The organism is Edaphosphingomonas haloaromaticamans, from assembly GCF_001853345.1.
Taxonomy (GTDB): Bacteria; Pseudomonadota; Alphaproteobacteria; order Sphingomonadales; family Sphingomonadaceae; genus Sphingomonas_E; species Sphingomonas_E fennica.
Genome location: NZ_MIPT01000001.1, coordinates 3,133,962 through 3,190,377, shown reverse-complemented (window position 1 = coordinate 3,190,377; position 56,416 = coordinate 3,133,962). Strand labels below are relative to the sequence as shown.

Here is a 56,416-nt window from a genome sequence, read left to right as displayed (position 1 = left end):
GGCGCTCACCCGCGAGGGCGCCGAAACCGGGGTGATGCACGCCTGCGGCCACGATACGCACATGACGGCCTGGATCGCCACCGCCCGGCGGATGGCGACGATGAAGGATCGGTGGTCCGGTACGCTCGTGATGGTCGGCCAGCCGGCGGAGGAGATCGGCTCCGGCGCCAAGGCGATGCTGGACGACGGGCTCTATACCCGCTTTCCCAAGCCCTCCACCGTCATCGCCTTCCATGATTCGGCCGCGCTGCCGGCCGGCGTGATCGGCTATGCCGACGGCTATACGATGGCCAATGTCGATACCGTCGACCTGACGGTGAAGGGCATCGGCGGCCACGGCGCCTATCCCCAGCTTGCCAAGGACCCGATCGTGCTGGCCGCCCGCATCGTCACCGCGCTGCAGACGCTGGTCTCGCGGGAGATCGATCCGCTGGAATCCGGCGTGGTCACGGTCGGCAGCTTCATCGGCGGCACCAAGCACAACATCATCCCGGATGAGGTGAAGCTGCAGCTCACGGTCCGCAGCTACACGCCGGAAGTGCGCAAGGCCCTGCTGGACGGCATCATCCGCATCGCCAAAGGCGAGGCGATCGCCGCCGGCATGCCGGAGGATCGCATGCCGGTGATGGCGCTGAAGGACGGCATCACGCCCGCCACCTTCAACACCCAGCCGCTCACCAACACCATCACCACCGCCTTCGCCGATCGTTTCGGCAAGGATCGCGTCCGCCTGCTCCGCGCGCAGATGGGTGGCGAGGATTTCAGCCAGTTCTACCTGGCGGATAAGGATAACATCCAGTCGCTGCTCTTCTGGGTGGGCGGCGTATCGAAGGCGAGCTGGGACAAGGCCGGCGGCGACGTGACCAAGCTCCCCTCGATCCACAGCCCCTTCTGGGCGCCCGATCCCGACATCACCATCTCCACCGCCACCGAAGCGATGGTGACGGCGGCCCTGACGGCGCTGGGGAAGAAGTGAGGCATAAGGGGGTGGTGTCGCTCCCCGCCATGCGCGGGGGGCTGGCGGCCGGCGAATCCACCCCCTATACGTTCCGCCATGGCTGACGATCTCTTCGCTTCCACTCCCTCCACCAGCTCCGGAAATTACGATGCCTCGGCGATCGAGGTGCTGGAAGGGCTGGAGCCGGTTCGCCGTCGCCCCGGCATGTATATCGGCGGCACGGACGAGCGCGCCTTCCATCACCTCGCCGCCGAGGTGCTGGACAATGCGATGGACGAGGCCGTCGCGGGCCATGCGACGCGGATCGAGGTGACGCTGGCGGCCGGCAACCGCATCACCATCGCCGATAACGGCCGGGGCATCCCGGTCGATCCGCATCCGAAATTTCCGGGCAAGTCGGCGCTGGAGGTGATCCTCACCACGCTCCATTCCGGCGGCAAGTTCAGCGACAAGGCCTATGCCACCTCGGGCGGCCTGCACGGCGTGGGCGTCAGCGTCGTCAACGCGCTGTCGGTGGATACGGTGATCGAGGTCGCCCGCAATCGGGAGCTTTTCCGCCAGACCTTCTCCAAGGGGCATCCAACCTCGAAGCTGGAAACCGTGGGCGCCGCCCCCAACCGGCGCGGCACCAGCGTGTCCTTCACGCCGGACCCGGAGATATTCGGCCCGGCCGCCCATTTCCGGCCCGGCCGGCTCTATCGGCTCGCCCGGTCCAAGGCCTATCTCTATGCCGGGGTCGAGATACGCTGGCGCTGCGATCCCTCGCTGATCGGGGACGATACGCCGGCCGAGGCCGTCTTCCAGTTCCCCGGCGGGCTGGCCGATCACTTGCAGGAACAGATCGCCGGCCGCGAGTGCGCGACCGCGAATTTCTTTTCGGGCAAGCAGGATTTCCCGAACGCGCAAGGATCGGTGGAATGGGCGGTCGCCTGGCCGCTCTGGTCCGAAGGCAGCTATTCCTATTATTGCAACACCATTCCCACGCCCGATGGCGGCACCCATGAAAACGGCCTGCGCGCCGGGCTGGTGAAGGGGATGCGCGCCTTCGCCGAGCTGGTCGGCCAGAAGAAGGCGAAGGACCTGACGGCCGACGACGTGATGACCGGATCGGAGCTGATGCTCTCCGTCTTCATCCGCGATCCGCAGTTCCAGAGCCAGACGAAGGACCGGCTGACCAGCCCCGAGGCCGCCGGCCTCGTGGAGAAGGCGATCCGCGACCATTTCGATCATTTCCTCGCGGACAATATGGAGCGCGGCAAGGCGCTGCTCGCCTTCGTGCTGGACCGGATGGACGAACGCCTGCGCCGCAAGGCCGAACGCGAGGTCAAGCGCAAGACGGCGACGGCCGGGCGCAAGCTGCGCCTGCCGGGCAAGCTCACCGATTGCGCGAACGACGATCCCGCCGGCACCGAATTGTTCATCGTCGAAGGCGATTCGGCCGGCGGATCGGCCAAGCAGGCGCGCGATCGCAAGACGCAGGCGATCCTGCCGATCCGGGGCAAGATATTGAACGTGGCCTCGGCCTCGTCGGCCAAGATCCTCGCCAATCAGGAAATCGCCGATCTCATCCAGGCGCTGGGCTGCGGCGTGCGCGACAAGTGCAATCCCGATCTGCTGCGCTACGAGCGCATCGTCGTGATGAGCGACGCCGACGTCGACGGCGCCCATATCGCCACGCTGCTGATGACCTTCTTCTTCCAGGAAATGCCGGAAGTCGTGCGGCGCGGGCATCTCTATCTCGCCCAGCCGCCGCTCTACCGGATCGTGGCCGGCGCCAAGAGCGCCTACGCCCGCGACGATGCGCACCGCGCCGAGCTGGAGGCGACCGAGTTCAAGGGCAAGAAGGTCGAGGTCAGCCGCTTCAAGGGCCTGGGCGAGATGAACCCCCAGCAGCTTCGCGAAACGACGATGGACCCGGCGAAGCGCAGCCTGATCCGCGTCGTCCTGCCGCAGGAATATGAAGAGCGGCAGAGCGTGCGCGATCTGGTCGACCGGCTGATGGGCAAGAATCCCGAGCACCGCTTCGCCTTCATCCAGGCCAATGCCGCCCAGTTCGACGAGGAAGCGATCGACGCCTGAGGCGCCCCTGTCATCCTTTCCCGCCACCCTGAAGGGAAAGGCGGGACATGGCGGCCCAGCCGGCCAAGGACATTTCTTGTCCTCAAGGGCGCGTGAAGCGTCGCCTTGATGCCAAGGGTGGAAACGATCGATATGCCATCGTTTCCCATCACCCTGATATGGTCCCGGATCGGGCCGGACGACATCAATGGAAAGCGGTGATGGCAGCAGCCGCAACAAAAACTGTCCCGAATGGCGCCGCGGGCGGTTGCCCCGTGCGTCCCATGGGTCTAAGCGGACGCCGTTTCACGGGCGGACGCTCGCCGCGGCCGCCTTCCTAAGCCAACTCGAACCCTTGAAGGCACGCGCATGTCCAGGAAGAAGATCGCGCTTATCGGCGCAGGCAATATCGGCGGCACGCTCGCTCATCTCGCGGCGATCAAGGAACTGGGCGACATCGTCCTGTTCGACGTCGTCGAGGGCGTTCCCCAGGGCAAGGCGCTCGATCTCAGCCAGTGCGGTCCCATCGAGGGTTTCGACGCGAAGATCACCGGCACGAACGACTATGCCGATATCGCGGGCGCGGATGTCATCATCGTCACCGCCGGCGTCGCCCGCAAGCCGGGCATGAGCCGCGATGACCTGCTGGGCATCAACCTCAAGGTCATGAAGGCCGTGGGCGAGGGCATCAAGGCCAATGCGCCGGATGCGTTTGTGATCTGCATCACCAACCCGCTGGACGCGATGGTGTGGGCGCTGCGCGAATTCTCCGGCCTGCCGCACAACAAGGTGGTCGGCATGGCCGGCGTGCTCGATTCGGCGCGCTTCAGCCACTTCCTTGCCGAGGAATTCCAGGTCTCCGTCCGCGATGTGAACAGCTTCGTGCTCGGCGGCCATGGCGACACCATGGTGCCGGTGGTCGAATATTCCACCGTCGCGGGCATCCCGATCCCCGACCTGATCGAGCAGGGGCGTTCCACCAAGGAGCGCATCGACGCGATCGTGCAGCGCACCCGCTCGGGCGGCGGCGAGATCGTCGGCCTGCTCAAGACCGGATCGGCTTATTATGCGCCGGCCACCAGCGGCATCGCGATGGCCGAAGCCTATCTGAACGATCAGAAGCGCCTGCTGCCCTGCGCCGCCTATGTTGAAGGCAAGTACGGCGTGGACGGCCTCTATGTCGGCGTGCCGGTGGTGATCGGCGCCGGCGGCGTCGAGCAGATCGTCGAGATCAAGCTCGATGACGAGGCGAAGGCCAACCTCCAGGTCTCCGTCGATGCGGTCAAGGAACTGCTGGTCGCCTGCAAGGGCATCGATCCGAGCCTCGCTTAATCTTTCCGCTTCCCCAGCAAAGGGCGAACAAAACCGATGTCGATTCTCGTCAACAAGAACACCAAGGTCATCACCCAGGGGATGACCGGCAACACCGGCAGCTTCCATACGGAACAGGCGCTGGCCTATGGCACGCAGATGGTGGCGGGCGTCACCCCCGGCAAGGGCGGCACCACCCATCTCGGCCTGCCCAATTATGACACGGTTCACGAAGCCGTCGCCGCCACCGGCGCCGATGCCAGCGTGATCTACGTTCCGCCGCCCTTCGCCGCGGATTCGATCCTGGAGGCGATCGACGCGGAAGTGCCGCTGATCGTCTGCATCACCGAGGGCATTCCGGTGCTGGACATGGTGCGCGTGAAGCGTGCGCTCCAGGGTTCCAAGTCGCGCCTGATCGGCCCGAACTGCCCCGGCGTTCTCACCCCGAACGAATGCAAGATCGGCATCATGCCCGGCTCGATCTTCCGCCAGGGTTCGGTGGGTGTTGTCTCGCGCTCCGGCACGCTTACCTATGAAGCCGTGTTCCAGACCTCCAACGCCGGCCTCGGCCAGACCACCGCTGTCGGTATCGGCGGCGATCCGGTGAACGGCACCAACTTCATCGACGTGCTCGAGCTGTTCCTGGCCGATGAAGCGACGAAATCGATCATCATGATCGGGGAAATTGGCGGTTCGGCCGAGGAAGAAGCCGCGCAATTCCTGCGGGATGAGGCTAAGAAGGGCCGCAAGAAGCCGATGGTCGGCTTCATCGCCGGCCGCACGGCGCCTCCGGGCCGCCGCATGGGCCATGCCGGCGCGATCGTCTCCGGCGGCCAGGGCGGCGCCGAGGACAAGATCGCGGCGATGGAAGCGGCGGGCATCCGCGTCGCGGCCAGCCCGTCGGAGCTGGGCACGACGCTGGTGGAGGTCCTGAAGGGCTGAAGCGGGCGATCTTCCGCCTCCCCGTGGGAAAGGGAGGCGAAAGGTGCTGGACAATAAAGTGGGGCGGGAAGCGGTTTGGCGGGACTGCTTTCCGTCCTAAATACTGTGAACAAGTCGGCGCATCCGCTGCCGGCATCGTGTAAAAGCCACTGGCCGGTGCGTTCGGCGCCGGTGCGTGCAAACCAAGGCGCGGCATCCGCGCAAGGACGGCAAAATGGGTATCGAGGGTCTGGGTTTCGACGAGTTGGAGGGAGTTAGTCCTTCCTTCGTGGAGGCGCTGTACCGGCGCTTCGAGGCCGATCCGGCATCGGTCGAACCGAGCTGGCGGACATATTTCGAAGGCTTGGCGGCGACGGTTTCTTCCCCCTCCTGGGCGCGATCGAACTGGCCCCCCACCGATACCGATGCGCTGACCGCCGGCCTCGACCCCACCCAGTCGGCCCTGCCGCCCAAGCCCGCCAAGGGCGGCGCCCCCGTTCCGGCCGCATCCGCCCCGGCCAAGCCGTCCATCTCGTCCGAGGATATCGTTGCCGCCGCCTCCGACTCGATCCGCGCGGTGATGCTGATCCGCTCCTATCGGGTGCGCGGCCATCTGGGCGCCGATCTCGATCCGCTGGGCCTTTCCAAGCGCGATCTGCCCGCCGATCTGACGCCGGAATTCCACGGCTTCTTCGGCGCGGACCTCGATCGTCCGATCTACCTCGGCGGCACGCTGGGGCTGGAGCGCGGCACGATCCGCGAGGTCGTGGCGATCCTCCAGCGCAATTATTGCGGCCATGTCGGCCTCGAATATATGCACATCTCCGACATTGAGGAGCGCCGCTTCCTGCAGGAGCGGATGGAAGGCCGCGACAAGGAGATCCAGTTCACCGAGCTGGGCAAGAAGGCCATCCTTTCCAAGGTGATCCACGCCGAGCAGTGGGAGAAGTTCCTGGGCCGCAAATATGTCGGCACCAAGCGCTTCGGCCTCGACGGCGGCGAATCCATGGTGCCGGCGCTGGAAAGCGTCATCAAATATAGCGGCGCCGGCGGCGTGCGCGAGGTGGTGATCGGCATGGCCCATCGCGGCCGCCTGAACGTCCTCGCGAACGTGATGGAAAAGCCCTATCGCGCCATCTTCAGCGAATTCGCCGGCGGTTCCGCCAATCCGGAGGATGTCGGCGGATCGGGCGACGTGAAATATCACCTCGGCACCTCCACCGACCGCGAGTTCGACGGCAATCTCGTCCACCTGAGCCTCGCGCCCAACCCCTCGCACCTCGAGGCGGTCGATCCCGTGGTGCTGGGCAAGGCGCGCGCCAAGCAGACCAAGCTCGACGATCTCGAGCGCGGCAAGGTGGTGCCGATCCTGCTCCATGGCGACGCGGCCTTTGCGGGCCAGGGCATCATCATGGAATGCTTCGGCTTTTCGGGCCTCGCCGGCTATAATACCGGCGGCACGATCCATTTCGTCATCAACAACCAGGTCGGCTTCACCACCAGCCCGCAATTCGCGCGCTCCTCGCCCTATCCGTCGGATATCGCGAAGATGGTGCAGGCGCCGATCATCCATGTGAACGGCGACGATCCCGAAGCCGTCACCTTCGCCTGCAAGCTGGCCACCGAATTCCGCGTCGCCTTCAAGCGCGACGTGGTGATCGACATGTGGTGCTATCGCCGCTTCGGCCACAATGAGAGCGACGAGCCCGGCTTCACCCAGCCGCTGATGTATGATGCGATCCGCAAGCATCCGCCGGTGTCCGAGCTCTACGCCGCCCGGCTGAAGGCGGAAGGCGTGATCGATCAGGCCTGGCTCGACAGCCAGGTCGAGGAATTCGTCAAGATGCTCGAGGGCGAGTTCGATGCCGCCAAGGGCTTCCGCGTCAACAAGGCGGACTGGTTCGAGGGCGACTGGAGCGGCTTCGCGGCCCCGCGCGAGGCGATCACCGAGCGCCGCGCCGCCAATACCGGCATCAGCCGCGAGACGCTGGACCGGGTGGCCGGCGTGCTGACGACCGTCCCGGAAGGCTTCAACATCCACAAGACGTTGAACCGCATCCTCGATGCCAAGAAGGCGATGTTCGAGACGGGCGAAGGCTTCGACTGGGCGACCGGCGAGGCGCTGGCCTTCGGTTCGCTGCTGGTGGAAGGCTATCCGGTCCGCCTGTCGGGCCAGGATTCGGGCCGCGGCACCTTCAGCCAGCGCCATGCGGCCTGGACGGACCAGAAGGACGGGCACAAATATGTCCCGCTCTCCACGCTCGACCGCCGCTTCCAGGTGCTGGACAGCCCGCTCAGCGAGTTCGGCGTGCTCGGCTTCGAATATGGCTATGCCTCCACCGCACCCAACACGCTGGTGCTGTGGGAAGCGCAGTTCGGCGATTTCGCCAATGGCGCGCAGGTGATGATCGACCAGTTCATCGCCGCGGGCGAGGCGAAGTGGCTGCGCGCCAACGGCCTCGTCATGCTGCTGCCGCACGGCTATGAAGGGCAGGGGCCGGAGCACAGTTCCGCCCGCCTGGAACGCTATCTGCAGCTTTGCGCGGAAGATAATATGCAGGTGTGCAACATCACGACGCCGGCCAATTACTTCCACGTGCTGCGCCGGCAGATGCACCGCAATTTCCGCAAGCCGCTGATCATCATGACGCCGAAGTCGCTGCTCCGCCACAAGGCGGCGGTGTCGACGATCGACGAGTTCATGGGCGACAGCCACTTCAAGCGCATCCTTTCCGATCCGAACGCACCGGCGGACCAGGATGTGAAGCGCGTCGTGCTCTGCTCGGGCAAGGTCTTCTACGACCTCGCCGAGGCGCGCGACGCCGCGGGCGACAAGAACACCACGATCATCCGGATCGAGCAGATCTATCCGTTCCCGGCCGAGGCGCTCGTCAAGCGGCTGGCGCGGATGCCCAATCTCGAAACGGTGGTGTGGGCCCAGGAAGAACCCAAGAATAACGGGGCATGGTTCTTCGTCGAACCGATCCTGGAGGAGTGTCTGAAGGAAGCGGGCGTCGGCCCGGCCCGCGCGATCTATGCGGGCCGCAAGGCATCCGCGGCGACGGCCACCGGCCTCGCACGCAAGCATGTGGAACAGCAGGCGGCGCTCGTTGCGGAAGCGCTTGGCCATGAAGTGAAGGCGAACTGAGACATGGCGACCGAAGTCAAGGTGCCCACGCTGGGCGAATCCATCACCGAAGCGACGCTCGGCCAGTGGCTGAAGGCGCCGGGCGAGGCGGTGAAGGCCGATGAGCCGATCGCCAGCCTCGAAACCGATAAGGTTGCGGTGGAAGTCAATTCGCCGGTCGATGGCGTGATGGGCGAGCAGGTGGTGGCCGAGGGCGATACCGTCCTCGTCGATGCCGTGATCGCGATCATCAACGAAGGCGCCGCCGCCTCGACCGCGGCCACCCCGGCCGTGGCCGATCGCAACGCCGTGGGCCAGGCCGAGGCCGCCGCCCCGGCGGAGCCGGCCTCCGCGCCGGTCGAGGAGGATGACGGCGATCCCAAGACGCTGTCGCCCGCCGTTCGCCGCGTCGTGCTGGAATACGGGCTCGATCCCTCGAAGATCAAGGGAACGGGCAAGGACGGCCGCCTGACGAAGGACGACGTGCTTCTCGCCGCCAAGACGCAGAAGCCGGCGGCGGCGCCCGCCGCTGCGACGCCCGCGCCCGCCGTCTCGGCCCCGGCCGCCAGCTTCGCCGTTTCCGGCGAGCGCAAGGAAGAGCGCGTGCGCATGACGCGCCTGCGCAAGACGGTCGCCGCCCGCCTCAAGGACGCGCAGAACACCGCCGCGATGCTCACCACCTATAACGACGTCGACATGACGGCCGTTATCGATGCGCGCAACCGCTACAAGGACCTGTTCGAGAAGAAGCACGGCATCCGCCTCGGCTTCATGAGCTTCTTCGCCAAGGCGGCGGTGCTGGCGGCGCGCGACGTGCCGGCGGTCAACGCCTCGATCGAGGGCGATGAGATCGTCTATCGCGATTATGTCGATATCTCGGTCGCGGTCTCGGCCCCGCAGGGCCTGGTCGTGCCGGTGGTGCGCGATGCCGACAAGCTGAGCTTCGCCGGCATCGAAAAGACGATCGCCGATTTCGGCCGGCGCGCCAAGGACGGCACGCTGAAGATGGAGGAGATGAAGGGCGGCACCTTCACCATCTCCAACGGCGGCGTGTTCGGATCGCTCCTGTCCAGCCCGATCATCAACCCGCCGCAGTCGGCGGTGCTGGGCCTGCACCGCATCGAGGAACGCCCGGTCGTCCGCGACGGCCAGATCGTCGCGCGCCCGATGATGTATCTGGCGCTCAGCTACGATCACCGCCTGATCGACGGTCGCGAAGCGGTCACCTTCCTCGTCCGCATCAAGGAAGCGATCGAGGATCCGACCCGCCTCCTCATCGACCTCTGATCCTTGCCCCTTTGACCGTCATTCCCGCGCAGGCGGGAATCCATATCGCCGCCTTTCTGGGCTATATGGACCCCCGCTCCGGCGGGGGTGACGAGGAGAAAACGAATGTCCGATTATGATTTCGACGTTCTCGTCATCGGTTCCGGCCCGGGCGGCTATGTCGCCGCGATCCGCGCCGCGCAGCTTGGCCTGAAGACGGCCTGCGCGGAAAGCCGCGAAACGCTGGGCGGCACCTGCCTCAACGTCGGCTGCATCCCCTCCAAGGCGCTGCTCCACTCCTCGCACCTCTATGAGGAAGCCCATTCGGGCGCGCTCGCCAAGTTCGGCGTGAAGATCGACGGCGCCAGCCTCGATCTCGATGCCATGCACGGCCAGCGGCTGAAGGCCGTGAAGGGCCTGACCGGCGGCATCGAATTCCTGTTCAAGAAGAACAAGGTGGAATGGCTGAAGGGCCGCGCCGCCTTCACCGGCAAGGATACGGTGGAAGTCGCCGGCAAGACCTACCGGGCGAAGAACATCGTCATCGCCACCGGCTCGTCCGTCACCCCGCTGCCGGGCGTCACGGTCGATAACGAGGTGATCGTCGATTCCACCGGCGCGCTGGAACTGGCCAAGGTGCCGGGCCACATGGTCGTCATCGGCGGCGGCGTGATCGGCCTGGAACTGGGATCGGTGTGGCGCCGCCTCGGCGCGCAGGTCACCGTCGTCGAATATCTCGACCAGATCCTGCCGGGCATGGATGGCGAAGTCCGCAAGGAAGCCGCCAAGCTGTTCAAGAAGCAGGGCTTCGACATCAAGACCTCGACCAAGGTCACCAAGGTCGAGCGCAAGGGCGACGGCGCCGTGCTGACGGTGGAGCCCGCCGCGGGCGGCGAAGCGCAGACGATCGAGGCGGACGTCGTCCTGGTCGCCATCGGCCGCCGCCCCAACACCGACGGGCTGGCGCTCGACAAGGCGGGGCTTGTCGTCAACCAGCGCGGCCAGATCGATATCGACCATGATTTCGCCACCGCCGTTCCCGGCATCTGGGCGATCGGCGATGTCGTCCCCGGCCCGATGCTCGCGCACAAGGCCGAGGATGAAGGCATTGCCGTGGCCGAGAATATCGCGGGCCTCACCGGCATCGTGAACCATGACGTGATTCCCTCGGTCGTCTACACCAGCCCGGAAATCGCCGGCGTCGGCCTCACCGAGGAACAGGCGAAGGAACGCGGCGAGGTGAAGGTCGGCAAGTTCCCGATGCTCGCCAACAGCCGCGCCAAGACGATCGACGACACGGCCGGCTTCGTGAAGGTGATCGCGGACGCCAAGAGCGATCGCGTGCTCGGCGTGTGGATCGTCGCGTCGGTCGCCGGCACGATGATCGCGCAGGCGGCGCAGGCGATGGAATTCGGCGCCACGTCCGAAGATATCGCCTACACCTGCCACGCGCACCCGACCCACCCCGAGGCGCTCAAGGAAGCGGCGATGGCGGTGCAGGGACTGCCGATCCACATCTGACGAGGCGGGCGGGGAGCCGGCCCGGTGCTGGCTCCCTGTCGTCCTTCTCCTTCAACCTCTCGTCATTCCCGCGCAGGCGGGAGCCGTGCGCCAGCGTAGCTAATCCATGGATGCGGCTGGCCCGATTGAGCCGATAGCTCCCGACACAATGGATTCCCGCCTGCGCGGGAATGACGAGGTTGAGGGGTAACGAGGTTGGAGAAGGGTATCGGGATCAGCGCCCGACCTCGCGCCGCCTTATCCCGCCGCCACCAGCAGGGCGGCGAGCAAACCGGTTTCCACCAGCTCTATCCCCGCGCCGTGGCAGTCGCCGCTGGCGCCGCCCAGCCGCCAGCGCAGCCACAGGCCCCAGCCGGCCACCAGCGGCAGCGCCATCGCCAGCGGCGGGAACAGGGCGAAGGCGGCCAGCGCCGCGATCGACCAGATCAGGATGTCCGCCGGGCGCACCGCCCAGGCGAATCGCTCGGCCAGGCCGCTGCCCAGCGGGGGCAGCCAGCGGGTCCAGGCGAGCGGGCCGATCCGCGCCAGCGCCGGCACCAGCAGCAGCGGCCACGGCCCGATCCGGCTGGCGAGCAATGCCAGCAGCACCAGCTTCGCCGCGCATTGCAGGATCAGCGCGATCGCGCCGAAGCTGCCGACATGCGGGTCCTTCATCACCGCCAGCAGCCGTTCGGGATCGCGGTGGCTTGCGCCCAGCGCGTCGGCAAGGTCGCCCAGCCCGTCGAGGTGGAGCGCGCCCGTCACCAGCACCCAGGCGACGAGGCCGGCGAGGCCGGCGGCCCAGGGGTCGATCCGTGCCCCCAGCCACCAGGCGCCCGCCACGATCGCGCCCACCAGCAGGCCTACGGCGGGAAACCAGCGGATTGCGGCCGCCATCTCGGCAGGGTCGAAATCCCGGATCTGCGGTGTCGGGATGCGCGTCAGGAACTGGATGGCGATGATCGGCCCGCGCAACATCAGCAAAGCCCCACGATCTGGCCCTGGGGCCGTTCGCCCGGCCATATGCGGATCGAAAGCAGCGCCGCGTAAGGAAGGTCCAGCGCCCATGTCTGCCGCTGGTCGAACCCGCACAAACAGGAAACCGCAGCCCGCATCGCGCCGCCATGGGTGACGACCAGCGTGTCGACGGGATCGAGCGCCCCGATCGCTGCCGCCACGCGCGCCACCAGTGCCGACCAGCTTTCGCCCCCCGGCGGCGGATCGCGATCGGGGTCCGCCCAGAATGCCGCCATCGCCGCGGGATCGATCTCCGCCGTGGTCAGGCCGTCCCAATCCCCGAAATCCAGTTCCCGCCAGCGCGGATCGACGATCGCGCCGCGATCGATCGCCATCGCCGTATCGCGGCACCGGACCAGATCGGAACTGAGCAGCCGGTCGAACGGCAGCCCCTCCACCTGTTCCCGGCAGGCGGCGATGCCTTCGGGCGTCGCCGCGCAGTCGGTGCGGCCCAGCAGCCGGCCGGGCAGGGCCGGCGCGCCGTGGCGCAGCAGATGGAGCAGGAAGCCTGTCACGCGCCGCCGATCCCGGCTTCGGCGAAGGTCGCCATTCCGCCATGGGCGGCGAGCGCGGAGCGGATGATGTTGATCGCCACCGCCGCGCCACTGCCTTCCCCCAGCCGCATGTCGAGCGAGAGGAGGGGGGCAAGGCCGATCCGGTCGAGCAGGCGCCGGTGGCCGGGCTCAGCCGAAACATGCCCGGCGATGACATGATCGACGATGGCCGGCTGGCTCGCGGCGATGGGCGCGATGGCGGCGGTGGCGATGAAGCCGTCCATCACCACCGGCACCCGCGCCAGCCGCGCGGTCACCACCGCGCCCGCGATCGCGGACAGTTCCCGTCCACCCAGCCGGCGCAGCGTCTCGAACGGAGAGGCGGGGGCGCCGCGATGGAACGCCAGCGCCGCATCGATCACGGCGGCTTTCCGGGCAAGGCCGGCCGCGTCGACGCCGGTGCCGGGTCCGGCCCAATCCACGGCCTCGCCACCGAAGCTGGCGGCGCAGAGCGCGGCGGCGGCGGTGGAGTTGGCGATGCCCATCTCCCCCACCGCCAGCAGGTCGATCCCGTCCTCCACCACGGCCGCGCCGGCATTCAGCGCGGCGAGGCATTCCGCCTCCGTCATCGCCGCCGCCATGGTGAAATCGGCGGTCGGCCGGTCGAGATCGATCGGCACCACGACGAGTTCGGCGCCGGCCGCGGCGGACAAGGCGTTGATCGCCGCCCCGCCGCGCGCGAAATTCTCCACCATCTGCGCGGTGACGGACGCCGGAAACGCGCTCACCCCGCGCGCCGCCACGCCATGGTTGCCCGCGAAGACCGCGACGCGCGCGCGCCCTATCTCCGGCCGCTCGCGCCCCTGCCAGCCGGCGATCAGGATCGCCAGATCTTCCAGCCGACCCAGCGAGCCCGGCGGTTTGGTAAGCTGCGCCTGCCGCGCGGCGGCGGCGGATCGCGCGCCGGAATCGGGAGACGGCAAGGCGGAAAGGGCGGCGGAGAAATCGGCGGCGCTCGCGAACATGCCTGCGGCCATAAAGGCTGGCGCCGGCCTGTCCAGCCCGTCGCCCCGCCGCCGATCGCCCGTCCTCGCGCCTTCCGGGTGGAAAATTTTTGTCGAAGATGGTTGCATGTCTGCCGAACATGGGCCGTAAGCCGCTTGGCGACACAAAAGGGGCAGGCTAGAAGCGCTTGTCGTCTTTAGTGTATTGCATGCGTAAGACAGTTGTGCGACGAGGCAGAAGTGACCGAGCAGAATTTTGAATCGATGCGCGAAGCGATGGTTTCGAACCAGCTCCGCACCACCGCCGTCAACGACGTGCGCGTGGTCGACGCGATGCGCGCCGTTCCGCGGGAGGCGTTCGTTCCCGCAAATCGGGCCGAGGTCGCCTATGTCGATACGCTGGTGCCGCTGGGCGGCGGGCGTTCGCTGAATTCGCCGATGGCGACCGGGCGGCTGCTGACCGAGGCCCAGCCGCGCGCCACCGATCGCGCGCTGATCGTCGGATCGGCCACTGGCTATGCCGCGGCGCTGCTGTCCGGCCTCGTGGCGCATGTCGTGGCCCTGGAGGAGGATGTGGCGCTGGTGACGGCTGCCCGCTCCGCCGGCCTGCCCGCGAATGTCGAGCTGGTGCAGGGGCCGCTGGCGGCCGGATGGGCGCAGGGCGCGCCTTATGACCTGATCCTTGTGGACGGCGCGATCGAGACGCTGCCGCAGGCGCTGGTCGATCAGCTTGGCGAGGAAGGCCGGCTGGCCGCCGCCGTCGTGGAACGCGGCGTCAGCCGCCTCTCGGTCGGCCGCAAGGTGGGTGGCGCCTTCGGCCTCGTGGCCTTCGCGGATGCCGAGGCGGCGCCCTTGCCGGGCTTTGCGAAGCCGGCTGTTTTCAAATTCTGACATAAGCGGATTGGGGGGATCGGTTGCTCATGCGTTTCTGGTTGATGTGCGGTGCGGCGCTCGCCGGGACCATGGTTGCGAATGCGGCTTCGGCGGATACGCTGCGCGACGCCCTGATCCAGACCTATCGGACCAACCCGACGATGACCGGCGCGCGCGCCCAGCAGCGCGCGCTGGACGAAGGCGTGCCGATCGCCAAGGCGGACGCGCGCCCGCAGGTGGCCGGCAGTGCCGATTTCACCCAGAATTATCGCGGCCTGAGCGCGTTTCGCGATAATGGCCGTTCGGTGACGGCGGGCGCGTCCGCCAGCTATTCGCTCTATGCGGGCGGGCGGGTGAAGAATTCGATCCGGTCGGCCGACGCGCGCGTCCTCGCCGGCCGGGCGGACCTGCTGGCGACGGAAGGGGCGATCTTCAGCGAGGCGGTCGCCGCTTATATGGACGTGATCCGCGACACCTCGATCGTCGAGCTGAACCGCAACCAGGTCCGCGTGCTCGAAACCAATTTGCAGGCGAGCCGCGACCGCTTCGAGGTGGGCGACCTCACCCGCACGGACGTCGCCCAGTCCGAGGCGCGCCTGTCGGACGCGCGCAGCCGGCTGACGGTCGCCGAAGGGCAGCTGACCGCCAGCCGCGAAAATTACCGTCGCCTCGTCGGCGTGTTCCCCGGCACGCTCGAGCCGCCGCCGCCGCTGCCGGAACTGCCCAAGACGCCGGACGATTCGGTGCGGGTGGCGCTTGAAAACAACGCCAATCTGCAGGCGAGCGAGGAAAGCGCCAAGGCCGCCGGCTATGACGTCCGCACCGCCAGGGCCGGTCGCATGCCGACATTGGATGCCGTGTCCGGCGTCAGCTACACCGATTATCTCGGCACGCTGGACAAGGCGACGGGCTCCGCCGCCGGGCTCAACCCCAAGGATGCCTGGACGGACAGCTTCGTCGGCGTGCGGGCGCGCATGCCGCTTTACCAGGGCGGCGGCGTGGGCGCGCGCGTCCGCCAGGCGCAGGCGCAGGAAAGCCAGGCGCTGGAGCGCGTGATCGAGGTGGAGCGGCTGGTGATCGCCGATACGCGATCCGCCTTCGCCAGCTATCAGGCCGCGATCGAAACGATCGGTTCGGCCGAACAGGCGGTGGCCGCCAACCGGCTGGCGCTGGAGGGCACCCGGGCGGAAAACACGGTCGGCACGCGCAACGTGCTCGACGTGCTGAATGCCGAGCAGGAACTGCTCAACAGCGAGGTGCTGCTCGTCACCGCCCGGCGCGATGCCTATGTCGCGGGCTTCGCGCTGCTCAACGCCATGGGCCGGGCCGAGATGCGCGACCTGAACCTCGATGGCGGTCCGCTCTACGATCCGGTCACCAATTACAACCGCGTCCGGAACAAGGCCTGGGATTGGTCGAACGATCCGAAGCCCGTCGCCCAGGCGACACGGACCGTCGATCCGGCGATGGACCCGGCGGCCCAAGCCCCCGTGACTCCGCCGTCGAACTAGGCAATAAAAAGCGGATGGCTGATATCCGCAACGACCCGTCGATGGAGGAGATACTGGCTTCCATCAAGCGCATCATCGCCGATGACAGCGCGGCGGCCATGAACGCCCCGCGCACACGCGGCGGCCGTGGCCAGGCGACGCAGGCCGATGCGGAGGTGCCGATTCCGGCTTCGATGATTCGCGCGATCAAGGGGCGCCAGGCGAAACGCCCGGCGGACGAGGTTCTGGAACTGACCGAGGAAGTCGCGGTGGTGGCTGTGCCCGCCGAAGCCGGAAACGCTGCCGTCGATCCGGCTGCCGATGCGGTGCCGGCCGTGGCAGCGAAGGACGCCGCCGCCGCGCCGGCGACCGGAAAGAGCATATCGACGGGAGAGGCGGCGATGGCTGCTGAAACGGATATGGGCGCCCGCACCGAGCCCGAGCTGATTTCCACTGCGACGGCGGAGGCGAGCCGCCATGCCTTTGCGGCGCTTTCGTCCAGCGTGATCAAGCCGGCGGGCGACGAGCAGACGCTCGAGGGCCTCGTGCGCGAGATGCTGCGCCCGATGCTGAAGGAATGGCTGGACGCGCGGCTGCCCGAATTGGTTGAAGGCGTCGTCCAGCGCGAAATCGCCCGTATCGCGGGGCGCGCGCTCTAGTCACCTGAATCTGAAGTACGTTTCATTGCTTTCTGGCAGAAGCGCTTGACGGAGGCGAGTATTTCGTCGGCGGATTTGGTCCAGCGGTAAGGCTTCGGGTTTTCGTTGTGCGCCTCGATGAAGGCGAGGATGTCAGCTTCGAGCTCGGCGGCGGATCGATGGACGGCGCGTTGCAACTGCTTGCGCGTGAGTTCGGCGAACCAGCGTTCTACCTGGTTGATCCAGGAGGCCGATGTCGGTGTGAAGTGGACGTGCCAGTGCGGACGGCGCGCCAGCCAGGCCTTGATCCTCGGCGTCTTGTGCGTGGCGTAGTTGTCCATCACGAGGTGCACATCGGGTCCCTCGGGCATCGCGGCGTCGATCTGCTTGAGGAAGTCGAGAAACTCGGTTGCCCGGTGGCGCTTGTAGCATTTGCCGATCACTGCTCCTGTGGCGATGTCGAGCGCTGCGAACAACGAGGTCGTGCCGTTGCGAACATAGGTATGGGTTCGCCGCTCAGGGACGCCCGGTGCCANCGGCAGGACCGGCTGTTCGCGATCGAGCGCCTGGATCTGGGACTTCTCGTCAACACACAGCACCACGGCCCGGTTCGGCGGCGACATGTAGAGGCCGACGATGTCCTGAACCTTGTCGACGAATAGCGGATCCGTGGAAAGCTTGAAGGTCTGGGACCGGTGCGGCTGCAGGCCGAATGCCGTCCATATCCGCCGGATAGTGGTGTGCGAAAGGCCGACTTCGGCGGCCATGGAGCGGATCGACCAGTGGGTGGCGCCCTTGGGCGTGGTGTNCAGCGTGCGCTCGATCACCTGTGCCACCTGGCTATCGGAAACGGTACGCGGGCGGCCGGGCCGGTACTCGTCGGTGAGGCCCTCGATGCGGTCCTTCACGAACCTGCGGCGCCACTTGCCGACCGTATGCTCGTGCACCCCAAGGCGCNCGGCGACCTCCTTGCTTTGCGACCCATCTGCGCACAGCAGGATCATCCGGCACCGATCTGACAACGACCGAGGCACCTTGTGCCGTCGAACCTGTGCCTCAAGAAAAGCGCGCTCCTCGGCGCTCAACACCACCGCATCCGCCTGCCGCCCTGCCATCGCTCATCTCCCCAAATGAATCCGGGTCAATGATACGGATTACAGTTCCGGGTGACTAGGNCTCAACACCACCGCATCCGCCTGCCGCCCTGCCATCGCTCATCTCCCCAAATGAATCCGGGTCAATGATACGGATTACAGTTCCGGGTGACTAGGCCGTGAACTCATAAAGGTGAGCGTTCATCAAGCCCCAGTGCTGAGATCGTTGTGAAGGCTCTTAAGAATGTCGTCGCCCTCGGCTGATCCGGAAATGAGGCAGGGATCATCCCACTCGTTCTGGAAGGTGAAACTGCACCCACCGAACCGGTACTCGGCAGATGTCGGATATTGCCGCTGGTCGGGCACGCCGTAGCGGTCGCGAATGGCCGATGACACCGACGGCAGGTCCGCAGACTCGAACTCCAACGAGTAGTGCCCGTTCGATAAAGGGAGCAGTGTCACCGCCATCGGCTATGGATGCGAGGACAACCGTTCGAGATCAAGTCCGGCCTTCCATCGGTCACCGGTTGATGATTCAAGCCGGGTATGAGCCGATATGACCTGACCGACTTCGAGTGGCGCGTGATCGAGCCGCTCCTGCCCAACAAGCCACGAGGCGTGCCGCGCGTCGATGATCGCCGCGTACTGAACGGCATCTTCTGGGTGCTACGATCCGGAGCGCCATGGCGCGATCTGCCCGAGCGCTATGGTCCGCGCACCACCTGCTATAACCGCTTCGTGCGATGGCGGAAGGCAGGTGTTTGGCACCGGCTGATGGACGCCGTCACCGCCACGCATGACGGCGACATCAGATCGACAGCACCTCCGTTCGCGCCCACCAGCAGGCCGCGACAGCAAAAAAGGGGGTGCAGATCACTGTCTCGGTCGATCGCGCGGCGGGCTCACGACCAAGATCCACGTCGTCGTCGACGCGCAGGGCCTCCCGATCCGGCTCGGCCTGACCGAGGGACAGACGCACGACGGGCAGATCGTCGATACGCTCCTCGACCACCTCGGCCCACGCACCATCGTGCTGGCCGACAAGGCCTATGATGCGGACCGTATCCGCGCGCTGATCGAAGACCAGGGCGCCACGCCCAACATCCCGGCCAAGAGCAACCGGCGCTGGAAGCCGTGCTTCAGCAAGCGGCTCTACCGGGAGCGCAACCTGATCGAACGCTTCTTTTCCAAGCTGAGGTACTTCCGCCGCGTCGCCACGCGATACGACAAGCTCGCCGCCAACTTCCTCGCCATGGTCCAGCTCGCTTCAATGCGCCTGTGGCTCCGTGCTTATGAGTCTACGGCCTAGATCACGCCGCGATCCGAATATTCGGAAGGTCGGGCGCCTTCCTGCCCCCCCCCCCGCTTGCACCGACATCGGCTTGCCGCACGATGGGTCCCGGAGTCGCACATGAGCGACTACAGGGTGATGGTTCCCTCGCCTGGCCGAACCGCCGCCGGTTTCTTCCCGTTTGCGGGATGACCGGCGCGACAATCTAGCTGGCGAAGGTGTCGCACTGGGCGGGATCGCCCGTCTGCAGGCCGCGTTGCAGCCATTCCACGCGCTGGGCCGACGTGCCGTGGGTGAAGCTTTCGGGCACGGGGCGCTGGCCGGCCGCCTTCTGTAGCGTATCGTCGCCGATCGCCTGCGCGGCGCGCATGCCGACCTCGACATCGCCGGGCTCGAGCAGGTTGCGGTCGTTCGTCGCCCACACGCCGGCATAGCAGTCGGCCTGAAGCTCCATCTTCACCTGCAGCGCGTTGGCGCCGGCCTGGCCGGCCCGCTGCTGGGCCGCGCGCACCTTGTCCGAAATGCCGGTCAGCGTCTGCACATGATGGCCCACTTCATGCGCGATCACATAGGCCATGCCGAAATCGCCCGGCGCGCCGAAGCGGGTGGCAAGCTCGTCGAAGAAGGTGGTGTCCAGGTAGATCTTGTGATCGGCGGGGCAATAGAACGGCCCCATCGCGGACTGGGCGGCGCCGCAGCCCGACATGCCGTTGCGGTCGTAGAAGACGAGGGTCGGGTCCTGATAGGTCTGGCCCGCGCGGCGGAACAGCTCGCCCCACACCCGCTCGGTCGATCCCAATATCTTGGCGACCTTGCGATCGGTCTCGTCGCGGATCGCGGCCTGGCCGGTCGCGGCGGGCTGGACGGCCGGGGCGCTGCCGGAACCGCCGCCCAGCATGGAAAGCGGGTTGCCGCCGAGCAGCATCATCACCACGACGATGCCGATGATCCCGACGATGCCGAAGCGGCTCGCCACCAGGCTGAAGATCAGCCCCATCGCGCCGCCGCCGCCCATCCCGCCGAGCTGGAAGCCGCCGCCGCCCATGCCGCGCTGGCTTTCGATGTTGCTGCTTTCGCTTTCGTCGTCCAGGCGCAAGGTCGGTCTCCCCGCAGATTGCCGGGCGACAATGCGCGCCGATGCGGCGGGTTGCAATCTTCTGCCTTGCCGCACCGCAATATCGGGCGCAGATTGCCGCCATGGCCGATGCCGAACCCGCCAGGGCCGCCAAGGGCGGGACCATGCCGCTGCCGGACGAGGTGGCGCTGGTGCTGCAGGGCGGCGGTGCGCTGGGCTCCTATCAGGCGGGTGTCTATCAGGCGCTGGCGGCGGCGGGGATCGAGGTGGATCGTGTGGCCGGCATCTCGATCGGCGCGGTCAATGCCGCGATCATCGCCGGCAATCCGCCGGAGCGCCGGGTGGAGCGGCTGCGCGCCTTCTGGGAAGGCGTAAGCGCCTGGCTGCCCAGCTTTCCGATCTGGCCGGACGATAATGTGCGCGAGTTCATCCACGAATGGTCCGCCGCGCATGTCGCCACCTTCGGCGTTCCGGGTTTCTTCACGCCGCGCGTCATGCCGCCGATGTTCGCCGAGCCGGGAACGCCGCAGGCGCTCAGCTTCTACGACGGCAGCCCGCTTCGGCAGACGCTCGATTCGCTGGTGGACTGGGATCTGCTGAACGAAGGGCCGGTGCGGCTGTCGGTCGGCGCGGTCGATATCGAAAGCGGCAATTTCGAATATTTCGACAGTTGCGGGCCGCGCGCGCGTCGGATCGACGCCCGCCACATCATGGCATCGGGCGCGCTGCCGCCCGGCCTGCCGCCGGTGGAGATAGATGGCCGCTGGTATTGGGACGGCGGCATCGTATCGAACACGCCGCTCGGCTATGTGCTCGATACGCAGGATGCGGACATGCTGGTTTTCCAGGTGGACCTGTTCCCCGCCGCATCGGCCTTTCCGCACACCATCATGGACGTGATCGCGCGGGAGAAGGAGATTCGATTCTCGAGCCGCACCCGCCAGGTATCGAACGAGCGCCTCCGCCTGCGGCGCGAGAGGGAGGCCATCCGCAAGGTGCTGGCCAAGCTGCCCGATGCGATGGCGGACGATCCCGACGTGGCGGCGCTGGCGGAGATGGCGCGGGAATATTCGGTCAATGTCGTTCAACTCATCTACCGCGCCAACGCCTGGGAGGGCGGCGCGCGCGACTATGAATTCTCGGCCCGGACGATGAACGAGCATTGGGCGGCCGGCGAGGCCGCCGTGGCGGAGACCATGACCCGGTCCGCGCTCGTCGCCCGCAACATCGTCGACGGGAAAACCGCCGCCTTCGATCTTCTCAACCGCTGAACCAAAACGGAGTTTTCGCCATGTTCCTGAAGGGCAAGACCGCGCTCGTCACCGGATCGACCTCGGGTATCGGTCTCGCTTATGCCAAGGCGCTGGCGGCCGAAGGGGCCAATGTCGTTATCAACGGCTTCGGCGATGCCGGCGCGATCGAGCAGGAGCGGCAGGCGCTGGCCGCCGCGAGCGGGGCGGGGGCCGCTTATTCGGCGGCCGACATGACGAGGCCCGAGGAGATCGTCGCGATGGTGGAGGAGACCGCCCGGACCTTCGGCGGCGTCGACATCCTCATCAACAATGCGGGCGTGCAGCACGTCGCCCCGATCGAGGAATTCCCGCCGGAAAAATGGGATGCGATCATCGGGATCAACCTCAGCTCCGCCTTCCACACCATCCGCGCCGCGCTGCCGGGCATGAAGGCGCGCAAATGGGGACGGATCATCAACACCGCGTCGGCCCACTCGCTCGTCGCCTCGCCGTTCAAGGCGGCCTATGTCGCCGCCAAGCATGGCCTTGCCGGCCTTACCAAGACGGTGGCGCTGGAAGCCGCGACATCGGGCGTGACGGCGAACTGCATCAGCCCCGGCTATGTGTGGACGCCGCTGGTCGAGAAGCAGATTCCCGATACGATGAAGGCGCGGAACATGACGCGCGAGCAGGTGATGAACGATGTGCTGCTGGCAGGGCAGCCGACCAAGCAGTTCGTGACGGCGGAGCAGGTGGCGGCGCTGGCCGTCTATCTCTGCACCGATGGCGCGGCTCAGGTCACCGGTGCCAACCTTTCGATCGACGGGGGGTGGACCGCCGCCTGACGGTGCGGCCGGAAGGCATGCGGACTCCCCTTGCCAAATAAGATGCAAACTGTATCGTAATCGACGGAACGACCGAGCGCGGCCCCGAGACCGCGCCGGTGATTCGTCGTCTCAAGGCAGAGGAAGCCGCAATGTCGCTCGATCTCATCATCCGGAATGCGCGTATCTGCGACGGTTCCGGCGGTCCCAGCTTCCACGGTGACGTGGGCGTGCGCGGCGGTCGCATCGTCGCGGTCGGCGATGTCGGCGGCGATGCCGTCGAGACGATCGACGCCAGGGGCCTGGTGGTGTCGCCCGGCTTCATCGATCCGCACACCCATTATGACGCCCAGCTGGTGTGGGACGGCTTTGCCCAGCCGGCGCTGGAGCATGGCGTGACGACGATCGTGCCGGGCAATTGCTCGCTCAGCCTCGCGCCGCTCCGCGCCGAGCATCGCGAGCTTCTGGGCGCCACCTTCCGCAAGATCGAGGAGATGCCGAAGAACGCCTTCGACGCCGGCCTCACCTGGAGCTGGGAGACGTTCGGCGAATATGTCGAGGCGATCCGCGGCCAGCTGGGCATCAACGTCGCGCCGCTCGTCGGCCACAGCCTGATCCGCCTGTGGGTGATGGGCGAGGCCGCGCGCGAGCGTGCCGCCACCGACGGCGAGATCGCCGACATGCAGCAGGCCCTGCGCGAATGCCTGGAGGCGGGCGCCGTGGGCCTGAGCGGATCGTGGGTCGATATCGATCATGAAAACCGGCCGGTGCCGGCCCGCCTGGCCGAGCCGAAGGAACTGGACGCGCTGTGCGCCGTGCTCGGCGAATATGGCGCGATCCTGCAGATCGTCCCCGAATTCTGGGATGCGGACCTGCTGTGCGCCCGGATCGACATCCTCGGCGATCTTTCGCGCAAGCATAATATCTCGACGACCTTCTCGCCGCTGTTCGACAGCAATGCCTCGCCGGAACTGTGCGGCATCGCGCTCGACCGCATCAAGCTGCAGACCGCCTATGGCGCGCGCGTCGTGCCGCAGATGCAGACCCGGCCGATCGACCTTTCCTTCGACCTGACGGCGCCGATGTCGACCTTCGCCACCCTGCCGACCTGGTGGGCGACGACGCTGATGACGCATGAGGAGAAGATCGCCGCGCTGCGCGATCCCGCCCATCGCGAGAAGCTGAAGGGCGAGATGGACAATTTCATGATGCCCATCGGCCTCCAGATCGATTTCGCCGATGCCTTCGTGAAGCGGCCGGGGCCGAACAGCGCGGACCTGGCCGGCCAGCGCATCGGCGACATCGCCAAGGCGCGCGGCTGCCACATCGCCGAGGCGATCATCGACATCGCGCTGGCGGACGACCTCCAGACCTCCTACGGCCTCGAGGCGCTGGGCCACAACAACACCGCCAAGATCGGCGATTTCCTGGCCGAGCCGCTGATCGGCATCGGCGCGGGCGACGGCGGCGCGCACGTCACCAACTTCTCCACCTATGGCGATACCGGCTTCCTGTTCAGCCAATATGTGCGCGGCCACAAGACCCTGTCGGTCGAGCAGGCGGTGCACAAGCTGACCCATGAGGTCGCCAGCCTGTGGGGCATCAGGGATCGCGGCCTGGTGAAGCCGGGCTATGCCGCCGATCTCGTCATCTTCGATCCCGAAGCGATCGATCGCGGGCCGGAAATCGCGGTCGACGACCTGCCGGCGCCGGGCTTCCGCTACATCCGCCGCGCCGAGGGGATCGAGCAGGTGTTCGTCAACGGCCGCCGCGCCTACAGCCGCGACGGCGGATACAGCAGCGATCGGGCCGGCGCGATCGTGCCGATGGCGGCCTGAGGGGAGCAAGAAACATGGCCAAGACCGTCAATATCCCGCCCGTCCGCAACTTCATCCAGCCCGTCCCCGGCGACGATTGGGCCAGCATCGCCGCGCGCGAGCTGCCGGGCACGCCGGCCGAGGAAGCGGTGGGCATGCTGCAGAGCTGGAACCTCTACGTCGCCTTCCGGCCCGGCGGCGGCGCGGTGACGCCATCGGACGTGATCTTCGTGGAGCCGCCGCGCGCGGCCTGAGACAGGATCGATGGGAACCGCCGTGCCCAGCATCGCATCCGTCCAGCTCACCTCCACCCATGACGGGGAGGCGGCGCTGGTGATCGAGCTGATGTTCGCCAATGGCGGCCGATCGAAGGTGCATATCAATGCCGAGGAAGCGGCCGACGTGATGGCCAAGGCGGGCGTGGCGAGCGCCGACGCGCTCGTCGGCCACCCTTGGACGGTGCTGCAGGTCCGCGACCCGAGCTTCATGGGCTGACACGATAAAAATCAGGAGAGGGCGATGAACAAGCCGATCGAGCTGAACAAGGAAGAATCCTCCTACCTCATGGGCGCGGCGGAGCCCGCCAAGTCCAGCGTGCTGATCAGCACGTCCAAATATCTCAACAATCCGCTGTTCCGCGATATCTATGCCCAGTTCGGCCTCAAGCGCGACGGCCACGATCTGCCGGCCGCCTATCTGATCCCCGAGCTGAGCCGCGCCTTCGGCGAGGTCACGGATTATGCCAGGGTGTTCGCGGCGCTCGAAGCGGAGAAGGCGCGCATCCCCGAATTCGCCGCCTGGCTGGACGAACGCTACATCTCCAACTTCACGGCGGAGCTGGTGGAAGGCCGGGCGCCGGGCACCCTTGGCGCGCTGATCCACGATTTCATCGTCAAGAGCGGCCTGGCGATCGACTTCATGTACAAGGACGAGCCGAAGAACGATTTCGACTTCCTGGTGAAGCGCCGCGTCCAGAATCACGATATCGAGCATATGGTGACGGGCCTCGATCCCAGCCCGGTGGGCGAGATCGCGCTGATCGCGGCCAATACGGTCGCCAATTCCAATTATTTCCAGGGCGATCTGGTGCATGAGCTGAACGCCTATGGATCGATCCTGACGGCGACATCGATCAGCCGCGCCGGCCTGCATTATCCCGATGTGCTGCCGACGCTGCTGGAGGGCCTTGCCCGTGGCTATGCCGTCGGCGCCAAGCAGAAGAAGCCGTTCTTCATGATCCGCTGGGAGGATTATCTCGACTGGCAGGTGTCGGATATCCGTGAGGAGTTCAATTTCCAGGACGGGCCGGAGCTTGGCGCCTGGGAATGGACCTACGACGCCTTCCGCGGCTGAAATCAGCCCTTTAGCCGCGACCCGGCATAGCGGAAAATACCTCTCCGAAGGCCGGCGTCGCGTGCGCGGCGCTGGCCATCGGGCGGGCGAGGGTGCATAATCGATGGCCTGACCGGGCGGCTCCGGCAGGGAGTCGCCGCTGTTATGGGCGGGGGGCTTCCGAAGGAGGCTGGCCATGACAGACCAGATGATGACAGACCTGGCGATGGCGGCGGTGGCCGACGATGTGCGCGCGCACGAGCTGATATCGTCCGCGCGGGTCGAAGGAACGCCCGTCTACTCGCCCAAGGGCGAAAAGCTGGGCACCGTGCATTCGGTGATGATCCACAAGACGACCGGGCAGGTGGCCTATGCCGTGCTGCATTTCGGCGGCCTGCTGGGCATTGGCGGGCATGTCTACCCGATCCCGTGGGAACGGCTGCGCTACGACGCCGTCAGGCGCGGCTATGTGACGGGCATCACCAGGCAGGAGATCGAGGACGCGCCGAGCCTGGACCTCGACGACACCGACCGCATCCGCGAAAGCGAGACGCCGATGTATTCCTATTGGGACGCGAAACCCTATTGGTGACGGCGGGTCCTGTCGGCTGAACTGACACCGGCTCCGCCGGGCGGAGCCGTATTAACCATCGAGTGCCCGCATTTTGCGTGTTTTGCGCGGAACTGGCCCGGCCCCTGCTTCCCGTTCGCCGAATTTCCGGAAGGCATCCGGAACGAGCGAAAGGGGCATATATGATTTTGCGCAAACTGGGTCTGGCCGCGGCGGCGATGCTGATGGCGGCGGCGCCCGGCATGGCTTCCGCGGCCGAATTCACCTTCGGCCTGACGGGCAATACGCCGGACAACGGCCAGCGCGGCAACGTCCGCACCTTCACCGCGACCAACGGCGCGGAGACGCTTCAGGTCAAGGTGAGCGCCTGGTCCGCCAAGAAGACGGGCAACAGCTATTCGATCAGCGAAGCCTATCTCGGCGCCTATCCGCAGGGGCTGGGCGCGAGCGCGAAGAACGATACCAGCCATACCATCGACAATCAGGGCACCTTCGATTTCCTGGTGTTCCAGTTCGATCAGGCGGTGGAGGTGCAGAAGGCGACCTTCACCCCGTTCAGCGTCGGCGGATCGTCTGACAGCGACGCGACGATCGGCGTCGGCAATATCGATCTTTCCTTCGCCAGCGACGTGGATTTCGCCAATTGGGCGAGCGTAGCCAGCGTGTTCGGCCCGTTCGAGGAGAATGCCGGCGGATCGCGCACCTCCACCCGCGACATCAACCTGGCGAACGAGATCGGCAACCTGCTGTTCGTCGGCGCCAGCTTCAAGGATTTCGCCAAGTTCGACGGCTTCAAGCTTTCGGGCCTGGTGGTCGACACCATCGATCGCGTCGAAACCCCGGCGGTTCCCGAACCCGCGAGCTGGGCGATGATGATCGCCGGCTTCGGCCTTGTCGGCGGCACGATGCGCCGCCGCGCCGTCCGCTTCCAGCTTGCCTGAGGGCAGGGGCCGCCCGATCCGGAACCATTCCTGCCGGATCGGGCGGCCATGACGTGAAAGCCGAAAACGGGCCGGCGGGAGCGATCCGCCGGCCCGTTTTCGCGTTCAGCGGAGGATTTTCGCCAGGCCCCTGGAAAGCTGGAGCGCGCCGTTCAGCCGCGACTTCGCATCGGGCCAGGGGCGGGTGATGACCAGCTTGTTGTCCGGCCGCAGCTTGGCCGTGCCCTGCAGCCGCTGGGCATAGGCGATCAGCCCGGCCGGATCGGGGAAGCTGTCGTTGAAGAAGGTGACGAGCGCGCCGCGCGGGCCGGCATCCAGCTTGGCGACATGCGCCTTGCGGCAGTTGAGCTTGATCTGGATCACCGTCAGCAGGTTCTGCGTCGGTTCGGGCAGCTTGCCGAAACGGTCGATCAGCTCGGCGGCGAAGGCCTCGATCTCGTTGGCGGTCTCCAGCTCGTTCATCCGGCGATAGAGGCCCATGCGCAGGTCGAGATCGGGCACATATTCCTCGGGGATGAGGATCGGCGCGTCGACGTTGATCTGGGGCGAGAAGTCGCGCGCGGAAACCGCCGCCTCCCTGAGGCCGCCGGCCTTCGCCTCCATGATCGCGTCCTCGAGCATCGACTGGTAGAGTTCGAACCCCACCTCCTTGATATGGCCGGATTGCTCGTCGCCCAGCAGGTTGCCCGCGCCGCGAATGTCGAGATCGTGGCTGGCGAGCTGGAAGCCCGCGCCCAGCGAATCGAGATCGGACAGCACGTGCAGGCGCTTCATCGCGGTTTCGGTGATGGTGCGCGTGGCGGGCGTGGTGAAATAGGCATAGGCCCGCGTCTTGGCCCGGCCCACGCGGCCCCGAAGCTGGTAGAGCTGCGCGAGGCCGAACCGGTCGGCGCGGTGGATGATGAGCGTGTTGGCGCTGGGAATGTCCAGCCCGCTTTCCACGATCGTGGTGGAAACCAGCACCTCGAACTTCTTGTCGTAGAAGGCGGACATCCGCTCTTCCACCTCGGTCGGGCTCATCTGGCCGTGGGCGACGACATAGCGGACCTCGGGCACCTCCTTGCGGAGGAAATCCTCGATATCGGGCAGGTCGTTGATGCGCGGCACCACGAAGAAGCTCTGCCCGCCGCGATAATGTTCGCGCAGCAGCGCCTCGCGCAGCACCACCGGGTCCCACGGCATCACATAGGTGCGCACCGCCAGCCGATCGACGGGCGGCGTCTGGATCACCGAAAGCTCGCGCAGGCCGGACATCGCCATCTGCAGGGTGCGCGGGATCGGCGTGGCGGTGAGGGTGAGGACGTGGACGTCCGCCTTCATCGCCTTCAGCCGTTCCTTGTGGGTGACGCCGAAGCGCTGCTCCTCGTCGACGATGACGAGGCCGAGGCGCTTGAATTCCACATTCTTCGCGATCACCGCATGGGTGCCGACCACGATGTCGATCGATCCGTCGGCCAGCCCTTCCTTGGTCCGCTTGGCCTCGGCCGCCGGCACCAGCCGGGAAAGCCGGCCGATATTGATCGGGAAGCCCTGGAAACGCTCGACGAAGTTGGTGAAGTGCTGGCGGGCGAGCAGGGTGGTCGGCACCACCACCGCCACCTGCATCCCCGCCATGGCCGCGACGAACGCCGCGCGCAGCGCCACTTCCGTCTTGCCGAAGCCGACATCGCCGCAGACCAGCCGGTCCATCGGCGTGCCCCTGGCGAGATCGTCCAGCACGTCGCCGATCGCGCGATCCTGATCGTCCGTTTCCTGATAGGGGAAGCGATCGACGAAGGCGGGGTAGCCGCCGGCATCGGGAAGCGCCACATCCGCCGGGCGCAGCGCCCGCAAGGCGGCGGTGGCGATCAGCTCGCCCGCGATCTCGCGGATGCGCTCCTTCATCCGGGCCTTGCGCGCCTGCCAGGCGACGCCGCCCAGCTTGTCGAGCTGGACGCCCTCATTCTCCGCGCCGTAGCGGGAGAGGACGTCGATATTCTCGACCGGCACGTAGAGCTTGTCGCCGCCGGCATAGGTGAGCGCCACGCAATCGTGCGGGGACGTGCCGACCGGGATCGAGGTCAGCCCTTCATAGCGGCCGATGCCATGATCGGAATGGACCACGAGGTCGCCCGGCGAGAGCGTCGCCAGCTCGGCCATGAAGGCGTCGGCCGATTTCTTGCGCTTCGCCCGCCGCACCAGCCGGTCGCCCAGCATGTCCTGTTCGGTCAGGAGGGCGATGTCGGGCGTGGTGAAGCCGTGGTAGAGCGGCACGACGATCAGCGCGGTGGCGCCCTGCGCCGCCTTGCCCAGCGCATCCTGCCAGCTATCGGCCTCCGCCAGCCGATCCAGCCCATGATCCTTCAGCAGGCCGCCCAGCCGTTCGCGCGCGCCGGCGGAATAGCTGGCGAGGATGACGCGCCGGCCGCCGCGCCGCTGCGCCTCGACATGCTCGGTCACGGCTTCGTAGACGTTCAGGTTCTGCGCGCGTTCGGGCGCGAAGTCGCGCGGGCCGTCCACGCCGAACTCCAGCACGTCGGCGCTTTCCGGCTCGTGGAAGGCGGTGACGAGGTGGATCGGCCGATCGGCGATGGCCGCCTGCCATTCCTCATTGTCGAGATAGAGCGCCCTGGCCGCGATCGGGCGGTAGCTGCCGGGATCGGCGGACTGGGCGCGCACGCGGTTGGCGTGATAATCCGCGATCGCTTCGAACCGGGCATCGGCGGCGCCCGCATCCCCGGCGTCGCGCACGATCACGTCATCGTCGGCGAGATGATCGAACAGGGTGGAAAGCCGATCCTCCAGGAAGGGCAGCCAATGTTCCATCCCCGCCAGCCGGCGCCCCTCCGATATCGCCTGATAGAGCGGATCGCCCGTCGCCGTGGCGCCGAACGCCTCGCGATAGCGGGTGCGGAAGCGCTTGATGCTCTCCTCGTCCAGCAGCGCCTCGGATGCCGGCAGCAGCGTGAAGCCGTCGATCCGGTCCACCGTGCGCTGGTCGGCGGGGTCGAAGCGGCGGACGCTTTCGATCTCGTCGCCGAAGAAGTCGAGCCGCAGCGCCAGATCCTCGCCCGACGGGAAAAGATCGAGCAGGCTGCCGCGCACCGCGAATTCGCCGGCATCGGCCACCGTATCGGTGCGGACATAGCCATTGGCCTGCAGCAGCACGGCCAGCGCATCGCGATCGATCCGTTCGCCGGGGGCGAGCCGGGCGACGAGCTGGCGGATGCGGAAGGGGGTGAGGGTGCGCTGGGTGGCGGCGTTCACCGTCGTCACCAGCAATTGCGGGCGATCGGCCTTGCGCTGCAAGGCGTGGAGCGTCGCCAGCCGCTGCGACGTTGCCCGCAGCGACGGCGAGGCGCGGTCATAGGGCAGGCAATCCCAGGCGGGGAAGGCCAGCACCTCGATCTCGGGCGCGAAATAGGTGGCGGCATCGGTCAGCCCGCGCATCGCGGCATCGTCGGGGGTGATGAACACCGTCCGCCCGCCGCGCGCGGCGGCGGCCCGGGCAAGATCGGCCAGCAGCCAGGGCAGGAAGCCCTGGGCCACGCCGGCAAGCGTCAGCGGGCGATCGGCCTTCAGGATGCGGTGGAGATCGGTCATGCGTGAAATGGTCTATCCGTATCGTGCCGCGTCAGCCCCGCGAAGGCGGGAATCCGCTGACGCCGAGGTTCGACGCCGACGCTGCGATTTTCCCGGAGCCGTCGCGTCCATGGATTCCCGCCCTCGCGGGAATGGCGAATGCCGGATCCCGCCGTCACTTCTCCACCGGGATATAATCCAGCTGCCGCAGCCGATCCATCATCGGCCCCTGCCATTGCGGCGGAACCGGCTGGCTGCCGAGCGCCCAGGCCATGATATCCACGTCCTGCTCCTCCAGCAGCGTTTCGAACCAGTCGATCTCGGCATCGGACCAGCCGGCCGCCAACTGATCGAAATAACCGCCGACCAGCAGATCGGCCTCCTTGGTGCCGCGATGCCAGGCGCGGAAGCGCAGGCGCTTGAGGCGGGTGTCTCGATCCATGGACTTGGCTTCCGTGCAATGGGCATCCGGCCCGCGGGCGCTGGCGCACCTGCCGGCTGGAGGATATGGGTTGTCCTCTACTATGCGCCCCGACATTCTCAACCCGTTGTTCGCCGAAGTGGAAGCGTTGAAGGGCGTAGGCCCCGCGCTGATGAAACCGTTGCGCAAGCTCGGCCTGGAACGCGCGGTGGACATATTGTTCCACCTTCCCGTCACCTGGATCGATCGCAAGGCGGTGCCGCTGCTCGATCCGCAGGATGCCGGCAAGGTGATCGTGGTGGAGGTGACGCCGGCCGATTATCGCGCCACCGGCTCCGCCCGCGCGCCCTTCCGGGTCCAGGCGCAGGATCGCGCGGGCCAGCGGATCAGCTTGGTCTATTTCGGGCGCAATTCGGGCTGGGCGCGCAAATTGTTCCCGCTGGGCGAGCCGCGCACCATTTCCGGCAAGCTGGAGCTTTACGGGCAGGAGATGCAGATGATCCACCCGGATCATGTGATCGCGCCCGGCGAGCCGGTGGACCTGCCGGCGCGCGAGCCGGTCTATCGCCTGTCCGAAGGGCTGGCCAACCGGCGGATGGGGCAATTGGCGGAGCAGGCGCTGAGCCGCGCGCCCGACCTTGCCGAATGGATCGAGCCGGGGCTGCTGGCCCGGCGGCAATGGCCCGGCTGGCGCGAGGCGCTGGCCCGCGTCCACGCCGACCCCGCCGATACGCTGGCGCGCGAACGGCTGGCCTATGACGAGATCTTCGCCAACCAGCTCGCCCTGATGCTGGTGCGCGCCTCCTCCCGCCGCCGCCGGGGGCTGCCGCTGGTGGGGGACGGGCGGCTGCGGGCGGCGCTGAAGCTGCCTTATGCCCCGACCGGCGCGCAGCGGCGGACGATCGCGGAGATAGAGGGCGACCTGGCCCAGGCCACGCCGATGGTGCGGCTGCTGCAGGGCGATGTCGGCGCCGGTAAGACGCTGGTGGCACTGATGGCGCTGCTGGCGGCGGTGGAGGCGGGAACCCAGGGCGCGCTGCTCGCCCCGACCGAGATATTGGCGCGGCAGCATTATGAGACGCTGAGCCGCCAGCTCGCCGGCCTTCCCGTCAACGTCGCGATCCTGACCGGGCGGGAAAAGGGCCGCGCCCGCGAAAGCGTGCTGATGGGGCTGGCGGACGGATCGATCCATATCCTGATCGGCACGCATGCGATCTTCCAGCAGGGCGTGAGCTACAAGCGCCTCGGCCTCGCAGTGATCGACGAGCAGCATCGCTTCGGCGTCGCCCAGCGGATGATGCTGGCGGCCAAGGCGGAGGTGCCGCCGCATCTGCTGGTGATGACGGCCACGCCGATCCCGCGCACGCTGACGCTGAGCCATTATGGCGAGATGGATGTCAGCCGGCTCGACGAGATGCCGCCCGGCCGCCAGCCGATCGAGACGCGGGTGATGTCCGACGCGCGGCTGGACGAGATCGTCGATGCGCTCGGCCGCCACATGGCGGGCGGCGGCCAGGCCTATTGGGTCTGCCCGCTGGTCGAGGAGAGCGAAATATCCGACCAGGCGGCGGCCGAGGCGCGCGCGGCGGACCTCAGGCAGCGCTTCGGCGATCGGGTGGGGCTGGTGCACGGCCGGATGAAGGGGCCGGAGAAGGATGCGGTGATGGCCGCCTTCCAGCGCGGCGACATCGGCGTGCTGGTGGCCACCACCGTGATCGAGGTGGGCGTGGACGTGCCGAACGCCACGCTGATCGTGATCGAGGGCGCGGACAGGTTCGGCCTGGCCCAGCTCCACCAGCTTCGCGGCCGGGTGGGGCGCGGGGAGGGGCGGTCCATCTGCCTGCTGCTGCGCGGCCGCACGCCGGGCGAGACGGCGCGCGCGCGGCTGGCCCTGATGCGCGAGACCAATGACGGCTTCCGCATCGCCGAGGAGGACCTGAAGCTGCGCGGCGCCGGCGAGATATTGGGCACGCGGCAATCGGGCGAGGCGGAGATGCGGCTGGCCGATCCCGAGCAGGTTTCCCAGCTTATCGATACCGCCACGGCGGACGCGCGCCTGCTGGTGGATCGCGACGGCGGGCTGGAAGGCGATCGCGGCCGCGCGGCGCGGGTGGCGCTTTACCTTTTCGAGCGGGATGCGGCGGTGGGGCTGCTGCGATCGGGCTGAGGCGGATCAGCCTTCGGGATTATCCAGCGTTTCAAAGAGGATGCGATATTCCTCCGCATCCATGGCGGGGCGGAATTCCGCGCCGATGCGATTGCCGAGCGCCCAGGCGACGCGGGCGCGCCGTTCGCTGCCGTCCGGCAGGCGGATATCGACGCTGGCTTCCTGCGCGACGATGGCGGCCATGCGCGCCATGAAGCCGAAGCGGGAGATGTTGATGATTTCCGCCGGGATTTCCTGCGATCCGGGCAGGCGGATGGTGGTGCGCAGGAACACATCGTCGCGCGCGACGCGGCGTTTCTCCACTTCGAAGAGATGACGCGCGAGTCCCTGTGAAGCCATGACACCTGCCCCGGAAATACAGGCTTCAAGCTGAACCCCGGCGGTTAATCACCCGACAACGCAGGTGGTTAATGCGACGAAGCGAGGGAAGCGCGCCTTCCCTTCAGCCTGCCGTCAGGACGCCATGATGCTTCTTGCCGGAGGAGATGCGCACCGGATCGGCCCCGACCGAGACGACGAGCGCCTCGTCCGTCACCTTCTCGCCATCCACGCGTGCGCCGCCGCCCTTGATGAGGCGGCGGGCCTCGCCCTTGGAGGCGGCGAGGCCGAGCCCGACCAGCGCATCGACGATCGCGATCGATCCGCCCGCCACCGCGAAGCTGGGGAGCGCATCGCCGGCGGCCCCTTCCTCGAAGGTGCGGCGCGCGGTTTCGGCGGCCTGCGCCGCGGCCTCGGCCCCCCGACACAAGGCGGTCGCGGCATTGGCGAGGACGATCTTGGCCTCGTTGATCTCGGCGCCCCGGAGCGCGGCCAGCCGGTCGATCTCGTCGAGCGGCAGATCGGTGAACAGGCGCAGGCGGGAGGCGACATCGCGATCGTCGGTATTCCGCCAGAACTGCCAGTAATCGAAATGGGAAAGCTGATCCTCGTTCAGCCACACGGCGCCGCCCACCGTCTTGCCCATCTTGGTGCCATCGGCATTGGTGAGGAGCGGGGTGGTAAGGCCGAAGACCTGGGTGCCGTCCACGCGGCGGGCAAGCTCCACCCCGTTGACGATATTGCCCCACTGATCGGACCCGCCCATCTGCAAGCGGCAGCCGACGCGGCGCGAAAGCTCCAGGAAATCATAGGCCTGGAGGATCATGTAATTGAATTCGAGGAAGCTGAGCGACTGTTCGCGATCGAGCCTGAGCTTGACGGAATCGAAGCTGAGCATCCGGTTGACCGAGAAATGCTGGCCGATGTCCCGCAGGAAGGGGATATATTCCAGCCGGTCCAGCCATTCGGCATTGTCGACCATGATCGCGTCGCTCGGGCCGTCGCCGAAGGTGAGGAAGCGTTCGAACACGCGCCGGATCGACGCGACATTGGCGGCGATCGTCTCGGTCGTCAGCAGGCTGCGCGCCTCGTCCTTGAAGCTGGGATCGCCGATCTTGCCGGTGCCGCCGCCCATCACCACGATGGGCTTATGGCCCGCGCGCTGCAACTGGCGCAGCATCATGATCGAGACGAGATGGCCGACATGCAGCGACGGCGCCGTCGGATCGAAGCCGATATAGCCCGGCACGATCTGGTGCGCGGCAAGGGCATCGAGCCCCGCCGCGTCGGTGAGCTGGTGGATGTAGCCCCGGCTATCGAGGAGGCGCAGCAGATCGGAAGCATATTCGGTCATGGCGCGCGGGCATCTAGCACGCGAAAATGGCCGAGGGTAGCGCCAAGAGCGGCTTCGCCGTCCTGCCCGCGCCGCCGCCCGCGCGACGGGATACTATCCGAAAGGGGTAATTCAGAAGAGGGGATATTCGGCCGGCGGATATCGTTGTGAATTATCGCCCACCGCTCCGCATCGTCCGGATGGGACGGTGCGTCCTGTTCCGCAAATCATGGCCGAGGAAGCCGATGCTGAAGCGTATTGCCGCCAGCCTGGGGCACAGGGCGATCGCCGCCGGGGCGCATGTGCCGGACGTCGCCTCGTTCCGCGCCTTCGACCAGCAGGCGCGGACGATGCGGCTGATCCGCAAGCTGGACATCAACCTGGTGCTGGACGTGGGGGCCAATCGCGGCTTCTGGTCCCAGCATCTGCGCCAGTCCGGCTATACGGGCGCGATCATGACGTTCGAGCCGCTGGCCGCCAACGCGCCCGCCATCGCCGCCAAGCGGAACGGCGATCCGAACTGGCACGCCATGGCCTGCGCGCTGGGGAAGGAAGACGGCACCGCCGACTTCAACATGATCGTGACCGGCGAGGATGACGAGACGGTGCTCAGCTCCTTCCTGCCGCTGAAGGGCAAGGGATCGCGCACGCAGGTGGAAACGGTGGAGGTGAAGCGGCTGGACGGCTTCCTGCCGATGATCCGCGAGATCGTGCCCGACGCGCGCATCTTCCTGAAGATGGACACGCAGGGGTTCGACGCCAATGTGGTGGCCGGCGCCGGCGCGCTGATCGATCAGGTGCGGCTGCTCCAGTCCGAGGTATCGGTGGTGCCGCTCTATGAAGGCATGGTCCATTATACCGATTCGCTGAGCGAATATGAGAAATTGGGCTTCCGGCTGGCCGACCTGTTCGTCGTCAACCGCATGCCCGACGGCACCGTGCTGGAATATGATTGCCTGATGATGCGCGGCTGATCTTCCCGCTTTCCAGGGTTCCGGGGTTTCGGATTGACGCCCGAGACCCGATATCGTCCATGATCGACGCGGATCATGGAGCGGGAGCAGGACGTGCTGGGCGAATGGGTGGCGAGGGCGCGGAGCTGGACCTGGCGGGACGTGGCGGATGCCGCGCTCACCATCGCGCTGGCGCCCGTCGCCATTCCCATCGCGCTGATCGTCAGGCTGACCGAACGGCCGATGGAGCGTTCCGCCGAGGAGGTGGCCCATTATCTGCGCGCGGCCTTTGCCGGCGAGGATGCGCAGGGCTGGGACTGGGCCGATTTCATCGGCATCCGCATCGCCGATCGCGAGCTTGAGGATATCCGCGCGCGCGCCGCCAGGCTCGCCTTGCCGCTGACGGCGGAGGGTGCGATGGAGATGCGTTTCCTGCTGGCCCGCGCCGAACGCGCGGCCCGGCGCGACCATCCGGAGAGGTTCGATTCATGAGCGATGTCGTGCTGGCGGTCGGCCTGATGTCCGGCACGTCGCTGGATGGCGTGGACGCGGCGCTGATCGAGACGGACGGCGAGGCGCATGTCCGGCCGCTGGCCTTCCGGGGGGAGCCTTATTCCGAAGCGGCGCGCGCCACCCTGCGCGCGGCGACCGAACTGGCCCTCGCTTTCGACAGCCCGCGCTCCAATCCCGAGATACTGGCGGCGGAGGATCTCGTCACCCGCAGCCATATATTGGCGGTGCGCAAGCTGCTGGTCGATGCGCAGATATCGCCGGCGGACGTGGCGGTGATCGGCTTCCACGGCCAGACGATCGCCCACCGGCCCGATCGCGGCTGGACCTGGCAGATAGGCGACGGGCCGGCCATGGCGGCGGCGCTGGGCATCAGCGTGGTGAACGACCTGCGCAGCGCCGATGTCGCGGCCGGCGGGCAGGGGGCGCCGCTGCTTCCGGTCTATCACCGCGCGCTGGCCGCCGGGGAGACCAAGCCGCTGGCGATCCTGAACCTGGGCGGCGTCGGCAACATCACCTGGATTGGCGAGGCGGAAGATGACCTGATCGCCTTCGACACCGGCCCGGCCAACGGCCTGATCGACGACTGGATGGAACGCCATGCCGGGCGGCCCTATGACGAGAACGGGGCCTTCGCCGCGACCGGCCGGGTGGACGAGGCGGTGCTGAAGGGCATGCTCGCCAATCCCTGGTTCGACCAGCCGCCGCCCAAGTCACTCGATCGATCGGATTTCGCGCTGGATGCCGTGGCGGGGCTCTCGCCGGCCGATGGCGCCACCACGCTGACCGCCTTCACCGCGCTCACCGTCGAGCGCGGGCTGCGGTTGCTGCCGTCGGCGCCGAAGCGGCTGATCGTGGCCGGCGGCGGGCGCCACAATGCCACGCTGATGGCGATGCTGGGCGAGGCCTGCGGATTGAGGCCCGAGCCGATCGAGGCGCTCGGCTGGAACGGCGACGCCACCGAGGCGGAAGGCTTCGCCTATATGGCGGTGCGCAGCCTGAAGGGACGGCCGATCAGCTTCCCGGGCACCACCGGCGCGCCTGAAGCGTTGGCCGGAGGCGTGCTGCACAAGGCGGCATAAAAAAGGAGGTGGCGCCATGGACGCGGCGCTGGCCGGCTTCACCGAGGCGATGGACCGTTGCTGGCTGGAGCAAAGGTTCGGCGATCTGGCGGCCTATCTTGCCGAGGACGTCGTGATGGTCGCGCCGGGCGGATCGCAGAGGATATCGGGGCTGGACGCAGCCATCGAAAGCTATCGCGCTTTCATGCGCCGTTCCGAGATACGGGCGTTCCGGGCCTTCGATCATATCGTCACCGAACGCGGCCCGGCGGCCGTGATCGAATATGGCTGGCACATGGCCTGGGCCGATGGCGACGGCGAGCATGAGGCGAACGGCCGCGAGATTCTGGCGCTGGCCCGGCGCGACGCCGGGTGGCGCGTGATCTGGCGCATGCAGCTTACGGCTTGAGGCGGATGGAGAAGCAGGGCGCGGGCGACGCCCAGAAAGCTTCGTCGTTCCGAACTTGATCCGGGGGGCATCTCGCGACGAATGCCNGAGCCGGGACCTTCGACCTCGGGCGCTTGTCGCACGGTGGACCCCGGACCAAATCCGGGGTGACGTGAAGGATGAATGTCAGGCCGCTGCCGGGCGGCTTCCGATCCGGTATTGGCGGTTATTTCCGCGCGGCGGCGGGCTGGGCAGGCGGCACCCGGCATGCCGGCAGTTTCAGCGTCGCGGCCTCCTTGCAGTCGCGGACCTGCACCGTGCCGTCGGGGCCGATATAGACGGCCTTGTCGCCGTCCGGATTGCAGCGCGCCACCCACATCACCAGATTCTTATATTGCTGCTGTTTCGCGCTCCATTCCACGCGCTTGCAATATTGCCCCGAATCCAGGATCGCGCGGCGGAGCGCCGCATGGCGCTGCAATTCGCTGAGGCTGGCCAGGCGATCGCTGAAGGCGTTGGGCGGCGTCTTGATCTGCTGCTGCGCGGCCGCGGGGGCGGCGATCGCGCCGATCATGGCGATCAGCAGCGGCAGGCGGGCGATGGTCATCTTGGGCTCCATGAATTCAGAATTTGCGGCTGAGCGCCCGCATCGCATCGTCCAGCCCCTCGAGGGTGAGGGGATACATGCGGTCGCCCATCAGCTCGCGGAGGATGCGGGTGGACTGGGAATAGCCCCAATGTTCCTCGGGCGTCGGGTTCAGCCACGCGGCGGCGGGATAGGTGTTGGTGATGCGGTGCATCCACACATGTCCCGCCTCCTCGTTATAATGCTCCACCGATCCACCGGGATGGGTGATCTCATAAGGGCTCATCGCCGCGTCGCCGACGAAGACCAGCTTATAATCATGCCCATATTTGTGGAGGATATCCCAGGTCGGAATCCGTTCCGCGAAGCGACGGCGGTTGTCCTTCCACACGCCTTCATACAGGCAGTTGTGGAAGTAGAAGAATTCCAGATTCTTGAATTCGGCGGTGGCGGCGGAGAACAGCTCCTCGCACAGCTTGATATGCAGGTCCATCGATCCGCCGACGTCCAGGAACAGCAGCAGCTTCACCGCATTGTGCCGTTCGGGCCGCATCTGCACGTCCAGCCAGCCCTTGCGCGCGGTGCCGTTGATCGTGGCGTCGAGGTCGAGCTCGTCGGCGGCGCCCTCCCGCGCGAAGCGGCGCAGCCGGCGCAGCGCCACCTTGATGTTGCGGGTGCCAAGCTCGCGTGTGGAATCGAGGTTGCGGAACTCGCGCTTGTCCCACACCTTCACCGCGCGCTTGTGCCGGCTCTCGCCGCCGATGCGCACGCCTTCGGGATTGTAGCCGCTATTGCCGTAGGGGGAGGTGCCGCCGGTGCCGATCCACTTGCTGCCGCCCTGGTGCCGGCCCTCCTGCTCCTCGAGCCGCTTCTTCAGCGTCTCCATAATCTCTTCCCAGGAACCGAGCGACTTGATCTCCTCCATCTGCTCGGGCGTCAGATAAAGATCGGCGACCTTGCGCAGCCATTCCTCGGGCAGCTCGGCCTCGGCGGTGCCATATCCGCCCTCTATGCCCTTGAAGACCTTGGCGAACACCTGGTCGAACCGATCGAGCAGCCCTTCGTCCTTCACGAAGACGGCGCGGGCCAGATAATAGAATTCCTCCGGCCGCCGCGCGATCACGTCGCGCTCCAGCGCCTCGAGCAGCACCAGATGCTCCTTGATCGAGGCCGGAATGCCGGCGGAGCGCAGCTCATCCAGGAAAGAGAAGAACATGCCCTAGCCTTGCCGCGCCCGTGGCCGATGGACAAGCGAAACGAGCACGAAGCTGATGATCATCAGCAGATACCATGCGCCAAGCTTGGCAGGGGACACCATCGTCCAGCCTCCTGCCTGATCGGGATAAACCCAGGCGCGGCTGAAGGTTGCCAGATTTTCCGCGAACCAGATGAACAAGGCGGCCAGCAAGAAACCGACGAGCAGGGGCATCGGTCGCGCGGCGCGATGCGGGGTGAACCAGATCATGGTTCGGCCGAAGATCAGCGCCGTGGCTGCGAACAGGGCGAGCCGGATATCCGGCAGCCAATGGTGGGTGAAGAAGTTGGCATATATCGCCCCCGCCAGCGCGATCGTCTGCCATCGTGGCGGATAATGATCGAAGCTGAAATCGAATATGCGCCAGATGCGGGCGATATAGCTGCCGACCGCCGCATACATGAAGCCGGAAAACAGGGGAACTCCGCCGATCCGCAGAAAGCTGGTTTCGGGATAGGTCCATGATCCGGCGGTCGTCTTGAACAATTCCATGACGGTGCCGACGACGTGAAAAGCGAGGATCACCTTCGCCTCTTCCAGATTTTCAAGGCGCAGCGCGAGCATGCCGATCTGGATGAGGATGGCCGCGATGGTCAGAAAGTCGTATCGCGCGATCGGGGCGTGATCCGGATAGAACAGATGGGTGCCCAACAGCAGCGCGAGCAGAAGCCCGCCGAAAAGGCAGGCCCAGCCTTGCTTGAAGCCGAACAGCAGGAATTCGTAGACGTGAGCCGGCCATCCCCGGCGCGGCTCGATCCGTTCCAGCCGGAGCCGGATCTGCGCGAAACGCGTGGCTCCGCGCCCGGACGGGGCAGCATCGAGTGGATGTAAAGGGGTTTCGGAAGGGTGATCGGGCAGGTCGGCCATTCGCTTTCCTATCGCCCAAATCGCACGCTGGGCCAGAATTTACCGCAATTTTACCATGGCCATCGATAGGTCGCCGCACTGCATCAACGGATGCGGCATCCGGGGCGTGGGGGCCAAATTGCTGGCGAGGCTGGGGACGGACGAGCATCTGGCGCGGCTGGGCGAGCGGTGCGGCGATTTTGCGTTGCAGTGCAGCGACGTCGCGGGCTTCGTCGCCCAGGTCAACCAGCGGATCGAGGACGATCATGGCCGGCTGGAATCGTTGCGCGCCAGCGTCGCCCGGCTCAACGCCTCGCAGCAGGAGGCCGATGACGCCGCCGTCGAGATCCGCCGCGTCGCCCGGCACGCGACCGACCTGATCCGCACCAGCCATGATGACGCGGTGGCGGCGCTCGACGAGATTGGCGGGCTGATCGATCATGTCGTGGCCGTGGGGGACGAGCTTGAGGGCTTCACCCGCGCCATCGAGCATGTGGCGGCGATTTCCGGCCAGCTCGACGCTATCGCCCGGCAGACGGGCATGCTGGCGATCAACGCGACGATCGAGGCGGCGCGCGCCGGCCATGCCGCGAGCGGCTTTGCCGCGGTGGCGGGCGAGGTGAAGCGGCTGGCCGGCAGCGCGCGCAGCGCCACGGCCGCCGTGCGGGACGGCATCGAACGGCTCGACGGCAGCGCGCGGCGCGTGATCGGGGGCATGCGATCGGGCACGGAGCGCGGCCGCGTCGCGCGCAGCCGCACGGGCGACATCAGCGGCGCGCTGCGGGCGATCGCCGCGCTGGTAACCCAGTTCGACGAGCGATCCGCCGCGATCGAGCGGGCCGGGCGCGAGGTTACGGGCCATGTCGCGACGCTGGATGCCGGGCTGGAGGATTTCCTGCTGCGCGGGACCGAGAATGCCAGCGCGCTCGCCCGCACTCGGCAGCGGCTGGACGAGCTGGAAGCGGCCTCCAACCGGATGCTGGATCAGGTGGCGCACAGCGGCATCGCCACGCCCGACCAGCCGTTCATCGCCATGGCGCGGGAGGCGGCGGCGGGCGTGGAGACCGCGATCGCGGCGGCGCTGGCGGAGGGCGCCCTGGCCGAGGCCGATCTTTTCGACACCGCTTATGCCGCGATCCCCGGCAGCGATCCGCCGCAATTCCTGACGCGCTTCGTGCCCTTCGCCGACGCCGCGATCCGCCCGCTGCTGGATGCGGCGACGGCCCGGCACTCCGCCATCGTCGGCTGCTGCCTGATCGATCGCAACGGCCACCTGCCCACGCATATCTCGACGCGGAGCCAGCCGCAGCGGGCCGGCGATCGCCGCTGGAACCTGGAGAATGCCCGCAACCGCCAGATCTTCATGGATCACCAGACGCGCGACGCGCTCGACCGCGAGGGCGACTGGTTCCTCTACACTTATCGGCAGGACCTGGGGGAGGGGCGTTATCGGCCGCTGCGCAGCGTGTTCGTGCCGCTGCGCTTCGCGGGCCGGCGCTGGGGCTGTTATGAGCTGGGCTATCTGATCTAGCGCCACCCCGAGATTATCGGCATCCTCATCCATCGGGCGTGACGGGCAAAAGCCGCATCGCGCGCCCGGGAGGGGGGCTGATATGCGCAAGCGCTGGATCGGGCTGGGCGTGCTGGGGGCGGCATTGGCCGCGCCATTCCTGTTTCTGGCGATCGCCAATCGCGAGCATGTGGCGGCGCGGCCCATCGCCGGGCAATCGACCGCGCCCGCCATCTGGGACAGCGCGTTCCAGCCCGCGCCGGTGCCGGGCTTCGTGCCGGCCCTGCCGGGGCTGCCGCCGCCCGGCCGATCGCCGATGCATGGCGATGGCTACCAATCCGATACCCATCCGGTGAGCGGGCCGTTCGGCCCCGGCCTCGAGGTGCGCACCCGCACCGCCGGCACATGGCTGCCACGGCTCTGCGCCACCTTCGTCTTCCGTTCGGACGGCAAGCCGGTGGCGATGTGCGGCGGCGTCACCGGCTTCCGCCTCGTCCTCCTCGATCCGGCGAGCCTGGACGCGCTCGCCACCTATGACCTGCCGATGCGGCCCAGCACCTTCCAGGCGCTGGTGCGGCGCGACATGGACGTGATCTTCGGGGATTCGTCGGGCGGGGCCTATCTGTTCCTCGACGACAAGGACCGGATCGTGCTGGCCGACAGCCGGCAGGTCATCCAGCGCATCGCCACCGTGCGCGACGGCAAGGGCTGGCGCTTCGTGCCCGAGAACCGCTGGGACATGACGCCGCACGTGCCGCACGACTGCCAGAATTACGACAATTGGTCCCCGTCCGGCGAATGCGACATGATAACCACCGTCATGCCGGGGCCGGACGGGCGGCTCTGGTGGGTGACGCGGCAGGGGCGGATCGGCACGCTCGATCCCGCGACCGGCAAGGTCGCGCAGACGCGGCTGGCGGGCGAGGAGATACAGAATGCCTTCGCGGTCGACGATCGCGCCGCCTATATCGTCAGCGATCACGCCCAATATGCGCTGGCCGCCGGCGCGGACGGCCGGCCGCGCATCCTCTGGCGCCATCCTTATGATCGCGGCGGCGGCCGCAAGGTGGGCAGCATCAACCAGGGCAGCGGAACGACGCCGACATTGATCGGCGATCGCTACGTCACCTTCGCGGACAATGCCGATCCGCGCATCAACATCGTCGTGCTGCGGCGGGGCGCGCTGAAGCCGGGGGAGGCGCGGGAGATATGCCGCGTGCCGGTCTTCACCCCCGGCGCCAGCGCCACGGACAATTCGATGATCGGCTGGGGACGATCGATCATCCTGGAAAACAATGCCGGCTTCTCCAACGGCTTCAGCCAGAAGGACTGGGGCGCGATCGAGGGCGGCATCGTCCGCGTCGATATCCGCGAGGACGAAAGCGGCTGCGATATCGTGTGGACATCGCCGCTGGTGTCGCCATCTGTGGTGCCCAAGCTCGCGACCGGGAACGGCATCGCCTATTTCTACGGCTTCGATCCCGCGCCCGGCGGCGGGCAGGACTGGTCGATCGTCGGCCTCGATTTCCGCACCGGCCGGCAGGTGGTGAAGATACCGACCGGCCATGGCGGCGCGTTCAACAATAATTGGGGATCGATCGCGCTGGCGCCGGACGGGACGCTCTACGTGGCCGCGATGCGCGGGCTGATCCAGGTGCGCCGCACCGGCCGGCCCGCGCATTGAGGCGGCGGGATCAGCCCACCGCCGCGATCTCGTAGAGGAAATCGACGAAGCCCATCGCCGCATCGTCCATGCCGGCGATCTTGGGGTTGGTGCTTTCGATCACGAAATATTCGTCCGGCGCATGCGCCCCGCTGCCATGGCCCAGGCCGAACTGGCCGGCGGGCAGGCCGACCGGCTGGCCGGTGAAGACCACGCCCGGCCACGACCCGGCAAGGCGGGGATAGACAGTGGTGGGCACCTTGTTGCGGGCATAGACCGCAAGCTCCGCCTTGACGAGCTTGCTGTCCTCGGCCGTCTCGGTCGGGTCGTAGCCGCCGGAAACCGCCATCTCGACATCCTGGAAGCCATGCTTGTCCAGATGGGCGCGGATCTTGGCGACGGCCTCGTCCTTGGTCTGGTTGGGCACGATGCGGCAATCGATCTTGGCGACGGCGCGGCCGGGAAGCACCGTCTTGCCGCCGGGGCCGGTATAGCCCGAAACCAGCCCTTCGATGTTGATCGTCGGCACGGCGGCAAGCCGCTCCAGCGCCTGCTGCCAGGGCAGGTCGCCGATCCAGCGCTCGACCCCCAGCGCGCGCTTGGCGTCCGCCTCGCTCATCGTCCGCCCGGCCTCGGCGATCAGCGCCTTCTCGCGCGCCGTCAGCGGGCGGACATTGTCCATATAACCGTCGACGACGGGCATGTTGCCGTCGGGCGTCACCAGCGTGGAGAGTGCGGCGACCAGCCGCCAGGCGGGGCTGTCCACGCGGGCCTTCTCGCTGGAATGGATGTCCCTGGCGGGGCCGCGCCCCCATTTTTCGCCGGAGGCGATCAGCTCGAACTCGATCACGCCCTTGGCGCCGAGGTTCACCGCCACGCCGCCGGTGCTGGGGCTTTGCCAGCCGGTCGGGATGATGACGCCGACGCATTTCTTCATCGCCGCCAGCACGTCCGGCCGGTGGACGATCTCGCTGAAATGGGGCGATCCGATCTCCTCCTCGCCCTCGGCGACGAGGACGAGGTTGACCGGCAGCTTGCGGCCGGCCGCGCGCAAGGCGTGGAGCGCGGCGAGGAAGGTCGCTTCCGGCCCCTTCTGGTTCACGGCGCCGCGGCCCATGATGACCTTGCCGAAGCCGGCCTTGTCGATCAGCCGCGCCTCCACCGGCGGCACCGACCATTCGGCGGGATCATATTGCTTCACGTCATACATGAAGTAGATGCCCATCCACTTTTTCGCGCCGGCATCGAGCGTGGCGAACACGCCGGGATGGCCGCTGGTGGGCACGCGCTCGACATGCTGGAAGCCGGCATCGCGGGCGAGCGCCATCATGTGCGCGCAGCCTTTTTCCATGTCGCGATTCTCGGCGGCGATGGAGGGGAGGCGTATCCAGTCCTGAAGGCGCTGCACGGCCTGATCGTGGCCGGCGGCCACCGCCTTGCGGATCGCCGCGAGATCGCCGCTTTCCGCGAGCGCCGCGCCGGGGGCGAACAGCGCCGCGCCCGCCGCCGCACCGCGCAGCACCGTGCGCCTATCCGCCAGATTCATCCGGCCGAGATGATCCGCCTGGAAGTCCTTCGCCATGACTCGCCCCCTCTTTTCAATGATTTCCGCATTAGATCGCGGATTTGGCGCGGCGGCAAGCGGCCGTTGCGTGTGGATCGGCGCGGATTATAGAGGGGCTTTCCGAACGGGGAGTGGGACGTGGCGTTCGACGCGGGGCAGGCGGATGCGATGATACGCGAGGGCGTGGCCGCGATGCAGCGGCGCGATGCCGCCACGGCGCGCCGGCTGTTCGAGGCGCTGGTCGATCCCAAAGCCGGCGTGGCGCCGCCCTGGCTGCTGCTGGCGCAGGCGTGCCGGCTGGGCGGCGACGATGCCGCCGAGGAATCCGCGATCGATCGCCTGCTGGCCGATCAGCCGAACAGCCTGCGCGGGCTGGTGATGAAGGGCGATTGTCGGGCGCGGGCGGGCGACGATCGCGCGGCTTCCGCCTTCTATACCCGCGCGCTGCAGACCGCGCCGCGCGACGGCAGCGTGCCCCCCGCGCTCGCGGCGGACCTGCGGCGGGTGGAGCAGGCGATCGAGGCGAACCGGCAGAGCTTCCAGGCGCACATGGAAGCGAAGCTGGCGCAGGTCCAGGGCATGCGGGCCGGGCGGCGCTTCGCCGAGGCGATGGATATCCTGTCGGGACGCCGGCAGGTCTATCTGCAGCAGCCCAACAGCTTCTATTTTCCCGGCCTGCCGCAAATCCAGTTCTACGAGCGCGAGCAGTTTCCGTGGGTTGCCGAACTGGAGGCGGCCGCGCCCGCCATCCGCGAGGAACTGATCGCCCTGATGGGGGACGAGGACAGCTTCGCGCCCTATATCCGCGCGCGGACCGACCGGCCGAACCCGCCGAACGTGCTGCTGGAAGATCCGAGCTGGGGGGCTGCCTATATCTGGAAGGAAGGCGCGCTCGTCCCCGAGATCGCGGAACGCTGCCCGCGCACCGTCGCGGCGCTGAGGGCGGCGCCGATGCCGGATATCCGGTCCCGATCGCCGATGGCGCTGTTCTCCCGCCTTCACCCCGGCACGCACATCCAGCCGCATAACGGCATGATCAACACCCGGCTGATCTGCCACCTGCCGCTGATCGTGCCGCCCGGCTGCGGCCTGCGCGTCGGCAACGAGACGCGGGAATGGGAAGAGGGCAGGATGCTGATCTTCGACGACAGCATCGAGCATGAAGCCTGGAACCGGGGCGACGAGACGCGCGTGGTGCTGCTGTTCGAGATCTGGCGGCCGGAAATCGACGCGGCCGAGCGCGAGGCGCTGACGGCCCTGTTCGAATCCATCGTGGATTATTGAGCCGCCTTCACGGCTCCGCGTCCATCGCCGCCACGGTTTCCGCCACGGTCACGAAGGGCGATGCGGTGGAATGGAGGACGAATTCGCCCACGGCCGCGCCGAATTGCGCGGGCGTCGGCTCGCCCGCGAAGAAGCGGGGGATGAGCAGGCTGGGCTCCGCGCCTCCCGGTTTTGCGCCGGAGGGCGGCTCGCTCTGGATCGTCACGGCGTAAACCGGGCCTGCGATCGAGAGCTTCCCGAAGGCGCTGTCGATCATGCCGGAAAGATTGTCCGGCAGGCGGACGGCGCGGAAGGTGCCGAGGTCCTTCACCTCCGCCACATAGAGGAGCGGCGGCTTGCGCGACTGGCGGATGGCGACGGCGCCGAGCGGCGGGACGGGCGCCTGCGCGATTTCCGGCAGCGATCGTTCGGCGGCGGGATCGAAGGGCAGCCGCTTGGCCAGCACGGCGGGCAGCATGCTTTCCACCATATGGCTGTCGAACGGCATCGCCCCGGTCGTGCGGCAGGCCGGCCCCTGGCAGGGGCCGTTGGCATCCAGGATCGTGCCCCAGGGCAATTGCCGCACGATCAGGTCGATCGCCTCCTCCTGCGAAGGATCGCGGACATGGGTGATCGTGGCGCGGACCTTGACCGTCCATGCGCCCAATTCGGCGAGATAGAGATAATCCATCACCGTCTGGGGGCCGATGCCGGTCTTGTAGGCGCCCTTGAAGGCCCGGAGCGCCACGGGCGAGGCGGAGGGGGCGGGGATGGCGAAGGGGCCGTCCGCCCATACGAAGGCCTTGGGCGATCGCGCGGCGATGGCGGCGAGCGCGCCTTTCAGCCCGTGCTGCGCGGGATCGCGCGGCCGATAGAGGAAGATGCTGAGCCGGGTGCGGGTATCGCCATCCTGCGCATCATAATTGAGGGCGACGTCGCTGCCGTCCGGCGTCAGGGCGAGCACGCGGCTGCGGTGGAAGATGCCGTAGGATGGCGGAAAGCTGGCACCCGTCGGCTTGTGCACCAGCGGCCCCGCGACATCGCCGCTCCACACCGCCGGATTGGCGCCTTCGATCGGCTGCGCCGTGGCGGCCGGAATGCCGGCGAAGTGCCATGCGGCGCCCAGCAGGCCCAGCCGGATGGCACGGAAAAGCAAGCGACCCTTCATCAGGCCAGTCTGGCAGATGCGCGCACGGGGCGAAAGCGGCGAGTCGCGCCTGGGAAAAACCGTTCCGCCGATAGGTCGCGACCGGTTTGTTTCGGTTTCGTGATGAAATGCTGCATTTGCACAATAATCGCCGCGCGAAAAAGGGCCACAACGCATATCGCGAGCCTTGGGTCCATATTGTATCGGGTGGAATGCTGTATTCGCGATCTAATGGTTCCATGTCGCGTCTGATCTTACAAAGGTCTTTCAATTTATGGCCATATGTGAATGATTATTGGGATGCGATGGCGGCATTGAGTCGCCATTGTTTTTCATGATTGGAGGGGACCGGTATGACCAACCTCGTCCAGATGGTGATCGGTGCTGTGTCACCGGACTTGATCTCCAGGATTTCCGGCTCGTTCGGCGAATCTCCCGAAACCACGACAAAGGGCCTCGCGGCCGTCATTCCCACGCTGTTCGCGGGCGCTCTCCAGCAAAGCTCCGCGCCGGGCGGGGCCGCGCGGATCACCGATCTCGTCAGCCAGTCGCTCAGCGGCGGCAACCCGCTCGACAATATCGGCGCGCTGGTGGGGGACGATACGGCGCGCGGATCGCTGCTCAACCAGGGCGGGCCGATGGTCGCCTCGCTGCTCGGCGGCAATGGCAGCGGCATCGCGAACATGCTGGCGTCGCTCGTCGGCGCGAAATCCGGCAGCATATCCAGCCTGCTGGCCCTGGCCGCGCCGCTGGTGATGGGGGCGATCGGCAAGAGCACCGGTCCCAATCCGTCGCCTTCCGCGGTGAAGGGGCTGCTGGAAGATCAGCGTTCGAACATCACCGGCGCGTTGCCGGCGGGGATCGGATCCTTGCTGGGGCTGGGCGGCGGTGCCGCGGCGCAGGCGGCCCATGTCGTCGACCATGGGGCGGAGGCGGCGGCCGGGGGCCTGCGCAAGCTCTGGCCGCTGCTGCTGGTGGCGCTGGCGCTGATCGCGCTCCTGTTCGGCATGAAGAGCTGCAACCGCAAGGCGCCGGAGGCAGCGCCCCCCGTCGCCTCCACGGCGGCGGTGGAAACGCTCACCCTGCCGGGCGGCGGCACGATATCCGTGGCGCCAGGGACGATCGGCCACAGCCTCGCGAAGTTCCTGGAATCGAGCGAGCCCGCGCCGAAGACCTTCGTGTTCGATAACCTGAACTTCGACACGGCATCCGATGCGCTGACGCCGGAAAGCCAGGCGACGGTCAACACCCTCGTCGCCATCCTGAAGGCCTATCCCAACGTTAACGCCGGGGTCGTCGGCTATACCGACAATACGGGCGATCCGGCCGCCAACAAGGCCCTGTCGCTGAAGCGGGCCACCACGGTCGCGCAGAGCATGATCGCGGGCGGCATCGACGCCGCCCGGCTGCAGACCGGCGGCATGGGCGAGGCCAATCCGATCGCCGACAACGGCACGGAGGAAGGCCGCGCCAAGAACCGGCGGACCGAGCTGGTCGTTACCAAGAAGTGAGGGATGGGGCGGGGCCTCTGCGCTCCGCCCCGCCTTTCGCGATCCGAAGGGGCGGGCTGGAAGGAGCATGCGGCGATGAGCATTTTCGGTTCGATCAAGGATGCCATTTTCGGTAAGGCGAAGGCCGATGCGCCATTGGCCCCGACCGTCCCGGTCGAACTTTCGCCCGTGCAGCCCGCCGCGCCGGCGGCGCCCGCACCGATCGAGGCGGTGGATGTCGAAAAGATACTGGACGGCCTTGTCGCGGCCAGCGGGCGCCCGTCCAACTGGCGGGTCTCGATCGTCGACCTGATGACGTTGCTCGGCCTCGATTCCAGCCTCGCCAACCGGCGGGAGCTGGCGCACGAGCTGGGCTATACCGGCGATACCAACGATACGGCGACGATGAACATCTGGCTGCACAAGCAGGTGATGCAGAAGCTGGCGGCCAATGGCGGCAAGGTGCCGGCCTCGCTGCAATGAAATGAGGCGGGCGGGGACGGTCCACCCGTCCTCCCGATCCGCGCGTCCGGCCATGGCTTGCGTTCGCCCGCGCCTTCGCCCATATGGCGCGCGGGAGTCGGGCGGACGGAGCCGTCGCCAACCCGGTCAGGTCCGGAAGGAAGCAGCCGCAACGATTTCGTTCCGGGTCGTTCCGGCTCCCACCCATCCTCCATCGCTTCAGAGCCTTGACCGCCGCGCCGTTGCCGCGCCGCGCGTGGCCGTGCTAGCCGCTCATCCATAGCAAAAGGGGGGGAGGGGGCATGCTGACGCTCTATGCCGCGCGCGGGGCCTGTTCGATCATTCCGCACATCGCGCTGGAGGAAGCGGGTGCCGCCTACCGGCTGCATTTCGTCGATTATGCCGGCGGCGAGAATCTGACCGGGGAATATCGGGCGATCAGCCCGCTGGGCCGCGTGCCTGCGCTGATGACCGAAGATGGGCCGCTGACCGAGAATGTGGCCATCCTCTCCTATATCGCGATGCGCTACCCCGAGGCGGCGTTGGCGCCGATTGGCGATGCGCTGGCCTTCGCTCGCGTGCAATCGTTCAACCTGTTCATCGCGACCAACATCCACGTCGCCTTCCGCCAGATCGCCTTCCCGGACGGCTATGCCGACGGCGATGCCGCCGCCGCGGCGCTGCGCGCGAAGGTGCCAGAGCTTGCCGATCGCTATTTCGCGCTGATCGAGGCGAAGCTGGCCGACGGGCGGCCCTATGTGCATGGCGACGCCTTCACCCTTTCCGACATCTATTTGTTCGCTTACGCCAATTATCTGCGGATGGGCGATCGCGGCGATCCCGCGCTGGTGCCCAACGTGATCGCGCACCGCACCCGCATCCGCGCCCGGCCCGCGGTGGAGCGGGTGCTCCGCGTCGAGGGGCTGGCGGAGGCGTGGGCCGGCTAGCAGCCCTTTCCCCTGGGCGGTTCAGCCACTAGGTTCGCCTTATGTCCGAATCCCCGCAGCCCTATCGCGTCCTCGCGCGCAAATATCGTCCGCAGCGCTTCGCTGATCTGATCGGCCAGGATGCGATGGTGCAGACGCTGGCCAATGCCATCCGGCGCGAACGGCTGGCCCATGCCTTCCTGCTGACCGGCGTGCGCGGGGTGGGCAAGACATCGACGGCGCGGCTGATCGCCAAGGCGCTCAACTGCATCGGCCCGGACGGGCAGGGCGGCCCCACCATCGATCCCTGCGGCGTGTGCGAGCCGTGCCGCGCGATCGCCGAGGGCCGGCATATCGACGTGATCGAGATCGACGCCGCCAGCCATAACGGCGTGGACGACGTGCGCGAGATCAGCGAGGCGGTGCGCTATGCGGCCGTATCCGCCCGCTACAAGATCTACATCATCGACGAGGTGCACATGCTGTCCAAGGCGGCGTTCAACGCCGTCCTGAAGACGCTGGAGGAGCCGCCGGCGCATGTGAAGTTCCTGCTCGCCACCACCGAGGTGCAGAAGATCCCGGTGACGGTGCTTTCCCGCTGCCAGCGCTTCGACCTGAAGCGCATTCCGGCGGAGGCGCTGGCCAGGCATTTCGCCCATGTCGTCGAGGCGGAGAAGGTGGAGGCAGAACCCGAGGCGCTGGCGCTGATCGCCCGCGCGGCGGAAGGCTCCGCGCGTGACGGCCTTTCCATCCTCGATCAGGCGATCGCCCATTCGGGCACGTCGGGCGAGGGCGCGCTGGTGACGGCGGCGCAGGTGCGCGACATGCTGGGCCTTTCCGATCGCGGCGCGGTGCGCCGGCTGTTCGGGCTGCTGCTGGCCGGCGACGCCCCCGGCGTGCTGGCGGCGGTGCGCGATCAATATGATCTGGGCGTGGAGCCGGCGACCCTGTTCGTCGGCCTGCTGGAGGCGGTGCACGGCGTGACCCGCGCCAAGGCGGGCGGCGGGCAGGACCCGGCGCTGTCGATGGAGGAGCGGGAGGCCCATGCGGAATGGGCGGCGCGGCTGGGCTTCGCCACGCTCCACCGGCTGTGGCAGTTGCTGCTGAAGGGCCATGCCGAGGTGCAGGCGGCCGCTCTGCCGATCGAGGCCGCCGAGATGGCGCTGCTGCGCGTCGTCCACGCCTCCACGCTGCCCGATCCGGGCGAGCTGGCGCGCCGGCTTGCCAATGGCGAGGCGGTTCCGGCGGCGGCGCAGGCTTCCGGCGGGCCGGCCCCGGCGGAAACCCAGCCGGCGCTGATGGCTGCCCCCCACCCGGCCCCCGAACCGCCTGCGCGGCCGGCCCCGCCGGCCAGCTTCGGGGCGCTGGTGGAGCTGGTGAACGGCCAGCGCCCGCTTTTGGGGCAGCAGCTTCACGATTTCGTGGGCCTCGTCCGCTATGCCCCGCCGGAGCTGGCGCTGCGGCCCAACCGGCCGCTGCCCGCCGATTTCATCCGCGACCTGACGACGCTGCTGAGGAACCTCTTCGCCGAGCCATGGAAGGTGGAGATCAGCGACGGGCCGGCCGAACCCAGCCTGCTCGACCAGCAGAAATCGGCCGAAAACGCCGCGCGCGACGCCATTCTGGCAACGCCGGTGGTGCGCGCCGCGTTCGAGGCGTTTGCGGATGCCGAATACGAAGGCTACACGCCGCCCGAAACAGCGGCCGAAGCCAGGAGCGCTTGAGATGGATATCGAGAAGATGATGAAGGCGGCGCAGGAAGCCGCCGAGAATATTCAGAAGCAGATGGGCGAGGCGCAGGCCAAGCTCGATACGATCGAGGTGGAAGGGGTTTCGGGCGGCGGCCTGGTGACGGTGCGCGCCACCGCCAAGGGCCGCATCCTGGGCGTATCGATCGATGAATCGCTGCTGGTGCCGTCCGAAAAGCAGATGGTGGAGGATCTCGTCGCCGCCGCCTTCAACGATGCGCGCGCCAAGGCCGATACCGCATCCAATGCGGAAATGAGCAAGATGGGCGCGGGCCTGCCGCTGCCGCCGGGGTTCAAGCTGCCGTTCTGACGGCGGACGGGTGGGCGGCCGGCCGTTCGGCCGCGCCGCCATTGACCTGAAAAATGAATCATGTTCATCATGCTTGGGAGAAGCGTCTCGCCAGGCAAGGCCCGCCACGGGGCCGATTTTCGAGGTGCCAATGCCCAGATTGAGCGAAGCCCGCCGCCAGGACCGCCACGATCTGCTGCTGGATGCGGCGACGATCCAGTTCGCCGAAAAGGGGTATGACGCGACCTCCATATCGGGCATCGCGCGGGCGGCGGGCGTTTCGGACGGGCTGATCTACCGTTATTTCGACGACAAGCGCGCGCTGCTGAGCGCCGTGCTGGAACGGCTGTTCGAACGGATCATCGAACGCACCGTCAGCGCCGTCCATGCGGTGACCGGCATCGAAAGGCGGCTGGAGCAGTTCATCGCGTCCCAGCTTTCGATCTTCCAGGAAGAGCCGGACCTCTGCCGGCTCTATATTCGCGAGCTGCGCAATTCCGGCAATTTCCGTGGCTCGCCGCTTTTCCACATGACGAAGCGCTACACCGACCTTCTCGTCCACGTCGTCGAGGAGGCCGTGGCTTCGGGTGAGGTCGAGGCGGATACCGACCCGCGCATGCTGCGCGACGTGATCTTCGGCGGCATCGAGCATATCGCCCTGCACCTGCTGGTGGGCGGGCAGCCGCTGGAAGTGCCGCAGACATCGAAGCGGCTGGCGCACATGTTCGTGCGGGGAATAGGCAAGCGCTGATTAAATATAAGAATGGGAGAGGGTTGGATGGCGTTCAAATCGATCGCGCTTCTGAAGAAGAAAGTGGGGCTCACCCGGCAGCAGTTCATCGATTATTACGAGAACAGCCACGCCCCGCTGATCGTGCGGCTGACGCCGGGCATCAAGGCCTATCACCGCAACTTCATCGACTGGAACGGCGCGTTCGAGGCGGCGGACGGATCGGAAACCAATTTCGATTGCGTGACGGAAGTGTGGTTCGAGGATCGCGCCGCTTACGATCGCGCGATGGCCGTGCTCACAAGCCCGGACGTCGCCCGGCAGGTTGCCGAGGATGAGGAGAATGTCTTCGATCGATCGAAGACGCGGATGTTCGTGGTGGACGAAGCCCGTTCGCGGATCGCCTGAATTCCCGTCGCCCGAGAGAAAGAAAAGCGGAAGGACGAGTGCATGGGCAATGCCACGCGCATCGACATCGCCGACGGCATATTGACGCTCACCCTGGCGCGGCCGGAAAAGCTGAACGCCTATAATCCCGAAATGCATGGCGAGATGATCGCCGCCTTCGATCGCGCCGATGCGGACGACGACGTCCGCGCCGTGATCGTCACCGGCGAGGGCCGGGCCTATTGCGCGGGCGCGGATCTGAGCGCCGGCGGCGCCACCTTCGATTATGGCGGCGGCAGCGAATGGCGCAGCGAGGAAACGCCCGTCGCGGCCGACGGCAGCGTCGATTATTCGCACCCCGCCATACGCGATGGCGGCGGCCTGCTGGCGCTGCGCATCTTCGCTTCGAAGAAGCCGGTGATCGGCGCGATCAACGGCGCGGCCGTGGGCGTGGGCGTGACGATGACCCTGCCGATGGACGTGCGGATCGCCAGCGACACGGCGCGCTTCGGCTTCGTCTTCGCGCGGCGCGGGATCGTGCCGGAAGCGGCGTCGAGCTGGTTCCTGCCGCGCATCGTCGGCATCTCCAACGCGCTCGACCTCTGTTTTTCGGGACGGATCATCGGCGCGGAGGAAGCGCGCGGCATCGGGCTGGTGCGGTCGGTGCACGCGGGGGACGACCTGCTGCCCGCCGCGCGCGCGATCGCGAAAAGCTACGTCGAAGGCACGGCGCCGGTATCGATCGCGCTGACCCGATCGATGCTGTGGCACATGCTCGGCGCGCCGCACCCGATGGAAGGCCACCGGCTGGACAGCCGGGCGATCTGGTCGCGCGGGGCATCGGCCGATGCCAGGGAGGGCGTGGAAAGCTTCCTCGAAAAGCGCGCGGCGACCTTCCCCGATCGCGTATCGCGGGACATGCCGCATTTCTCGCCCTGGATGGACGATCCGGCCTGGTAGGCGAACCGGTGGAAAAGGCGGGCCGTTGAGGGCGAGCGCAAAGCCATCCCCTTGTATTGGCGGCCGGTTTGGACTCAAAGGCCGGCATGTTCCCGTTGCTTGCCGTGGCGTCCTCCGCCGCCTTTCTCTGTGCGCATCCCACCCATCATGACGGCGACGGCATACGCTGCGGCGGCAAGGGGCGGTCGATGCGGCTTTATGCGATCGACGCGCCGGAAATGCCGGGATCGTGCCGGCCCGGACGGCGCTGCACGCCGGGCGATCCCTATGCATCGCGCGATCATCTGGCGGAGCTGACGGCCGGGCGGAAGGTGCTGTGCGAGGCGGTCGATCGCGATCATTATGGCCGCACCATCGCGCGCTGCACGGCGGACGGCGCCGACCTTTCCTGCGCGATGGTGCGCGACGGCTTTGCCGTCGAACGCTATGGCCGCCTGTCGTGCGGGGAGATGCCCGCGCCCGCGGAGCCGCCCCCCGCCGCGCCGCCGGCCCTGCGCTGGTGGATGGTGCCTGCCTATTTCCTGGTCATCAACCTGATGGCCTATATCGCCTTCCGGGATGACAAAAGGCGCGCGCGGCGCGGGGCGTTCCGCCGGTCGGAAGCCAATCTGCTGTGGCTGGCGGCGCTGGGCGGATCGCCGGGCGCGCTCGTGGCCCGGCAGCGCTTCCACCACAAGACGCGCAAGCAGCCCTTTTCCGCCTTGCTAGCGATGATCGTGATCGTCCAGGTCGGCGTGATCGCCGGGCTGGGCTGGCGCGCTGTCGAACGGCTGCTGGCCTGAGGGATCAGCCGACCAGCCAGAGCGCGGCGGCGATCGACAAGGCCAGCGCGGCGATCGTGGCGCCCGCGATCACCAGCAGCGGGCGGGCGCCGGCTTCCAGCAGGGTCTGCATCGGCGATCGGATGCCGGTGGCGGTGACCGCGCAGGCGAGGAGCGCGGAGGCGCCTTCCTGCGCGCCATGGCCGATCGCGGCGGGGATCATCCCGGTGGAATTGAGCGCGGCGAGCCCGAAGAAGCCGACCACGAACCAGGGAATGCCGGAAAAGCGCGCCTTGCGCCCACCTGTCGAAGGGAAGAACCAGCCGAGCCCGGCCAGCACCGGCGCCAGCAGCGCGACGCGGCTGAGCTTGACGATCGCGGCCGTCTGGCCGGCGGCGCCCGAATAGGAATAGCCGGCGCCCAGCGCCTGCGCGACATCGTGGATCGAGGCGCCGAGCATGAAGCCGGCGGCCGCATCGCCCATGCCCAATCGATGCGCGGCCAGCGGATAGGCCACCATGGCGAGCGAGCTTGCCGCCGAGATGCCGACCAGCACGAGGGCAAGCTGCGCCTGATTGGCCCTTTTCTCCCCCAGCACGGTGGCGATGGCGAGCGCGGCCGATGCCCCGCAGATCGCCACCGCGCCGCCGGCCAATGCGCCGAAGGCCGCGCCGAGGCCCAGCAGCCGCGCAAGCGCCACGCCGGAAAGCAGGGTCAGCACCAATATCGCCACGATCGCCAGCAGCGCGGCCGGGCCGAGATCGACGATCTGCCCCAGCGTCACCCGCGCGCCCACCAGCACGATGCCCCAGCGCAGCAGCGTGCGCGACGCGAAGGCCAGGCCGGCCGCGAGCCGGAGGTCCGCGCTCAGGAAGTTGAGCGCGAGGCCGACGAGCAGCGCCATCAGCGTCAGCGGCGCGCCATAGCGATCGGAGATCCATGCCGCGGCCAGCGTCGCCAATATCGCGACGATCAGGCCGGGGCCATAATCGCGCCAGCGGACGACGGGGGTGGATTCGAGATCGCCGTAAAGGTCGGCGGCAGCGGGAAGGGTGGGGCCGTCCTGCGTTTTCACCATCATTCTCGCTGGTTGGTGCGCTTGGGCCGATCCGCTAGCATGATTTGCGACGAGGCTCGACCTTCAAGGGCCGCTCAGCCGGCGCGGTCGAGCGACATGTTCATGCGCGCCGCCGCGATCGGACGGGCGGGATCGTCCTGCCATGCCTCGATCGCGACATTGGCGATGCGCTGGCCCACGCGCGTCACGCGGCCGCGCGCATAGG

52 protein-coding genes, 1 other RNA gene and 1 pseudogene (2 of these 54 only partly in view) are annotated in these 56,416 nt (G+C 67.4%); 37 read left to right on the top strand and 17 right to left on the bottom strand.

What is annotated here, in order from left to right:
• The 7 genes from BHE75_RS14730 to lpdA form a co-directional block, all read left to right on the top strand.
• Positions 1-976, top strand: the 3' portion of a protein-coding gene (locus BHE75_RS14730) for an amidohydrolase (protein ID WP_070934317.1). Its footprint begins 341 nt before the window's first position; 976 of the gene's 1,317 nt are visible here — the last part of the coding sequence; its start codon lies beyond the left edge, outside the window; its stop codon occupies positions 974-976.
• A gap of 78 nt (positions 977-1,054) precedes the next feature.
• Entirely contained in the window at positions 1,055-3,037 is a 1,983-nt protein-coding gene (gene parE / locus BHE75_RS14725; protein WP_015457536.1) for a DNA topoisomerase IV subunit B, read from the top strand.
• A gap of 348 nt (positions 3,038-3,385) precedes the next feature.
• Complete coding sequence (mdh, locus tag BHE75_RS14720) at positions 3,386-4,348, top strand: malate dehydrogenase (protein WP_015457535.1); 963 nt, start codon at positions 3,386-3,388, stop codon at positions 4,346-4,348.
• A gap of 36 nt (positions 4,349-4,384) precedes the next feature.
• A complete protein-coding gene (gene sucD, locus BHE75_RS14715) occupies positions 4,385-5,269 on the top strand; it encodes a succinate--CoA ligase subunit alpha (protein WP_015457534.1) in 885 nt (294 codons plus the stop codon).
• A 214-nt stretch (positions 5,270-5,483) separates the two neighbouring features.
• The gene (locus tag BHE75_RS14710; protein WP_015457533.1) at positions 5,484-8,396 is read left to right on the top strand and encodes a 2-oxoglutarate dehydrogenase E1 component; all 2,913 of its coding nucleotides are present in this window, start codon (positions 5,484-5,486) and stop codon (positions 8,394-8,396) included.
• A gap of 3 nt (positions 8,397-8,399) precedes the next feature.
• Entirely contained in the window at positions 8,400-9,662 is a 1,263-nt protein-coding gene (odhB, locus tag BHE75_RS14705) for a 2-oxoglutarate dehydrogenase complex dihydrolipoyllysine-residue succinyltransferase (protein ID WP_070934316.1), read from the top strand.
• 105 nt (positions 9,663-9,767) lie between these two features.
• Positions 9,768-11,162, top strand: coding sequence for a dihydrolipoyl dehydrogenase (lpdA, locus tag BHE75_RS14700; RefSeq protein ID WP_070934315.1), 1,395 nt, complete (start codon positions 9,768-9,770; stop codon positions 11,160-11,162).
• A 237-nt stretch (positions 11,163-11,399) separates the two neighbouring features.
• Here lpdA and cobS read toward each other — a convergent pair whose 3' ends face one another.
• The 3 genes from cobS to cobT are packed head-to-tail and all read right to left on the bottom strand — an operon-like array spanning position 11,400 to position 13,677.
• Positions 11,400-12,116 (bottom strand): adenosylcobinamide-GDP ribazoletransferase, encoded by a 717-nt coding sequence (gene cobS, locus BHE75_RS14695; RefSeq protein ID WP_070935941.1) that lies wholly within the window; start codon positions 12,114-12,116, stop codon positions 11,400-11,402.
• A gap of 2 nt (positions 12,117-12,118) precedes the next feature.
• Complete coding sequence (locus BHE75_RS14690; RefSeq protein WP_070934314.1) at positions 12,119-12,673, bottom strand: histidine phosphatase family protein; 555 nt, start codon at positions 12,671-12,673, stop codon at positions 12,119-12,121.
• The gene (gene cobT, locus BHE75_RS14685; protein ID WP_070935943.1) at positions 12,670-13,677 is read right to left on the bottom strand and encodes a nicotinate-nucleotide--dimethylbenzimidazole phosphoribosyltransferase; all 1,008 of its coding nucleotides are present in this window, start codon (positions 13,675-13,677) and stop codon (positions 12,670-12,672) included. Before cobT ends, BHE75_RS14690 begins: the two co-directional genes overlap by 4 nt.
• A gap of 201 nt (positions 13,678-13,878) precedes the next feature.
• Between cobT and BHE75_RS14680 the strand changes: the two genes are divergently transcribed.
• Genes BHE75_RS14680 through BHE75_RS14670 form a run of 3 tightly spaced genes read left to right on the top strand, consistent with a single transcriptional unit; the run spans position 13,879 to position 16,678 of the window.
• Complete coding sequence (locus BHE75_RS14680) at positions 13,879-14,547, top strand: protein-L-isoaspartate O-methyltransferase family protein (protein ID WP_084653236.1); 669 nt, start codon at positions 13,879-13,881, stop codon at positions 14,545-14,547.
• A 29-nt stretch (positions 14,548-14,576) separates the two neighbouring features.
• Positions 14,577-16,040: a TolC family outer membrane protein gene (locus BHE75_RS14675; protein ID WP_015457526.1), complete on the top strand. Its 1,464-nt coding sequence runs from the start codon at positions 14,577-14,579 to the stop codon at positions 16,038-16,040.
• A 14-nt stretch (positions 16,041-16,054) separates the two neighbouring features.
• Positions 16,055-16,678: a DUF2497 domain-containing protein gene (locus BHE75_RS14670; protein ID WP_070934313.1), complete on the top strand. Its 624-nt coding sequence runs from the start codon at positions 16,055-16,057 to the stop codon at positions 16,676-16,678.
• Here BHE75_RS14670 and BHE75_RS14665 read toward each other — a convergent pair.
• Complete coding sequence (locus tag BHE75_RS14665; protein WP_070934312.1) at positions 16,675-17,772, bottom strand: IS630 family transposase; 1,098 nt, start codon at positions 17,770-17,772, stop codon at positions 16,675-16,677. The two genes, BHE75_RS14670 and BHE75_RS14665, sit on opposite strands and share 4 nt — an antisense overlap.
• Before the next feature lie 183 nt (positions 17,773-17,955).
• Positions 17,956-18,219 (bottom strand): hypothetical protein, encoded by a 264-nt coding sequence (locus tag BHE75_RS14660; protein ID WP_070934311.1) that lies wholly within the window; start codon positions 18,217-18,219, stop codon positions 17,956-17,958.
• Between the two features lie 78 nt (positions 18,220-18,297).
• On the opposite strand from BHE75_RS14660, the pseudogene BHE75_RS23360 reads away from it, so the two are divergent.
• Positions 18,298-19,060, top strand: a pseudogene (locus BHE75_RS23360) (IS5 family transposase).
• A gap of 187 nt (positions 19,061-19,247) precedes the next feature.
• Here the strand turns inward: BHE75_RS23360 and ypfJ are convergent.
• Positions 19,248-20,138 (bottom strand): KPN_02809 family neutral zinc metallopeptidase, encoded by an 891-nt coding sequence (gene ypfJ / locus BHE75_RS14650; protein WP_070934310.1) that lies wholly within the window; start codon positions 20,136-20,138, stop codon positions 19,248-19,250.
• A gap of 101 nt (positions 20,139-20,239) precedes the next feature.
• Here ypfJ and BHE75_RS14645 point away from each other — a divergent pair, with 101 nt between their 5' ends.
• The 8 genes from BHE75_RS14645 to BHE75_RS25020 all read left to right on the top strand — a co-directional run bounded on the left by BHE75_RS14645 (position 20,240) and on the right by BHE75_RS25020 (position 26,834).
• Positions 20,240-21,388: a patatin-like phospholipase family protein gene (locus BHE75_RS14645; protein ID WP_015457523.1), complete on the top strand. Its 1,149-nt coding sequence runs from the start codon at positions 20,240-20,242 to the stop codon at positions 21,386-21,388.
• Between the two features lie 20 nt (positions 21,389-21,408).
• Complete coding sequence (locus BHE75_RS14640) at positions 21,409-22,194, top strand: 3-hydroxybutyrate dehydrogenase (protein ID WP_070934309.1); 786 nt, start codon at positions 21,409-21,411, stop codon at positions 22,192-22,194.
• A 131-nt stretch (positions 22,195-22,325) separates the two neighbouring features.
• Positions 22,326-24,011 (top strand): N-acyl-D-amino-acid deacylase family protein, encoded by a 1,686-nt coding sequence (locus BHE75_RS14635; RefSeq protein ID WP_015457521.1) that lies wholly within the window; start codon positions 22,326-22,328, stop codon positions 24,009-24,011.
• Positions 24,012-24,025: 14 nt separating this feature from the next.
• On the top strand, positions 24,026-24,244 hold the full coding sequence (locus BHE75_RS14630; protein WP_015457520.1) for a hypothetical protein: 219 nt from the start codon (positions 24,026-24,028) through the stop codon (positions 24,242-24,244).
• Positions 24,245-24,266: 22 nt separating this feature from the next.
• A complete protein-coding gene (locus tag BHE75_RS14625) occupies positions 24,267-24,485 on the top strand; it encodes a hypothetical protein (protein WP_236626848.1) in 219 nt (72 codons plus the stop codon).
• 24 nt (positions 24,486-24,509) lie between these two features.
• Positions 24,510-25,343, top strand: coding sequence for a Coq4 family protein (locus tag BHE75_RS14620; protein ID WP_015457518.1), 834 nt, complete (start codon positions 24,510-24,512; stop codon positions 25,341-25,343).
• A 175-nt stretch (positions 25,344-25,518) separates the two neighbouring features.
• Complete coding sequence (locus BHE75_RS14615) at positions 25,519-25,914, top strand: PRC-barrel domain-containing protein (RefSeq protein ID WP_015457517.1); 396 nt, start codon at positions 25,519-25,521, stop codon at positions 25,912-25,914.
• A gap of 161 nt (positions 25,915-26,075) precedes the next feature.
• Positions 26,076-26,834, top strand: a complete 759-nt coding sequence (locus BHE75_RS25020) for a PEPxxWA-CTERM sorting domain-containing protein (RefSeq protein WP_015457516.1) — start codon at positions 26,076-26,078, stop codon at positions 26,832-26,834.
• 105 nt (positions 26,835-26,939) lie between these two features.
• Here the strand turns inward: BHE75_RS25020 and mfd are convergent, their stop codons facing one another.
• Positions 26,940-30,416, bottom strand: a complete 3,477-nt coding sequence (gene mfd, locus BHE75_RS14605) for a transcription-repair coupling factor (protein WP_070934307.1) — start codon at positions 30,414-30,416, stop codon at positions 26,940-26,942.
• Between the two features lie 154 nt (positions 30,417-30,570).
• Positions 30,571-30,837: a succinate dehydrogenase assembly factor 2 gene (locus BHE75_RS14600; RefSeq protein ID WP_015457514.1), complete on the bottom strand. Its 267-nt coding sequence runs from the start codon at positions 30,835-30,837 to the stop codon at positions 30,571-30,573.
• Between the two features lie 82 nt (positions 30,838-30,919).
• Here BHE75_RS14600 and recG point away from each other — a divergent pair, with 82 nt between their 5' ends.
• Positions 30,920-32,983, top strand: a complete 2,064-nt coding sequence (gene recG / locus BHE75_RS14595) for an ATP-dependent DNA helicase RecG (protein ID WP_070934306.1) — start codon at positions 30,920-30,922, stop codon at positions 32,981-32,983.
• Positions 32,984-32,989: 6 nt separating this feature from the next.
• Here the strand turns inward: recG and BHE75_RS14590 are convergent, their stop codons facing one another.
• Both BHE75_RS14590 and tyrS read right to left on the bottom strand, forming a co-directional pair.
• On the bottom strand, positions 32,990-33,322 hold the full coding sequence (locus tag BHE75_RS14590) for a hypothetical protein (protein ID WP_015457512.1): 333 nt from the start codon (positions 33,320-33,322) through the stop codon (positions 32,990-32,992).
• 103 nt (positions 33,323-33,425) lie between these two features.
• Complete coding sequence (gene tyrS / locus BHE75_RS14585) at positions 33,426-34,655, bottom strand: tyrosine--tRNA ligase (protein ID WP_070934305.1); 1,230 nt, start codon at positions 34,653-34,655, stop codon at positions 33,426-33,428.
• 224 nt (positions 34,656-34,879) lie between these two features.
• Between tyrS and BHE75_RS14580 the strand changes: the two genes are divergently transcribed.
• The 4 genes from BHE75_RS14580 to BHE75_RS14565 all read left to right on the top strand — a co-directional run bounded on the left by BHE75_RS14580 (position 34,880) and on the right by BHE75_RS14565 (position 37,567).
• Complete coding sequence (locus BHE75_RS14580; RefSeq protein ID WP_015457510.1) at positions 34,880-35,608, top strand: FkbM family methyltransferase; 729 nt, start codon at positions 34,880-34,882, stop codon at positions 35,606-35,608.
• 75 nt (positions 35,609-35,683) lie between these two features.
• Entirely contained in the window at positions 35,684-36,079 is a 396-nt protein-coding gene (locus BHE75_RS14575; protein WP_070934304.1) for a hypothetical protein, read from the top strand.
• On the top strand, positions 36,076-37,179 hold the full coding sequence (locus tag BHE75_RS14570) for an anhydro-N-acetylmuramic acid kinase (RefSeq protein ID WP_084653232.1): 1,104 nt from the start codon (positions 36,076-36,078) through the stop codon (positions 37,177-37,179). The genes BHE75_RS14575 and BHE75_RS14570 overlap by 4 nt, the downstream gene beginning before the upstream one ends.
• Before the next feature lie 16 nt (positions 37,180-37,195).
• Positions 37,196-37,567, top strand: coding sequence for a DUF4440 domain-containing protein (locus BHE75_RS14565; protein WP_070934303.1), 372 nt, complete (start codon positions 37,196-37,198; stop codon positions 37,565-37,567).
• 205 nt (positions 37,568-37,772) lie between these two features.
• Here the strand turns inward: BHE75_RS14565 and BHE75_RS14560 are convergent, their stop codons facing one another.
• Genes BHE75_RS14560 through BHE75_RS14550 form a run of 3 tightly spaced genes read right to left on the bottom strand, consistent with a single transcriptional unit; the run spans position 37,773 to position 40,254 of the window.
• On the bottom strand, positions 37,773-38,153 hold the full coding sequence (locus BHE75_RS14560) for a hypothetical protein (protein WP_084653518.1): 381 nt from the start codon (positions 38,151-38,153) through the stop codon (positions 37,773-37,775).
• 16 nt (positions 38,154-38,169) lie between these two features.
• On the bottom strand, positions 38,170-39,348 hold the full coding sequence (locus tag BHE75_RS14555) for a vWA domain-containing protein (RefSeq protein ID WP_070934301.1): 1,179 nt from the start codon (positions 39,346-39,348) through the stop codon (positions 38,170-38,172).
• A 3-nt stretch (positions 39,349-39,351) separates the two neighbouring features.
• Positions 39,352-40,254 carry a DUF817 domain-containing protein gene (locus BHE75_RS14550; protein WP_254684461.1) on the bottom strand — a complete coding sequence of 301 codons (903 nt, stop codon included), beginning with the start codon at positions 40,252-40,254 and terminating at the stop codon, positions 39,352-39,354.
• A 55-nt stretch (positions 40,255-40,309) separates the two neighbouring features.
• On the opposite strand from BHE75_RS14550, the gene BHE75_RS14545 reads away from it, so the two are divergent.
• Positions 40,310-41,764 carry a methyl-accepting chemotaxis protein gene (locus tag BHE75_RS14545; RefSeq protein WP_254684460.1) on the top strand — a complete coding sequence of 485 codons (1,455 nt, stop codon included), beginning with the start codon at positions 40,310-40,312 and terminating at the stop codon, positions 41,762-41,764.
• An 82-nt stretch (positions 41,765-41,846) separates the two neighbouring features.
• A complete protein-coding gene (locus BHE75_RS14540; protein WP_084653230.1) occupies positions 41,847-43,427 on the top strand; it encodes a hypothetical protein in 1,581 nt (526 codons plus the stop codon).
• A 10-nt stretch (positions 43,428-43,437) separates the two neighbouring features.
• On the opposite strand, the gene BHE75_RS14535 is transcribed toward BHE75_RS14540, so the two are convergent.
• Positions 43,438-44,988, bottom strand: coding sequence for a M20/M25/M40 family metallo-hydrolase (locus tag BHE75_RS14535; protein WP_084653228.1), 1,551 nt, complete (start codon positions 44,986-44,988; stop codon positions 43,438-43,440).
• Between the two features lie 120 nt (positions 44,989-45,108).
• Here BHE75_RS14535 and BHE75_RS14530 point away from each other — a divergent pair, with 120 nt between their 5' ends.
• Positions 45,109-46,254, top strand: a complete 1,146-nt coding sequence (locus tag BHE75_RS14530) for an aspartyl/asparaginyl beta-hydroxylase domain-containing protein (protein WP_254684459.1) — start codon at positions 45,109-45,111, stop codon at positions 46,252-46,254.
• 7 nt (positions 46,255-46,261) lie between these two features.
• On the opposite strand, the gene BHE75_RS14525 is transcribed toward BHE75_RS14530, so the two are convergent.
• The gene (locus BHE75_RS14525; RefSeq protein WP_139181732.1) at positions 46,262-47,389 is read right to left on the bottom strand and encodes a hypothetical protein; all 1,128 of its coding nucleotides are present in this window, start codon (positions 47,387-47,389) and stop codon (positions 46,262-46,264) included.
• 344 nt (positions 47,390-47,733) lie between these two features.
• Between BHE75_RS14525 and BHE75_RS14520 the strand changes: the two genes are divergently transcribed.
• The 10 genes from BHE75_RS14520 (at position 47,734) to BHE75_RS23355 (ending at position 55,154) form a co-directional block, all read left to right on the top strand.
• Positions 47,734-48,891, top strand: coding sequence for an OmpA family protein (locus tag BHE75_RS14520; RefSeq protein WP_015457494.1), 1,158 nt, complete (start codon positions 47,734-47,736; stop codon positions 48,889-48,891).
• Positions 48,892-48,966: 75 nt separating this feature from the next.
• Positions 48,967-49,353, top strand: a complete 387-nt coding sequence (locus tag BHE75_RS14515; protein ID WP_070934299.1) for a DUF3597 domain-containing protein — start codon at positions 48,967-48,969, stop codon at positions 49,351-49,353.
• Positions 49,354-49,442: 89 nt separating this feature from the next.
• Positions 49,443-49,540: signal recognition particle sRNA small type (gene ffs / locus BHE75_RS14510), an RNA gene on the top strand.
• 94 nt (positions 49,541-49,634) lie between these two features.
• Positions 49,635-50,279 (top strand): glutathione S-transferase family protein, encoded by a 645-nt coding sequence (locus BHE75_RS14505; RefSeq protein ID WP_015457492.1) that lies wholly within the window; start codon positions 49,635-49,637, stop codon positions 50,277-50,279.
• Between the two features lie 41 nt (positions 50,280-50,320).
• Positions 50,321-51,982, top strand: a complete 1,662-nt coding sequence (locus BHE75_RS14500; protein WP_070934298.1) for a DNA polymerase III subunit gamma/tau — start codon at positions 50,321-50,323, stop codon at positions 51,980-51,982.
• A gap of 1 nt (position 51,983) precedes the next feature.
• Positions 51,984-52,316: a YbaB/EbfC family nucleoid-associated protein gene (locus BHE75_RS14495; RefSeq protein ID WP_015457490.1), complete on the top strand. Its 333-nt coding sequence runs from the start codon at positions 51,984-51,986 to the stop codon at positions 52,314-52,316.
• Positions 52,317-52,446: 130 nt separating this feature from the next.
• On the top strand, positions 52,447-53,046 hold the full coding sequence (locus BHE75_RS14490) for a TetR/AcrR family transcriptional regulator (protein WP_015457489.1): 600 nt from the start codon (positions 52,447-52,449) through the stop codon (positions 53,044-53,046).
• A gap of 27 nt (positions 53,047-53,073) precedes the next feature.
• Positions 53,074-53,433 (top strand): EthD domain-containing protein, encoded by a 360-nt coding sequence (locus BHE75_RS14485; RefSeq protein ID WP_070934297.1) that lies wholly within the window; start codon positions 53,074-53,076, stop codon positions 53,431-53,433.
• Positions 53,434-53,475: 42 nt separating this feature from the next.
• A complete protein-coding gene (locus BHE75_RS14480) occupies positions 53,476-54,372 on the top strand; it encodes a crotonase/enoyl-CoA hydratase family protein (protein WP_015457487.1) in 897 nt (298 codons plus the stop codon).
• Between the two features lie 86 nt (positions 54,373-54,458).
• The gene (locus tag BHE75_RS23355; RefSeq protein WP_084653225.1) at positions 54,459-55,154 is read left to right on the top strand and encodes a DUF1294 domain-containing protein; all 696 of its coding nucleotides are present in this window, start codon (positions 54,459-54,461) and stop codon (positions 55,152-55,154) included.
• A 4-nt stretch (positions 55,155-55,158) separates the two neighbouring features.
• Here BHE75_RS23355 and BHE75_RS14470 read toward each other — a convergent pair whose 3' ends face one another.
• A complete protein-coding gene (locus BHE75_RS14470) occupies positions 55,159-56,211 on the bottom strand; it encodes a YeiH family protein (RefSeq protein WP_070935924.1) in 1,053 nt (350 codons plus the stop codon).
• Between the two features lie 74 nt (positions 56,212-56,285).
• On the bottom strand, positions 56,286-56,416 hold the 3' end of the coding sequence (locus BHE75_RS14465; RefSeq protein WP_070935921.1) for a PaaI family thioesterase. Its footprint extends 250 nt past the window's final position; the window shows 131 of its 381 coding nt (coding positions 251-381); the start codon falls outside the window, past its right edge; it ends in the stop codon at positions 56,286-56,288.

Coding starts and splice junctions, on each gene's coding strand:
- parE (WP_015457536.1), top strand. CDS start 1,055: ATGGCTGACGATCTCTTCGCTTCCACTCCCTCCACCAGCTCCGGAAAT.
- mdh (WP_015457535.1), top strand. CDS start 3,386: ATGTCCAGGAAGAAGATCGCGCTTATCGGCGCAGGCAATATCGGCGGC.
- sucD (WP_015457534.1), top strand. CDS start 4,385: ATGTCGATTCTCGTCAACAAGAACACCAAGGTCATCACCCAGGGGATG.
- BHE75_RS14710 (WP_015457533.1), top strand. CDS start 5,484: ATGGGTATCGAGGGTCTGGGTTTCGACGAGTTGGAGGGAGTTAGTCCT.
- odhB (WP_070934316.1), top strand. CDS start 8,400: ATGGCGACCGAAGTCAAGGTGCCCACGCTGGGCGAATCCATCACCGAA.
- lpdA (WP_070934315.1), top strand. CDS start 9,768: ATGTCCGATTATGATTTCGACGTTCTCGTCATCGGTTCCGGCCCGGGC.
- cobT (WP_070935943.1), bottom strand. CDS start 13,677: ATGTTCGCGAGCGCCGCCGATTTCTCCGCCGCCCTTTCCGCCTTGCCG.
- BHE75_RS14675 (WP_015457526.1), top strand. CDS start 14,577: ATGCGTTTCTGGTTGATGTGCGGTGCGGCGCTCGCCGGGACCATGGTT.
- BHE75_RS14670 (WP_070934313.1), top strand. CDS start 16,055: ATGGCTGATATCCGCAACGACCCGTCGATGGAGGAGATACTGGCTTCC.
- BHE75_RS14660 (WP_070934311.1), bottom strand. CDS start 18,219: ATGGCGGTGACACTGCTCCCTTTATCGAACGGGCACTACTCGTTGGAG.
- BHE75_RS14645 (WP_015457523.1), top strand. CDS start 20,240: ATGGCCGATGCCGAACCCGCCAGGGCCGCCAAGGGCGGGACCATGCCG.
- BHE75_RS14640 (WP_070934309.1), top strand. CDS start 21,409: ATGTTCCTGAAGGGCAAGACCGCGCTCGTCACCGGATCGACCTCGGGT.
- BHE75_RS14635 (WP_015457521.1), top strand. CDS start 22,326: ATGTCGCTCGATCTCATCATCCGGAATGCGCGTATCTGCGACGGTTCC.
- BHE75_RS14630 (WP_015457520.1), top strand. CDS start 24,026: ATGGCCAAGACCGTCAATATCCCGCCCGTCCGCAACTTCATCCAGCCC.
- BHE75_RS14620 (WP_015457518.1), top strand. CDS start 24,510: ATGAACAAGCCGATCGAGCTGAACAAGGAAGAATCCTCCTACCTCATG.
- BHE75_RS14615 (WP_015457517.1), top strand. CDS start 25,519: ATGACAGACCAGATGATGACAGACCTGGCGATGGCGGCGGTGGCCGAC.
- BHE75_RS25020 (WP_015457516.1), top strand. CDS start 26,076: ATGATTTTGCGCAAACTGGGTCTGGCCGCGGCGGCGATGCTGATGGCG.
- mfd (WP_070934307.1), bottom strand. CDS start 30,416: ATGACCGATCTCCACCGCATCCTGAAGGCCGATCGCCCGCTGACGCTT.
- BHE75_RS14600 (WP_015457514.1), bottom strand. CDS start 30,837: ATGGATCGAGACACCCGCCTCAAGCGCCTGCGCTTCCGCGCCTGGCAT.
- recG (WP_070934306.1), top strand. CDS start 30,920: ATGCGCCCCGACATTCTCAACCCGTTGTTCGCCGAAGTGGAAGCGTTG.
- BHE75_RS14590 (WP_015457512.1), bottom strand. CDS start 33,322: ATGGCTTCACAGGGACTCGCGCGTCATCTCTTCGAAGTGGAGAAACGC.
- tyrS (WP_070934305.1), bottom strand. CDS start 34,655: ATGACCGAATATGCTTCCGATCTGCTGCGCCTCCTCGATAGCCGGGGC.
- BHE75_RS14580 (WP_015457510.1), top strand. CDS start 34,880: ATGCTGAAGCGTATTGCCGCCAGCCTGGGGCACAGGGCGATCGCCGCC.
- BHE75_RS14575 (WP_070934304.1), top strand. CDS start 35,684: ATGGAGCGGGAGCAGGACGTGCTGGGCGAATGGGTGGCGAGGGCGCGG.
- BHE75_RS14570 (WP_084653232.1), top strand. CDS start 36,076: ATGAGCGATGTCGTGCTGGCGGTCGGCCTGATGTCCGGCACGTCGCTG.
- BHE75_RS14565 (WP_070934303.1), top strand. CDS start 37,196: ATGGACGCGGCGCTGGCCGGCTTCACCGAGGCGATGGACCGTTGCTGG.
- BHE75_RS14560 (WP_084653518.1), bottom strand. CDS start 38,153: ATGACCATCGCCCGCCTGCCGCTGCTGATCGCCATGATCGGCGCGATC.
- BHE75_RS14555 (WP_070934301.1), bottom strand. CDS start 39,348: ATGTTCTTCTCTTTCCTGGATGAGCTGCGCTCCGCCGGCATTCCGGCC.
- BHE75_RS14550 (WP_254684461.1), bottom strand. CDS start 40,254: ATGGCCGACCTGCCCGATCACCCTTCCGAAACCCCTTTACATCCACTC.
- BHE75_RS14545 (WP_254684460.1), top strand. CDS start 40,310: ATGGCCATCGATAGGTCGCCGCACTGCATCAACGGATGCGGCATCCGG.
- BHE75_RS14540 (WP_084653230.1), top strand. CDS start 41,847: ATGCGCAAGCGCTGGATCGGGCTGGGCGTGCTGGGGGCGGCATTGGCC.
- BHE75_RS14535 (WP_084653228.1), bottom strand. CDS start 44,988: ATGGCGAAGGACTTCCAGGCGGATCATCTCGGCCGGATGAATCTGGCG.
- BHE75_RS14520 (WP_015457494.1), top strand. CDS start 47,734: ATGACCAACCTCGTCCAGATGGTGATCGGTGCTGTGTCACCGGACTTG.
- BHE75_RS14515 (WP_070934299.1), top strand. CDS start 48,967: ATGAGCATTTTCGGTTCGATCAAGGATGCCATTTTCGGTAAGGCGAAG.
- BHE75_RS14505 (WP_015457492.1), top strand. CDS start 49,635: ATGCTGACGCTCTATGCCGCGCGCGGGGCCTGTTCGATCATTCCGCAC.
- BHE75_RS14500 (WP_070934298.1), top strand. CDS start 50,321: ATGTCCGAATCCCCGCAGCCCTATCGCGTCCTCGCGCGCAAATATCGT.
- BHE75_RS14495 (WP_015457490.1), top strand. CDS start 51,984: ATGGATATCGAGAAGATGATGAAGGCGGCGCAGGAAGCCGCCGAGAAT.
- BHE75_RS14490 (WP_015457489.1), top strand. CDS start 52,447: ATGCCCAGATTGAGCGAAGCCCGCCGCCAGGACCGCCACGATCTGCTG.
- BHE75_RS14485 (WP_070934297.1), top strand. CDS start 53,074: ATGGCGTTCAAATCGATCGCGCTTCTGAAGAAGAAAGTGGGGCTCACC.
- BHE75_RS14480 (WP_015457487.1), top strand. CDS start 53,476: ATGGGCAATGCCACGCGCATCGACATCGCCGACGGCATATTGACGCTC.
- BHE75_RS23355 (WP_084653225.1), top strand. CDS start 54,459: ATGTTCCCGTTGCTTGCCGTGGCGTCCTCCGCCGCCTTTCTCTGTGCG.
- BHE75_RS14470 (WP_070935924.1), bottom strand. CDS start 56,211: ATGGTGAAAACGCAGGACGGCCCCACCCTTCCCGCTGCCGCCGACCTT.